Source organism: Pseudoalteromonas sp. SG44-17 (assembly GCF_014164235.1).
Lineage (GTDB): Bacteria > Pseudomonadota > Gammaproteobacteria > Enterobacterales > Alteromonadaceae > Pseudoalteromonas > Pseudoalteromonas rhizosphaerae.
Window position 1 is genome coordinate 57,672 of sequence record NZ_JACJEV010000005.1, and the last position, 57,671, is coordinate 115,342.

The window sequence follows — 57,671 nt, forward strand, 5'->3', positions numbered from 1 at the left end:
AACAGATAGGCTATCAGCCCCCTGTTTCTTTGACTGGCCTAATTAGCCCTAATAACTACTTGGGTAAGCGTTTGTATTTTACAGATCATGATTATAAAGTGGAAGGCGAGCTTGGTTATTTTCAATTTGATGACAATAACTCATTTCAATATTATCAAGATAACAACCTATCAACAGGGACTTACCAGATATTTTCTGATAATCAATTAATATTACGCGATGGTTCATCATTAATGTATGGGGCTAATTATAGTTTATTAATTGGCTCGAGTAATGTGGTAATTGCTACTTTTGAAGAGCATATTTGGCCGCATTTTACTAGCGAAAACGATGCCAAAGAATACATGAGTATTGTTGCCGACAATAAACCAGTAAGTAACGTCGAACATTTAATCGGGCGCGATATATATATGGTTGACCGAGATCGAGATGATCAGTGGGTGGTTAGTTATTTGAAGTTTGATGAAGATAAAATCACAATTTATAGCGATGAAAGTTTCACAACCATTAATACAGAGCTTGATTACAGTGTTGATGACACAGGCATGATTAGCTTCCCTGATGATCAAAATACAATGTACTTATCGTTAGTGACTGATGAGTTTAATATTATTATTACTAATGATGTAGGAAATAGCAGTAAAGATTTTAACTATTTCTTATTTGATCAGCAAAAAGCAAAAGATTTTGTTAACAACACAAATGCATTAAGAGAAAGCGCACAGCGTTAACTCCACTTACAATCTTTTAGTTTTAACAAAAAGAAAGCGCGATAATTTTTATCGCGCTTTTATTCGTTTTAGTGGCCTGCAAAACTATTGTGAGCGATTTTATATAGCATAGAATGTTTTTGTTGGGGGGGAAATCCCTTAAAAGAGCTCGATATGAACCCGTAAGAGATTGTGCGGGGTAAACTCGTAAGAGAAACGCGGGATAAACCCGCTGCTACCAGAAAAATATTTAAAATTTTTTGAGAAAAAATAAAACAAATTACGTGTCTGTATATTCCTTATAGTTAATATTATTTTTATGGTAGTTAATTTTGCTTGAAACATAAAAAAGCCAAGGAATCGACATGAATAAGAGCGTGTTATTTGTATTGTGTGCATTGCTTACCGCTTGTGGTGGTAGTGACGATAACAAAAAAAATACTGAGCAACCTATACAAAGTTACACTATATCTACCGATGTGAAAGGTGAGGGGCAGCTACAACCTACAAGCCTTGTTTTAAAACAGGGTGAGAGTGGTACATTTGAATTGCAGCCCTCAGAAGGGTACAAAGTTGCTAATGTAGAAGGATGTAATGGTACATATAGTAATAATAATTACACCATTGAAAGCGCAACGCAATCATGCCAAGTTATCGCAACGTTTGACCCTAAAACTATTAATGTGACGCTTGAAAGTGACGCTTATATCTCACTTTATGCAGATAAAAATAAATATGTTTATGGTGATTCTGCAGTCATTAATTATGAATTAAGTCCTGGTTATTTATTAGATGAAATAACAGGTTGTAATGGTGTGTTGAGTAATGAGTTGTATAAAGTAGACACCCTCACAACTGACTGCCAAGTAAAAGCAACGACTCTGCCAACTAGCCAAGTCTTCAATAGTGAAGATGAAGAGCAAATAAATGTAACTGTTTTAAATGATCGGGGAAGCATTCTTCCTTCAAGTAAGGGGATTATTGAGCCCTCAAACCCAGAATTACCGGCCTTAAATAGCACGCTTGAGTTCGAACGTGACTTGCTCGCCGTTGATATTGCAACTGAAGCAGGGCAAACCATCGAGCTGCAAATAACCTATGAAAATACATTACCCGCACAGTTTACCTACCAAAAACTGATAGCACAGCAATGGCAAGCACTGGATCAAGACAATATAACGGTGAGTGATGACCGCCTAACACTTACATTAACCTTAACCGATGGTGGAGCGGGTGATAGCGATGGCGTGATTAATGGGGTGATCAAAGATCCTGGTGGCCCAGCTGTTATAAGAATGCACTCGGTGACAGTTAATCAGTCAATTGGCGGGGCTATAACGCCAGAGAGTCTAGCAGTGGCTCATGGTGATACGGCATTATTTACTATTTCAACTGATGCAGGTTATAGCATTGAAAGTGTAACAGGGTGTAACGGCAATTTAAATGGAACCAGTTATCAAACGGCAGCAATTACACAAAACTGTGAAATATCAGCAGAGTACTCACTTACGTCATTTTTAGTCACTGCTCAAGCGGGCGAAGGCGGGCAAATATCCCCACTTGAGCAGCTGGCTACTTATGGCGATACTGTAACTTTTACCGTTACAGCTGACGAGGGTCATAATATCGAATCAGTTCAAGGCTGTAATGGGTTGCTAACAGGTAATATATATACCACGGGTTTTATTACCGCTGAATGTGAGGTGCGCGCAACATTTGACCCTCAAACAGTATTAGTGACTGCACAGGCAGGCGCGGGTGGCAGTATTTCACCTATGAGCCAAGAGCTTAATATTGGGCAGCAAGCAAGCCTAATAGTGACACCAAATGAAGGCTACAGCATTGCCAATGTTACCGGCTGTAACGGCAGCTTAAATGGCAATACCTTCACCACAGGAGCAGTAACCTCAAACTGTGAGGTGCAAGCCAGTTTTAGTTTAAACAGCTATACAGTAAGCGCCAGTACGGGCGAAGGTGGTGCCATTAGCCCCGCAACACAAACCGTAAACCATGGTAGTAATGCGCAATTCACTGTAACAGCAAACGAAGGCCATAGTATTGACTCTGTCACAGGCTGTAACGGCAGCTTAAATGGCAATACTTACACCACAGGAGCAGTAACCGCAAATTGCCAAGTACAAGCCAGTTTTAGTATTAATAGCTACGCAGTAAGCGCCAGTGCAAGTGAAGGTGGTACGGTTAACCCAGCAACACAAAGTGTAAATCATGGTAGTAATGCACAAATTACTATTACGCCAAACAGTGGCTACAGTATTAATACTGTTACAGGGTGTAATGGTAGCTTAAGTGGTAATACCTACACCACAGGGGCGGTTACAGCCAATTGTAGTGTTATTTCAACATTTACAGATAACAGGCCTGACTATCAAGTCAGTATTTCAACAAGTGTTGGCGGTAGTGTTACAGCAAGTGAAATTCAAGTTAAAGAAGGTGAGCAAGCTAGTTTTGAGATAACTGCAAATGAAGGTTTCTTTATATTTAATGCTGATGGATGTGGTGGGCAATTAGCTGGTAATACATATACAACTGGCCCAATAAATAATGATTGTTCGGTAGCCGTTCAATTTAAAGAAAATACAAGCATTGCTGAAAATACAAAAATAATTTCACTTAACACACCTCAGCCAGATCTAATGGAAGTGGTGTGGTTAATTGAGGGTACAAACCTTACTGAGCAAGATATTGCAAGTGCAACACATCAAATTTACATTTCTGAGCAACCAATAGAAGATGTAACTCAAGTAACTATGGCAAAAGAAGTAAGTGGTGTGTTTACAACACAGTTAGAAAATTTAACAGCTAACACACAATATTATGTAAAAATTAAAACTCAAGTTGGTAGTGCGCAATTACTTTCATTGCAGGAATCGATTTTAACACCTAAACAGTCAGTGATAGAAACAGGTAGCACGCATTCGAGCGCTGAAAAACTGTTATTAGAGCCGACCGCTATTACATCAAACGCAATTACTTATCGCTTAAATGATAACAGTGAGCTACCAAAAGTTGGTGATATTCTATACTCGAATGATTTAGAAAAACTTAGCGAATTTAATTACCTACGCAAGGTTGTATCTACCCAGACAAACAATAATCAAGTAGAAGTAACAACAGAAAATGCGGGTATTTCAGATGTAGTACAAAGCGGCGAGTTTAATAGTAGCTTTACGTTATTTGAGCCCATTACATATGAGCCGCAAAATAGTACTAGCACCAATAATAGTATTCAAACCAACCAAAGAAAGCTCCAAGCAACCCAGTACAAAACCAATACGCAAGTTAAAGGGCAAGAGCTTGAACAGCGGATAATAATGAAAGATGCTGGTTTAATGGTAGTGCAAAAAGTAAATAAAAGTCACTCACCAGAAGTAAAGCAATACATAGAACAAAACGAAAAAATTCGTAGCTTACAACAGCCTCTGTCATTTAAAGACAAGTTATTAACTTTTATTGCGCCTAACCAGGCAGTTCAGGGGCAAACAACTCAAAGCACGCAGGTTAAGCACGGTATTATGATTTCAGGATTGCCAGAGCAGTTGAGTGGTAATTTTGATGATAAGTTTAGCTTTCAGAGTCATATTTTATTAGTTGAGCCTGAAAAATACTCTCTTAATAATATTACATGGTCGTTAACCCATTCAGATGTCGAAGATGATCTCGAAAATTTTGGCGCTAAAATAACAGCTAATTCTGACAAAAACACAGATTGGCCAATTTACTTTGAATGGCAACCTGAAAAATACCATGGCGTTACCAAAGGCAAAGCTTATACGGTATCAATTACGGTAGAAGTACTGGAACTCGACTGTAGTTTTAGTTGCAAAGAAGAAATTAACGTCGAATTTCCAATAGTCATTAATGAAATCACTAATGAGCTTGATGATGGTATTTCCATAAACTTACCAGCAAACCGTATTGGTAAAGTGGGGCAAAACCTGGAGTTAGACTTTTCTGCTGAAATAGCAAAGCAAAGTGATATAGATGATGATATTGCTATTACAGGCTATGAGGTTGTCGAGTTTAAAATTGGAGAGCAAAACTTTGAACTTCCTGAGTTTAAAAATGGTTTTTCTGATTCAAGTAGTAGTGTAAGTGATACGCTCAACTGGTATCCAACATCAGTACAGCATGAAGTATTTACTGAGTTATATGAACAACAAGGAGACATAGTACCGTTTGAGTTAACTGTTGCAGTTACCGCCAAAGACCTTCAATGCTCTCGCACACTTGATAGGTGTGAAGACGATACCGTAGAGGTTACTGTTGATTTATTTATTCAAAAAGATATCAACTTAGGCACTGGCTCCAAGCGAATCATGCTGTATGAAAATAACACTAAAACAGTTCAGTTAGGCTTTGATTACGAACTCGGTTTTGAGCCTCGTTTAGATATGGGCATAGAGCTACAAGGCGGTGAAATTGACAACGCAAGGCTTATGTTAGGAGGAAAGTTAGACTTTGATCTAGAGGCATTTGCCACGTTAGAAGGAAAATTTGAAAAAACCTACAAAACGGGTGATATGTCTAAAAAAGACGAAAGCAATCAGCCTATTTATGATAGAGAACCGCTTTATAAAAAAACCTACTATAAAGTTTACGCTTTAGGCTATGTGCCTGTAGTACAGCAGATTGATTTTGTTATAGATGCAGAAGCAACATTCAGCGCTGATGCGAGCATTGAATTTAAAAATGATTTTAGTTTTAGCAAATTTATTGAAATGGGGCTGGTATATGAAAACGGCCAATGGCGGAGAGTACAAAATGACGGCACAACGCAATCGCTTGAATTCACCACTAAAGTAGCCGCTAATGCTAACCTTAACGTGAAGCTAATCCCTAAGCTCAGCACAAAATTTTATAAAGTAGCAACCGCAGGTCTTGCCTTAGAACCCGCACTCAATACATCTTTAGGGGTCGAAGGTATTTTACAGGTTGATCATAATAGCCAAGAAGGTTTTTATAATTACCGTCTACATGATGCAACCGCGTCATACCATATAGCATTAACAGGCTGGGCTGATTTATCGGTTTGGGGTAAAACTTTGGTTAAATATCCTAAAGATGCAGAGCGTGCTTTAATTTGGGAGTACCCCGCGCAAGGTAATGTTGAACAATTACGTGCTGCCACTTTATTTAGTGTACCGACTATTGAATTAGGAATAGCACAGCACCAGGGGGCAATGGTAACGCTTGAGGCAACAACACAAGCGGGAAGAAGTGTTTTTTCAAGCAATAAAACCAATGAGTTTGTACCACTAAGCAATGCATGGCAAGTCTTTACCTTAAGTAATAATGGGCAAACCACTGCGCCATACCAATTAACTGAACCGCAAGCTGGGCTTACTGATTTTACGGGGCAGCTTGGTAATGTCTACACTATTTACTATGTTGGCCACGACAGTGTAATTGGTAAACTAGCTCGCAATTATCAGTCTATAGAAATTGACTACACGGACGAAGACGCCGATGGTATGCCACTTTACTGGGAACAACAGTATTGTATTAATGGGGCTAGCCCTGATTACCGTGGCGAGGCCGACATAGATAACGATGGTCTAAGTAACCTAGAAGAATTTGCCGCTGGTACGCAACCTAATACCTGCAATGGTTCAAACTCGAGCCAAGACAGTGATGGCGATGGTATGCCCGATGGTTGGGAGGTTAAATTTGGCCTAAACCCATTAGTTGACGATGCACAACAAGATTCAGACGGTGACGGTATTGTTAATATTGATGAATATCAAGCAGGCACAGACCCATCCCCTGTGCGCACTCAAATAACAGCCATTGAAATATTAGGGCAAACAAGTTTAGAGCATGGTGAAAGCGCTCAATTCAGTGCACAAGTTACATACAGTGATAATTCAACAGAGCAAGTGCAAGGGTTATGGCAACTTAATGAAGAATACACAGGTGTAACACTATCGCAAACAGGCTTGCTTACTACGCAAGCCTCAGAGCAAACACGTGTAATAACCCTATCTGTTGAGTTTTTAGGAAATAGTAGTACCTTGGCAGTCACACTAATACCAACGGTATCGCCAATAGATAATGTAGTTGACGGCTTTGACTATCCCCTTGGGAACAGAGGGTTAAATGAGCAACAACAGCCAGTTCCTTTTGCGGAACAAATAACGCAAGAGCTCAATCATGCTTACACTAAAACACAAGTCAATGATAATCACACTCGCACTACAAACAGCTCAACAGGTTGGCGAAATGCACAAGACACAGGGTCGTTCTTAGGTAATTATGGCGGCACATTATTTGGTGGTGTGCACCCAGGTGAAGATTGGAACACCACAAATGATGCTGGCGAACAAGTTTACGCTATCGCAAATGGTAAAGTAACGCACTTGCAGCCAACCTATCAAAGTGGTTATCAAACCGGTGGTTACACCATGATTATTGAGCACACCTTAACAGATGGTAGTAATGTGTATAGTTTATATACCCATATTACGGCACCAGCTCAAACAGATGGAACCTTGAGTGAAAATACCCAAGAATTTAGCGTGCAGATAGGTGATGCTGTTTCTCGTGGGCAGGTAATCGCAAGGCTTGCAAAAGGCATGACTGCACTTTCTCCTCATTTACACTTTGAACTACGTACAATTGCCCCAGGGAGTGACCTATACCCGCATGATAATGGCATAGGTTATTACAGCCACGATAAAGCTAAACATGCGGCAATGACTGCAGAGCAGATTGCGAGTGCTTATACTATTATGAAAAATGATGAAGGGCTGATAGACCCATCAGACTTTATCGACTTTAATCGCAGCGGTGTAACGGGTAAAGTAACGAATATTAGTGCCGAAACAGCGACAGGCGATGTGCTGCAATACGGCCAGCCGTTTACCCTCACTATTGAAGGTGAAAACCTACCACCTACAATAGCGGCAGCCGTGCATGATGCTAACTGTGAAACGATATACGCGGTCACGGCACAAAGCGCCAAGCTTGATTGTACGCCAAACAACAGTGGCGAATTATTTGTATATGTTAAACAACAATCGGGCGGTGTGTATTTACATGGTGCACAAGATTTATGGCTTAGCGTAGCTGCCTCCAATAACAACGTACTCGGTGTTGAGTTTGCCGACACTCACTTTGCCCAATGTGTACAAGCGCATGTGAGTAGCCAACAAGTGACTCGTTTGGCTGACTTAACCACGCTGGATTGCAGTAATAAAGGCATTGCATCGGTTGTTGAGCTGAGCTATATGACAGGGTTAACCAGCTTAAACTTAGCTAATAATAACCTTACAACTATTAACCTTGACGATAATTTAGCATTAAACAGTGCGGATTTACGTGGTAATCAGTTTGATGAGAGTGCTTTATTTTATATTGAAACTATTAATTGGATTACTTATTTAAAATATAAAGATGACCAAATACTGAGTTTGCAGCTCAATCATCAATTTGACGTAACAGAGCAAGGTGAAACTGATATTGCGGAAAATGTTTTATCTGAGAGGGTTTATAATAACTATCTTTATCAAGGGACCAGTAATGGAAAGCTTATAGTAAGTAATTATTCTACCCTCACAACTAAACGCTACTTACTAGAAGATATCGGCTTTGATCGCTTTAATACTCAAGTTGATAACCTTTATAACGACAAAAACCACTTGTATGTTGGAGTCCTTGAAAAATCAACACTAAATGGCTCTGATTATTTTAAGCGCTACGTGATTATTATGGATATCGATGAAAATGGAAAGCTTTTAAAAGTTAAAAATAAAGCGTTAATTCATGAAACAAATTCTATTGAAAATGCAAGGCCAGGATACGGAGTGGTATTTAAGAATGATATATTGGTAACCATATTTAAATCGGACATTATTGTTCTAGATTACAAAGAAGGGCAATTTATAAAACGATATAGAAAGTTTTTTTATGGTGGTTCAAAAAATCTTTGCGCTGTCGAAGACAGGTTGTTTGCAGGTGTTAATGGAAACCTGTCAGAAATAAAAATAAATGAATTTGATATAGAAGTTATAAACTCAGCCGGAAGGGTTAGTGCGCTTGAATGTATAAATAGTTTTATATTTACAGATAACGGAGTTTACAGTCCTGATTTAGAGTTAAAGTATCAATACACTTACCCTAAAAGTGCTGGGTTTTACAGTGTTTTCAATGAGGTACAATTTATAAATATTACTTATCAAAATGGACAGTGCTTTTTAAGAGAGGAGCTAATCGATTCTTTAACTCTTCAGAAGCGTATAAAAAACGTACCGCTAGAGAAAGCAAGCTCTGAATATAACTGTATGAGAAATTCAGGCTACTTTAATAAACTTGGCGATTATTTCTCAGCTCAAAGTAATAGCAGTACCTTATTAAATGATGAGTTAGATAATGTTTATGTATTAGGGGCAAGAGGTGGGCTAAGAAAAATTGGCGGGTTAGATGAAAACACAATATTTGCTCAATTTAATTCATCAATTTTAAGCATTGATACATCGAGTAATGAAATTGCTTTGCTAATTGATTTATCAGATACCATGGATAAGAAGTCTCGGTACTTTCGCTCTGTAGCTTCAAGTGATAATAATCTTATGCTTCAGTACGTTGTTCATAATCACGCATCGACAGTTAAAATTGCTGAATATGATTATACAACTCAAAGAAAACTCAAATCTAGCAGAATACTGCCTTCAGTTAGGTTTGCTGGTGATATCAATTATTGTGGAGAAAACAAAGTTTTTTATACGAGAACCTTAGGGGGTGGGGGGTCCTACAGCTCTGTTATTGTTCTGAATAAAGAAAACACAAGTATTTATAGTGGCTCAAGAAAAACTTTACTATGTATAGGTAATCAAGTTTTTGGATTTAGTTCAGCAGGTACAAACTTTTATTCATACCAGTTTTTTATGACTGAGGATGAAAAGCTTGAGTTAGAAAGAATAAATGAAGGTACCCAGCTAAATAGTTACATACCTATGTTTTATGAGAATAAAATTATTTTAAATCACACTGCTGGGGAGGTGGATTATTTATTAGGTGCCGATGGTAGTATTCGAGAAGCAACTATGGGTATCAACTTCCCATTAGAAATAAAGGCCGACATAATCAGGTATTATGATAAAAACGGTAATGTTGTAGTTGAATACCCTAACCCCAATGGTACGTATCCAACGGAGCCAATAGTTAATAACGATATATTATGGCTTGGCGACTATAACAAAGGGCTCTACATGTTTTCTCTTAGGTAGCCTTATTCTGTTATGGTCTGCATTGCATTGCATACATATGTATTTATGATTTTCCTTTTCATATCAAACTCAGTAAGAAAAGGTTCTTTTGATGGGTAACAATAGTAATGTTATAAAAATGATTTGGTAAGGACACTCTGCCTTTTCTGAGCCGATATGCATTGTTCATCTACTTTCCTTGTAGGTTAAATATTAATCGTAGCAGCGGGTTTACCCCGCGTCATTTATCTTAAAGCGAGAGGTAAACTCTTTAAAAGGACACGGGATAAACCCTTAAAAGGACGCGACGTAAAGTCGCTGCTACGTTTCGGGGGAAACTCGACACGGGATAACCCCTTAAAAGGACGCGACATAAAGTCGCTGCTACGTTTCGGGGTAAACTCGATGCGTGATAAACCCTTAAAAGGACGCGACATAAAGTCGCTGCTACGTTTCGGGGTAAACTCGACGCGGGATAACCCCTTAAAAGGACGCGACATAAAGTCGCTGCTACGTATGGAGGTGGGTCGTTTAATTTTTTGTTGTTTGTTGTTTGATGGTTGGTGCTTTATCGGGCTGCGCGATGAGTGACTCATCAGCAGAGATTGATGAAAATCAGTATGTATATCCTTATAAATGTACACATAAAGGAGAGGTTGAATATCATTCAATCACGGCACGTGAGCCTTTAAGTAAAGCGTTTTTAGCTAAAATGCATTGCATGAGGGCTTTGAGCTAGACCCTAATAGTTGCGTGCCTTTGGAGGCAATACCAGGCGCTAAGAATAAGTAATTCGTCTCAACGATTTAGTAACGCCATTAAGGCAGATAAAAATATTTTAAATTTATGAGAAAAATTTAACTGCTATTCGTGCCTATCATTGTTGTGATTTCTTCGTAGAATTTATTTAGCTATAAATAATAATTATCAAGGAATTACATGAATTTACAGTTTGAATCGCCTAAAGTTAAAGCACCAATTATATTCGCGTTAAGTCTTCTTCTATCTGCATGTGGTGGGGGGGGGCAGCGATGACCCACAAACTACAAAATCTGATGCAGATAAACAGCCAGATAAAGTAGAAGCGTCGCGCTTAGTGTGGGAAAAATTATTACCAACAACAAGCTTTGCTTATTACTCGTCACTGGCACTCAGTGCTGATGAGCAAACAATTTATATAGGCACAGCTAAGAATGTGCGCAATGACCCCGCAGGCAGTGATTTGATGGTAGCTTATAACCGCAATGGCAGTGAAAAGTGGCGTTACACTTTGCCTAATGGTGAAGAAGTGCGTTCAAGCCCTGTTGTACATAATGAAAATATTTATTTCACTGTTGATAAGCGAGTAGGTGAGTTTGAAAAAGCATATCGCGATTTAGTAGCTCTAAATAGTAGCGGCGAGCAAATGTGGCGTCAACGCGTATCAGATTATGCTTTGCAAACGAGCTCTGGTTTAACTAAGGTTACGGCTTATAAAGAGCAGGTGATATATACGGGGTTAGATATCCGCGCTTTTAATGCGCAAACGGGTGAGAGCTTGTTTGAGCGCTTATGTAACTGTGCAGAGCGACAAGACCGATTTGTAAATGGAGCGGTAAATCACAATGGAGAATTGGTATTTTATGATGAAGGCCGCGTACTTAAGCTTGATTTAAATAGTTATGAGTTAGTTGGCGAATTCAAAGATATAGACACCTTTGAAGGTGACTTGGTTTACTCTACTCCAGCTATTGATTCTAACAATAATATTTACTTTGGATCTGATGCTGGAATTTTATACAGCTTTGATGATAATTTGGATCTTCGCTGGCAGTTTGAATTACCAAACCCACAGGTGTTCAATACGCCTCATATTCGTTCATCAGTTGCGATAGATGAGTCACGCGGCAGTATTTATTTTGGTACTAATAATAATGACGATAGTGAAATTTATGCGCTTGAACTCAATTCAAAAGCAATTAAATGGCAAACCAAAATTACAGGTAACGTGAACGTATCACCGGCAGTTGGCGACAATGGTAATATTTATTTCGCTACAGGAAATGATTTAATACATGTTTATACCTCTAATGGTGAACTTGCATGGCAATATGATCTAAAGGCCAGTGTTACTTGGTCATCTCCAGCAATTGATAGTCAAGGTATCTTGTATATTGGCACTATTTCAGAGGGAGACCGTAACGATGTAAATGCAACAGGTAAGCTTGTGGCTATTCAAACCGACAGCATAGGTTTAATGCCTAATACTTGGTCTAAAATTCACCGGGATAATCAAAATAGTGGCGTGGCTAAGTAAACCCCTATTTGTGGTTGTCAGGATGGTTATGTTACTGCCCTGGTTGGGCCTGAAAAAAATGGCTCAATCAGGGTATATAGCAAGGTTCTTTATTGCAAGACTACATTAATCCTATTGCTAGCTTTTCATTTACGATTTTTAGTCTTTCAATGGTACGTGTATAACGAATACTCTTTTCACCTAGGCTTTGACGAAACCCTTCGGCGGCATGCTCAAGATGAATTTTAGCTGGTTGCCACTCTTGTAATTCTATTAGAGTTCGTGCTAAAGCTGTTTGAACTAATGCACTACGGTATGAAATTTCAGGATACAAAGTAAGGGTCTGCTTTAGCGTCTCATTTAAGATTTTTTTGGCTTTTACTTGATTGCCCATTTCAGAGTAAGCTAATCCTAAATTTCTTGCTGAGGTCAGAGTGTTTGTATGCACTTTGCCGTACATTAACGTATTTGATTCAAGTGATTCGTTATAAGCATTAATAGCTTCTTCAAAACGCTTCTGATAACCATAGGCATTGCCTAAGTAGCTATAGCCGTAAGCATAATCTATGTGTTTTTTGCCATAGCGTCCTTCTACCATGGCAATGGCCTGTTTATGTAGTGGTATAGCATTTTTGTACTCACCTAAGCGTGAAAAGTTATTGCCCATTTCGTTAAGAGTTAGTGCTAAGGTCGGGTGATCTTTTGGGTATACTTTGACTTGAACTTTATATATATTTTCAAGCAAAATTTTTGCTGCATTAAAATCTTCATTGGCTGAATAAGCACTTTGTAATGTAAATAAAGCATTTAGGTATTCAGCGGAGTTTTTTACAAAGTGCTGTTCGCTAAATTTTACTGCTAGTTTTGCTTCAGCTAATTGTTCTGCTAGCTTTCCTTGCTCTTGGAATATGGCGGTGCGTTTGTTTTTTATTTCAATGACTGCTGTGTAAAGTTTATGCTCAATAGCTAATTGCTCGGCTATTTGCAATTTAGCAAGTGCCTGCTCATATTGATCGCTGTAAAAAAGAATATTGGCAAGGCTATTAAAGTATTGAACTGAGCTTTTCGCAGTGAGGCGTTCTTTCGCTACTGAGTCTAGTGCTTGCTGGGCTAATTCTATCTCCGATTTTTGGATGTAAATTTGTGCTTTAATAAGTGCTTGTTCAGTATTGAAAGCTGTATTGTTATTTAACTCGAGCAGTTCAAGTGCGCTCGTATATTCACCAACACCTCTGAGCGCTTTTGCTAAAAATAATGCGATTTTGGGCTGTGATTGCAGTAAATCATCTTCATTACTAAGGCGCTGTTTGGCGCCGAGTAGTAAGTCTTGTGCACTGATCTGATGTCCATCGTATGCGGCTGGATCTGCAGACTCAAATACATCAATCAAAAAACTTGCTACGTATTCAGTGGTCTCTCTTTCTTGTTTTAAATGTATATTTTTTTGCCATAATGCATTGGTAAATAAGAGCGATGCAACACAAAAGCTTATACCAAGTACGGCGGTAAGTGGGTTACGTTGAATAAACTTTTTACATCGATATAGATGATTCTTGTTGAGACTAACAGGCTCTACATTTAAATATCGTTTAATATCGGTGCTAAGTTCAAGTGCACTAGCGTAACGAGTCGCCTGTGGAGCTGATGAGTGTTCAATAATGCTTTGTAGCTCATAGCAGCTTTCCTTTAAGGTATTTGCTAATATTTTTCCTAAACTATATACATCACTTTGGGTCGTAAGAGCTTGGCCTGCAAGTTGTTCTGGGCTGGCATATTCTTGACTTAAAGCCTTGATATATTCATTAACAACGAAGTCAGTTTGCTCATTATTTATCGTACGAGCAACACCAAAATCAACGAGTTTTGGCTCACCTTGTTTGTTAACAAGTATATTGGATGGTTTTAAATCTGCATGGATTACACGGTTCTGGTGAGCATAGCTGACGGCATCACACACTTTACAGAATAAAAGTAGTCGCTGTTTAGTATTTAAGTTTTGCTCTTGGCAATAACTTAAAAAGGTCGTACCTTCTATGTATTCCATTACCATATACATGCCAAACTCACATTCGCCAGCATCCAGTACGCCTGCTATATTTGGATGGTTTAGCTTTGCTAGATATTGCGCTTCACGGGTTAGGTTTTGCGGGCCATGCAATACAGTAATGGTGGGGTAGACGATTTTTATTGCAACTTTTTGCTCAAACTTCCCGTCATTTCGGCGAGCTAAATAAACAACGCCCATACCTCCAGAGCCTATTAATGCCTCTAATGTGAAGTGGCTAATGTGCTTACCTATTAAACTTTCTATTTTTTTATTTTCATTTAAAAGTTCTGTTGAATGGCTTATTGATTGATGAAACTGTGTTTGTTGTAAGTTTTTATTGTGAGCTAAGATAAGTTGTTTGGTTTCGTTGAGCATGTCATTACTTATATTTTTTATACCATCCAGCCCTTCCATTAAGTTGTTTGGGTGCTCTTTAAGTAAGTATTCAAATAGACTAAGCGAGTCGCTAAATTTCATTATTCTTCTTCTTTTATTTGTTAATATTCTATGTGCATTCTTAAAAACGCTTTAGCAGCATCTAATTCGCGATAAATAGTAGCAAGTGAGACCTTGAATTGTTTAGCTAGCACTTTAGTATCTAGGCCCAAAAAGTAATGTTGAGAGAATATTTGAGCTTTTTGCGGATGATTTTTTTCTAGATGATTTAGGGCGCTATCTAATGCTAAAAAATCCTCTTGGTGTTTTAGTTGATCGTTTTGTTGCTGGATTTTTTCTGCGTTAGGAGTGCGTTTGAGAGTTTGAAACTTGCGAATTTCATCGCGTAAAATATTACGGATAAATACACTTAAATAAGTATTAAATTGTGTTTGGTGATTAATGCTTTGTTGTGGCGGGATTAATTCAATAAGTGACTGATGTAGTAGCGATCCAGTATGCGGTAAGTGCTGCAATACATAGGTTGAATCGATTTCATTACGGTAACCTTCTAAATGTACATGACAAACTTGTTTCAGGTGGTAGTAAAGCCGAGCTTTAAGTTCATCAGCACTTTGCGGGCAACCATTTTGCCAGCCATTGATTAGATCTTCTAATGATGCCTGCATCGATCTTCCTTATTTCGATATTTCAATTAATAAGGTACATTTGCGGGACTTTAATTACAAGTGTTAACTTAATGTTCGTTAATCAATTCTCTCAGCTGTGAGGGAGTCGTCCCAGTCCAGCGTTTAAATGCGCGGCGAAAGTTAGTTAAGTCGCTAAAGTTAAGTTCGCCTGCTAGGGTTTCGTTACTTTGCGCTAAAGTGGCGATATTAAACACCGCGGTTTGGCGATTGATACAATCTTGCAAGGCGCTAAAACGAGTATGATGTTGTTTTAGTTTTCGCTTAAAAGTGGCGGGGCTCATAGCGAAATGCTGGGCAACTGTTTCGAGGTTTTGTTGTGGTTGAGCGCCAATATGATTGCGCACTAATTGCAGCCAAGGCGCAGCGGGTAAAGGGTGCTGCTTTATGGTTGCTAATGATTGCTGCAGCAGGCTCGGACAGCTATCTATTAAGTGTTTGTTATAAAGTTCATCACTAATACTGACCATAAATAATTGTTGTGAAAACTTGCAGTTGGCTTGTAGGTTAGTTTGATATTGCTCTATGTGTGAGGGCTGCGCATAGGGAAACGAAAAACATAAATCACTGTTATTACCTATTCGCCATTTACATGTTGCAGCGATAAAACTGGCAAATAATTCGCAGCAAAATTGTTCTACGGCTGCATTTATTGCTCCGAAGCTGAGGTTGATAATGAAGTAATGTCGGCCTTGATGGTATTTATGTTCGGCATTAAATAAGTTAAAGCCATGCAAAGGAGTGCGTGTGAGTAGTTTTTGCAGTGTGCGTAAACTTTCTGCTTGAGAAAATGCGCTATATAACGGATTGTGATTAAGTAGTTTTCGCCCTAGTAAAAAACTGAGTTGGTGTTGATTATCAAATTGACGACAGTTTTCTTGTAATCGATAAAATTGCTCAACACTGATCGAAGCCGTTCCAGCTGCAAAATCTTGATAAAATAATCGAGTTCCTTTGAGTAACTTATCAGGGTGTACCCCTCGGTGTTTGGCTAAATCAACTAATTGCGCTGCCCATGACTGTAAACCTTGATAAGGAGAGTCGATATAACTGCTGTTACTAAGGCTTGCACTCACGCAGTATGTCCATGTAAGTTTTTGTTCGTTAGTAATTTTTGATGCAATTGACTGAGTAAACCAGAGGTCGAATCACGGTGCGTTGCGGCTACTAAACTGGTGTGTACTTTTTGTTTGTAGCTCACTGCTTTGTCGCTGCTATTAAACGAAAACGCTTCTAAAGCACTGACTAACGATACGCTTAGCTGCTCTGCGACAGCGAGTTCGGTATTGGGCAACATGACAATAAAGCAATCACTGGCGTAACGGCAGACTAAATCTTGTTCACGTACATTCAAGGTGATCACTTGAGCAAACTCTTGTAACAGCTTATCGCCTTCTGCATCACCAAATTGACGATTAAACCGATCAAACTGAGCAATATCTAACATCAGTAATGAAAATCCATGCAGGCTATGGTGGAGCAAATTTAGCTCGCGGCTGATCTGGCTTTTCATATAATCGGCGCTAGCTAGTCCGCTGATAGCATCACTGAGTTGATGCTCTCGATAAAAGCGCTCGCGATTACGTAATTGTTGATTAATGGTCATTTGCTCTTGGTGCCAATGATACAAAGCCATGGTCATTAAAATCATCCCAAATGGTGCAGGAATGGATTCAATAGTACTGAGCCATGCTTGTTCATTGCTGTAATATACAAATTCATCAATAAAATCGAGGGTCATCGATAGATTCATAATCGCAAGGCCTGAGAATAATAAGTTAGTTACTCGTCCCTTTGGCCTACTTAATAGAATAAAAAAGATCCACAGCAGGGTCATGGCAGTAATACCGCCTTCGCCACCTACATCAAACCAATCGATCTGGCTATGGCCTTTATAGTGACCGTAGCTAAGTGTCAGGGTTAATACGCTGGTTAACATCACCACTAAGATAAGCAGTAATGAGCGATGTAATTTTAAAAACGATAAATTCATTGTCAGCTCAATAGGTATATTTGATAGGCAGAATAAGCAAACAGCTTAAACACCACTAGGGTCAGATTAGCTCACAGTGATGACATATTTTTTACGTTGGCAACTTTTCAAACGGATTATTGTTGATTTTTGAATTAAAAAACCATAAAAACAGGGGGTCAAATCAGCTCATTTTGCCGTATTTAACTACTTAAAATGCCCTTACAATGGCTAATTATCAAGGACGTAACGGGTACTGACATATTTCTTTCATGATTGCCCCTTAGGGTGTTGCTGCGAGCCAAGCATGGCCAAGTAAACAATCAAAATCATTAGCAGCAACCAAGAGAACAATTATGAACCCTTTTATCAAATCGAGTATTGCATTAGCGTGTTGTGGTATTTTATATGCGACCCCAGCCTTAGCGGATGGTCGTGTGCAAGGTCGCATCACTGATGCCAGCCAAAGTGTGTATTTTGGCGGCGCGAAAGTATCGGTTAAAGAGTTAAACTTAAATACGGTAAGTAACCGCGATGGTTCTTTTTCATTTAATAAGTTGCCAGCGGGTGATTACACCCTAGTGGTTGATTACATTGGTGCCCCCTCGGTAGAACAAAAAATTACGGTGGTTGATTCACAAGTTTTTACACAACAAATTATAATTGGTGAGCAACAAGAAGCCATCGACAATATCATTGTTTATGGCCAAAGTGCTGGCCAAGCAGGCGCAATTAACCGCCAAAAAAACGCAACTAATTTAAAATCGGTAGTCAGTGCAGACTCGATTGGCCAGTTCCCTGATCAAAACGCAGCAGAAGCATTACAGCGTTTACCGGGTATTTTTATCGCTCGCGACCAAGGTGAAGGGCGATTTGTTGGTATTCGCGGTATTGATCCAAATTTAAACAACGTTACGGTTAATGGCTTAAATGTGCCGTCGCCTGAGGCCGGTGTTCGCTCTGTGGCGATGGATGTATTGCCAAGTGAACTAATTCAAAGTTTAGAAGTAAGTAAAACTGTTACCCCAGACATGGATGCCAGTGCTATTGGTGGCTCTATCGAAGTAAAAAGCTTAAGTGCCTTTGATAAAGCAGGTGAAAGCTATAGTTTTACTGCACAGGGCTCATATAACGAATTAGAGTCAAAAACTAGCCCGAAGCTTTCAGGTAGTTACACTAATGTTTATGAGCTTGATGGTGGTCTTGATCTAGGTGTAGCAACAGCTATTTCGTGGTTTAAGCGTGATTTTGGTTCACGTAATATGGAGACCGACGGTGGTTGGAGTGAATTTGATGTTGAAGATGCAGCAACTGGCGACAAGGTCTCATTATTTGGCGCTGAAGAAATTGAGCAACGCCAGTATCAAATTACCCGTGAGCGTTTAGGTGCAGCACTTAATTTAGATTTACACAGCGGCGCCACTGATAAATATTATTTACGCACACTATATAGTGACTTTTCTGATGATGAGTATCGCCAACGTAATGAGTATAAGTTTAGCGATGGCAAACTATTAGATAGCAACGAGAGCGGTGCAAACTTTAGTGGTGCAGAAATGGACCGCGATACCAAAGACCGTTATGAAGAACAAAGTATTCTTTCACTGGTGCTTGGTGGTGAAAATCAATTAGATAATTGGTTTGTTGAATATAATGTTGGTTATTCTAAATCAGAAGAAAAAGAGCCAAACCGCTTAGATGTGACCTTCGCTGGTAAAGATATTGATATGGGCTACATTGCGCGCGTTGATACTCCATTATTAAGCCAATCGACTAATGCCCACGATTTAAGCCTGTTTGAGATGGATAAAATTGAAGCGGCCAATAACCTTAGTGAAGACGAAGAGCTTAGCTTTAAACTCGACTTCAGCCGTGATTTTGTGTGGCAAAATAATAATGGTGAATTTAAGTTTGGTTTCAAACATCAAAATCGCGAAAAGCGTAATGATGTAAAGGTTGCTATTTATGATGGCGACTTTTTAGATGCTCTTGGTAGCGACTTTGTCGCGCCTGCACCTGACTTTGATTTGGGAAGTTTTGGACCGGGCCTTGATCGCGGCGCGATTCAAGCCTTTGTGAGAAAAAATAAAGAGGCGTTTGCTTTCAATAGTAATGAGTCACAAGTTGAATCTGATGGTCAAAGTTATGTAAGTAATGAAGATATTACCGCCGCTTATGCGATGGTTAGCATGGATATTGATAAGTTACATGTTGTCGCGGGCGTGCGTTATGAAGGTACTAGGTTTGAAACGCAAGGTAACCAAGTTGACTTAGTAGTCGATAAAGTAAGTGATACAGAAACTGTTACCACAACGCCTTGGCAAGTAAGTAAAGATTATGACTACTTTTTACCAAGCTTAAATTTACGCTATAACATCAGCGATAAACTAGTGACCCGTTTTGCTTACACCAATACTATCGCGCGGCCAACCTTTGGCGATTCGGCCGCTTACCAATTAATTGAAACTGAAACAGTTGAAGATGAAGGCGTAATGGTTACAGAGCGTAAAGCTGAAGTCGGTAATCCAGCTCTCGACCCTTATGAATCAATGAACTTAGACGCATCAATCGAATATTACCCAGGTTCCATTGGGGTGTTATCTGCTGGTGTTTTCTATAAAGACATCGACAACTTTATTATTCAACAAGAAGTACAAGATAACGGTGATTGGGATGGTTTTGACGAAGTAGTGCAAATGGTTAATGGCGGTAAAGCGTCATTAACGGGGATCGAGCTAAACTGGAACAAAACCTTTAAATCAGGATTTGTGCTTGGTGCAAACGGAACCTTTATTGATGCGGATGAAAAATTACCAAATCAAGCAGACACAGTGGCAAATATCATTGTGGGCTTTGAAAATCATGCTATTAGCACTCGTTTAAGCGCATCATATAAGAGTGAGAGTTTCCAGTTTGATGATGCTGATATGGCGGTTTATGAAGATAGCCACATGCAATTGGATTTCAGCAGTAAATATTACTTAAACGATAATATGAACGTGTATTTCAATGCCACCAACCTAACAGATGAACCAATGTACTTGTACCACGGCGAAAAACGTTACAACTACCAGTACGAATCTTACGGTCGTACATTTGAGCTAGGTTTTACGTTTTCTTCTTTGTAAGGTGAACATATGAGCCTGCTTAACAGTAGGCTCATTGTTGAGGGTATTATGATTAATAAAACTATTTTGTATATTGCACTAACCGCATGTTTAGCAACGGTTGGTTGCACAGCTCAAAGTAACAAACAAAGCAGTACTGACGTCGCAAGTACCAGTAAAAAAGCCTCCGACAAGATTGAGTTTTTAGCTTTTGGTGATGGTGGTTATCATGTTGACTATCCAAAAACTAAACACATAACCAACCCTAAAAACAAGCAACAGTTTATAGCCGCAGAGCTTGCTGATTGGTTAGAAGATTATCGCCCTCGCGATGAATTTGACCATGCACCAATATATATTTATCCAGGCACTGAGATTGCTACAGAGCAAGGGGGCGCTCAGGCTGTGGGGATCGCAATGGCAAAATTGTGTGAAACAAAAGCGTGCCAATTTGCTATTCAGCTCGGTGATAACGTATACCCTGATGGTGCCGATGCTAATGATGGTAAAGACGACCAAAAACGTTTACACGACTTAGTGTATGCGCCGCTTGAGCCATTATTTAAAGCTGAGCCTAATTTAGTGGTGTATTCCGCATTAGGTAATCATGATTGGAAAAGCTCGCGCAAAGGCGTAGCGGTACAAACGCAATGGATGGCAGAGCAAGCGAACTTTCACCTAGACGAAAAAGGCTACTATAGCTACAAAATAGGTGAGCCGGGTAACGATGTAGAGTTTTTTGTACTCGATACCAATATGTTACTGGCAGGGCAAAGTTATTATGATGTGCCGCTAAACCCAGATGGCAGCGAAGCAGATGAGCAACAATCAATACGTGATGGCCGCGCAGATCTTGAAGTACACGACCCCCATGAAGGGCCACAAAATGATGAAGACCTAGCTCAGCTTATATGGCTTGAACAAGGCATTGCAAACTCGACTGCTAAATGGAAACTGGTTTATGGGCATCATATTTTATGGTCAATTGGGGGCACTAAATATAGTGAAGGCCACGTACTGCGTAAATTACTAATGCCAACTCTTTGCAAATATGCAGATGGTTATATTGCCGGCCACGAGCATGACTTAGAGTTACTAACCGATGATTGCTCAAAGTTTGATACCGGTAATAGCGTTGGCAAATTGCCGCTGATCATTTCTGGCGCTGCGTCTAAAATGCGTGGTAAACATACCCCGTTTGCACAGTTTCAAGAACGCCAATATCCTGAATATGATTTGCTTTGGTCAAAAAGCTTTGTATGGGGGTTTAGTCATATCAGTTTGGATAATCAAGCCAATAAGCTTGATGTGAGCTTTTATACCACGCCACGAGATTTAACGGGCAGTATTATTGATGAAGGTAGTTTTAGTTTTTCTAAACGCACTCGATAAACTTATATTTTGCATAAAAACCAGTGTAACTACGCTGGTTTTTTGTTGTTTTAATGTGTAAAACTGTGCATTTTTATTGCATATTTGTACATTTATTTACGGTTACGTAAATATTTGTAAGTTGAGGTAATGCTTTGTAAATCATGGAATTATTGCTTTTGTTAATGGTCAAATTTAAACTATTAACAATAAGGAATTGATTACATGCGTGGCCCGTTATTTAAAACTGCACTAACAACCTCTTTACTTGCAACCCTTACTGCGTGCTCTGGCGATGACTCAAGCTCGAGTAAAAGTGGTTATATCCAATTATACAATGGCTCTTATAATAGCCCGTACACCCGTTTATTTATCGAAGATGCTGAGCGCTCAGGCACTGATTTTGGTGGCGTTACCACTCGTCATAATTACAGTACTAATAACTATGATGTGAGCTTTAAGTACCTTGATGCAAACGACAGCTATATAACGATCAGTGAAAAAGCAGTTTCGGTAAAAGACGACATGACCCAATTATGGGTGATGAATGGCGATTTTTCAGAGCCAACATTCAGTGAGTTAAGTGTACCAACCGGCAGTGATGAAGGGGCTATTAATTTAGGCTTCTTTAATATTGCCGGAGAAGACATTAGTTTTGATGTGTATTTAGCAAATGATGATGGCTTATTTGAAACCGCTGAGTTAATTGCATCACCACGGTATTTAAACGAACTGGCACTGCAAAGCTTTGATGAAGGATATTACACACTGTATTTAACTCAAAGCGGCAGTACTGATGTGCTATTTGAGTCTGCTTCGATTTACCTAAATGATGATGCCAGTTATGTTGCGATGATCAGATCAAGTTACGCCACTGAAGAACATGGTATTACGCTAGATCTCGTTACTTCAAGCAATACCGTAACCACGCTCAAACATCAAAATGCCCAAGGGCAATTGCGTTTTATCAATACTATTGATGATTACCCGCAAACTAGCTTTAGTGCAACGCGGGGGAGCGCAAGCAGCACTTCGCAAGTAACCGCTAATGACAGCTACTCAAACTACATTGAGCTTGCTCCAAACAGTTACAGTATTGCTATGTTAGATGAGCAAGGAAATGCAATTGTTGATAACTTTTTACTAACCCTTGAGCGCGAGCAAAGTAATGTTGGTGTTTTTTATAAAGATAAAGATTACGGCCCGCGAATGATGACAGTAAAAGAAACCTTAACGCCAAGTAGCTACAGTCATAAGGTGACAGTCGTTAACTTAATTGATAGTTACGCGGGGCAAAATATTACTGACGTTGATGTGGTATTTACCCTCAATGGTGAAACCGTAGATGATGCTAAAAATATTATTGATGGCATCGATCAGTATGATCAAGAAGATCAGGTTGTCGATAATGAAATTTACACCACTTATGTGCTTTATGAAGATAATGGCCAGCAAATTGTACTCATGCAACAAGGCGATATGGACTTTAGCCAAGAAGGTAACTACATATTAATTCTTGAGCATGATGAAACAACCAGCACTGGCTATAAAATGACGCTAGAGCGAACGGTTACTGATTCGGTAGAGTAATCTTACTTTAATTTCAGCCTCGTAATAGCGAGGCTGAGATTTTTGGGTATATTTTCAATACACTTTACGTTATAAGGGAATATTAAAAGCAGTCAAGGATTGAAAAATGGACGATGTTTTAGGGCTCATAGTCATTTTATCGTTAGTTGTAGTCGCAGGCTCTATTGCCGGTTTTATTGCTTTAACGCAAATAAGTACGTTAAAGCAAGATATTGCGATGTTAAAAAAACAACTGCGTGGAGTCATGGTAGACAATACCGGGCAGCATCAAGTGTCGCTAGACATTGCTGCTAATATAACTGAGCCGCAAGTAGATCATCCGTTTACGCTAGAACAATCATCCCAAGCTGAGGCAACTTTACATCAGCAACCATCGGTAAAAAAATACGTAAACACCGCACCGAGTATAATAACAACTTCTCGCCCGAAACAAGCTTCTCCCTCAGTTATTGATATTTTCTTTAGTAAATTAAAAACACAGTTCCAAGAAAATTGGATGACCTGGATTGGCGGCGTCGCGCTGGCCTTTGGTGGTATATTTTTAGCAAAATACAGTCTTGATGCCGGCTTATTATCACCAAGCTTACGACTCACCTTAGGGGGCTTATTTGGTGTCGCATTAATTGCCGGTGCCGAGTATTTACATAGAAAAGGTATTGTCTTCGAAGGCTTTAATAATTACGTGCCTGCAGCACTTGCAGGTGGCGGGTTTATTAGCTGCTTTGCATTAACGTTATTAGCTTATTCAAGCTATGCCATGTTAAGCCCAACCGTGGCGTTTGTGATGCTGGCAGTAATTGCACTGGCCGCAAGCTCTATGGCGCTGAGTTTAGGGCCTTTATTGGCCGTGCTTGGCATAGTTGGCGCTTACAGCGTGCCGATTTGGGTTAATACTGGCAGTGGTAATTTAGCTGCTTTACTGATGTACATTGGCTTTATCACTTTTGCTGCGGTATTAGTGGCGCAAAAGGTAAAACGTAATTGGCTGTGGTATTTACTATGGGCTGGGCATATTGGCTGGTATTGGGTGGCACTGAGTGTAATCAATACGCAGCAATATTGGATTGTTGGTGGTTTTGCACTGCTCTCTATTATTGGTTTAATTGCCATAGCTCGATTAGGTTTAACTTTGCGTTTATTAGAATATCGCCCACATAGTTTACAGCGATTATTAAAATTACAGCCGGATCATCCGTTATTGTTAGCGATAGTAATTCCTTTATTGCTGGCGATAATGACAGAGGCGGTGAGCTTACAATGGCAAATAGTGATGGTGTGTTTAATCGTCATGCTGTTATTTTTAGTGCTGCAAAATAGTCGTTGGGATCTTTGGCAAGGTGTGGCGTTAGTGGTTGCGATGTTATTAGTCTTTAGCCAACAACGTTATAGTGTCGATAGCAATGATCATTTGTTTGTATTTAGGGAAATGTATGGCGTAGGGTTATTACTTGCGGTTGGGCTTTGTCTATACGGGCTTTATTTTGGCGCGCGTTACTATAAACGTTTAACGTTTCATTTAGTGGCTGCGTTTAGTGTGTTTACCTTGATTGCAACGCTCTATACCATAATACCCGAGCAAGGCTTAGGCGTTGCGTATCCGCTATGGACTGTATTTTTGCTAGTTACGAGTGGTGTATTAATTAAACGCGCACAAACAGCTCACACTCAATGGCAGCAGTTTAGTTATTGGGTTGGCGCTAATGCTAATATAACTCTTTGTTTAACTATGTTATTAGCCGATAGCGGGTTAACCCTCGCACTGGCTGCTCAAGTGTTGGTTATTAGCTATCTGGTGAAACGCCATGATGTGCCTATGCCGCATTGGCCTATTAAAGTGCTGGTGGCTGTGGTGCTGGCAAGGCTAACCTTTGCACCGTGGACGGCACATTATTTTGATCTAACCATATTTTCAATGCATTGGAGCGCAATTGTGTATCCATCAGCGGTTGGGTTATTTTGGTTTGCCGCAAAACAGTGGCAACAAACAGATATGAAAATTTGGCTCGAAGGGGCTGCATTACATTGCTTAGCATTATTTATCACCACCGAGACCAGCTATCAACTAGTCGGGCATTATCCACAGCTTACTTCTTTAAGCTTTTATGAGCAGGTATTACTCAGTTGTAATTGGTTAGCACTTGGCTGCGTTTATTTGCATCGGTCACGCAGCGCAGGGCAACTGGGTAAACTTTATCGCATTGCAGGGCTTGCACTTGCGGGACTCGCTGGCTTGTTGTTGATAAGTACAGCATTATATGAAAATCCACTATTTATACGCCTTTACGTTGGTGAAATGCCATTATTTAATTGGCTGTTATTAACCTGGCTCGTACCAAGTATTCTTACACTGTGGTTGGCTAAATTAGTTAAACCACTTAATGCTAAGTTTAGTCAAATAGTTCTGGGTGCATCAGGCTTATTAGCAGTGTTAGCTATCAACACATTGATCCGCCAATATTGGCAAGGCGGGTTCATTTATCTTGATAAAGCGACCAGTGACGCCGAGCTATACAGCTATTCGATCATTTGGTTATTACTTGGCGCGTTGGTGGTCATTACCGGGCATTTAAAACAACAGTTGCTACTACAAAAAGTCGGCTTAGGCATTCTCGGCGCGGTTATCGTGAAGGTATTCTTAATTGATATGGCAAGCCTGACGGGCTTGCTCAAAGCTGTATCATTTATTGGTTTAGGCCTGTCGCTCGTTGGCCTAAGCTGGCTGTTTCAAAAGCTCAGGAGTAAAGCACCAGCGGGGTAATTTAACTCAAGCAGTACACCCAATAAGATTGTTGGGTGTACTTAGTTATGTTGTTTAACGCCAATCTGTTCTAACCTTTTGCCTAGCACCTAGCACCTAGCACCTAGCACCTTTCCCTTCACGTACTATGGTTTAGCAGTGCTTTTAATTTCCCTGGCTTGATTGGTTTAGACAAGTAATGAATATCAGCGGCTTTAGTCGCTTGTTTTAGCTCTACGTCGCGTACTGCGGTGATTAAAATTGCCGGTACGTTGGTTTGCCAAATTTCCCGCAGGGCTTTAATTAATGTAATACCATCGTGTTCATGGCCTAACTGATAATCCATTAATATCACATCCGGTGCGCTGTGTTCATTTGCGTATGCGAGTACGCCTTCAACTTGATCAAACAACTGATAATTAGCTTGCCACTTTTGTAATAAACTGGCCATGGCGTTTAGGTTTTCAGGGTCGTCATCAACGGCAACGATATTCATTGCAGAGCGCTCTTCAAACAAGCTATTGGTAACGTGTTTTTGCTGAACAAATTGGCTTTCGCCATAAGGGACTTCAATACTAAAGCAGCTACCTCTTTGCGGGGTTGAGCGCACATCTAAGCGAATCGACAGTAAATCTACCATACGCTTTACTACGCTAAGGCCAAGGCCAACGCCTTTATTGTCAGAGGCCTCTACGCGGTAGAAGTCGTTAAATATTTTTGCTTGCTCTACCTCGCTAATGCCAGGGCCGGTGTCCCACACTTCAATGCGCAGGTGATGTTTGCGTTTACGACACGCTACTAATACTTTGCCCGTATTGGTGTATTTAACTGCATTTGATACTAAGTTCTGCACAATTCGCCGTAGATAGGTGATATCACTGTGGACAATATGCTGTCCGCTGCGCACTGTGAGCTTGAGGCCTTTTTCGCTTGTTAAAATGGCGTATTCATTACGCAGTGGTGCGAGGATATCATCAATACTAAAGTGGCGAGGGGTGGGGGTCATCGCACCTTGTTCAAGTTTGGCAATTTCTAATAGGGCTGACATTAAATGCACTGTTGAATCGAGGCTGGCACCGAGCTTTTCGAAGTTATTGATATTATTATCAGCGAGGGATTTTTCATCTATCGCAGCAAGGTATAAGCGGGCGGCGTTGAGCGGTTGCAAAATATCGTGACTTGCTAAAGCTAAAAAGCGGGTTTTACTGTCATTGGCTTGCTCTGCTTCTCGTTTTGCTAAAGTGAGTGCTTGCTCTGTTTGTACGCGGCTTTCTATTTGTGCTTCGAGATCTTTATTGATAGTTCGAATTTCTTGGGTACGCGCTTCAATACGATTTTCCAAATCCATATTCACTTCTTCAAGTGCATTTTGTGTGGCAATGTGAGTGGTAATATCTGAAAAGCTAGTAACAAAGCCGCCATCAGGCAGTGGGTTACCGGTCATTTCGTACACTAGGCCGTTACGACGGTGACGGATAAAGTGATGCGAACTACCATTTTTTAAATGTTGTACGCGCTTTTCTACTTGGCGTTCTATTTCACCAGGGCCACATTCGCCGCGCTCCGCATTGTAACGAATAATTTGCTCAATCGGTTGACCTACTTCTAAAAATCCTTCGGGGTAATTAAACATCTCTGCGTAGCGCTTATTCCACGCAACAAGATTAAGCTCTTTATCAACAACTGAAATACCATGACTGAGATTCTCTAAAGAGGTGAACAACAGGTTTTGGTTAAACTGTAGTGCTTGCGTTGTTTCATCAAAAAAGTTAACCACTTCTTCAAATGCCATTCGCTTGCCCGACGCTACAGTGTGGATCAAAGCTTGCGCTGAAGAGGCGCCTAATACACCGGTCAAGGCGCGTTCGCAGTAAGCTATAAACTCAGGATCGGGGTGAGTGTTATTTTCTCCTAGTTGGTGAGTCAGTGAAAAATGCGTCAATACTTGTTGGCTACGCTGGACTCCTAAAAAGGTTTGTAACAGTACTTTAAAATCGTATACCGTGGCTTTCACGTTTTTGTTTAAACGTCTTGCAAGTACTGCTTGCTCCTTGGGATTAACGAATGCTGCTGCTTGAATTTTATCAATTAACCGCTCATCAGCTCCCAGTGAAAAACTAATATAACAGCCAATATTGGCAAATAAAGCGATCAGTGTGCCGCGGGTAATAAGGGTTTGTTGTAGTTCGGTGTCAAGTGTATTACCTGCATCTAAAATAGGTAACATTAGAAATAATATCCAACAAATTAACCCCGCTAATAAACCAGCATAAACACCGTAGGCATGGCCTTTGCGCCAGTATAGGCCGCCCACAATGGCGGGTAATAATTGCGTTACCAAAGAAAATGCAACTAACCCCATGCTGGCTAGTGCTTTGCCATGACCAAACCATTGCTGATAAAAATACGATAAGATCAAAATACCGGCGATGGTAAAACGCCTTACCAGTAATATTTGTGGCTTATAACTGCTGGTGATCAGGTTGCGTTTGAATTTACGTCGCAGCATTAGCGGTAATACCACATCGTTTGAGATCATGGTACTCAGGGTCAAAGTGGCAACCACAATCATCGCAGTCGCTGCGGATATTCCGCCAATAAATACAAAGGTGGTAAGTAATACATTGTCATTCATTAATGGCAGCGCCAATACAAAACTATCAGGGGAGAAGCTATTGCCGATCTGTGGATGAATAGCTGCGGTGGCTATTGGTAAAATCATTGCTGCCGTCAGTAGTAAATAAAGTGGAAATGCCCAACGAGCGGTAAATAGGTGACGTTTGTCTTGGTTATCAACCACTGTAACGTGAAATTGTCTTGGCAAACAGATGATTGCAGCAGCGGCCATCAGTGATTGACCAATAAAGTTAAAGCTTAAAAAGTTAAAGTTATTCCAATGTTGCCATAAAGATTCTTTTATTTGTTCTTCATTAGCACTGGGTAAATTATACAAGGTGTACACTGCCAAAGCCGCTACTGCTACTAATGCCAGTAGTTTGATCATTGATTCAAATGCGACTGCCAACATTAATCCTGAACGGTATTCGGTTACATCAACTTTACGGGTGCCAAAAAATATTGCGAACATAGCCATGATCAGGGTGGCAGAAAGCGCGACCATTGATCCCGATATTTTATTGTCACTTTGCAGTAGTAAGAAGCTATTGCTCAGTGCTTTTAATTGCAAGGCGATATAAGGAATGGTTGCTAGTAGCGCAATCATAGTCACCATAATGGCAGTGGTTTGACGTTTGCCATAACGGGCAGAGATAAAATCGGCAATGGTGGTGATATTTTGTTTTTTACTCACCAGTACCAGTTTGCGCAAAAATCCTTGTCCGAAAAAAAACAATAGTGCAGGGCCAAGTAGAATGGGTAAATAGCTCCAACTACTGGTAGCCGCAGTACCAACAGAGCCGTAATAAGTCCACGAAGTACAGTAAATACCCAGCGAAAAGGAGTAAACAAAAGGGTGATGGCTAATTCGTTTTGCCAGCGGTGTGGTTTTATCGCCCCAGTTTGCTAGCCAAAACAATATGCCAATGTACGCTAAAGCGACAAAAATTAGTGCAGCAGTCATGTTTTTATTCAATTTTTATTATGTTATTGCACACCATACCAGAAGTTTTCACTATTTTGAGCTGTCAATTTTTGTGAGTATTCTTAAAATAAACATATTTATTTGATATATATAAGGAATTTAATGTTTTGTTGATATATTAGACTAATGTCGCAAGTGTGCAATATAGCTTAGGTGAATAGTTAAAATCACCGAGTGGAAATACTTAACATTATGATAAAAAACGCTTTTTACTTTTTTGTAACAAGCGCCGCATTGCAGTTTACGTAAACGTTAATCTGTTGTTACGACTATGGTCTCAATTCAATATTGTTCAGGCATTGCTAAGTTTATAACCGAGAATAAATCGAACACATCACTTTTTACAGATGTTAAAGAGGAAATAAAAATGGCTTTTAAAGATGAAGAACAAGCAAAAGCTTATTGGGCGGAAAACATTTCACTGCTGTTTAAATTATTAGCAGTTTGGTTTGTCGTGTCGTTTGGCTTTGGCATAATACTGGTTGATGTACTTAATGAAGTGCGTTTTTTTGGGTTTAAACTTGGCTTCTGGTTCTCCCAGCAAGGCGCGATTTACACCTTTGTTGCTTTGATTTTTGTGTACGTTTTCAAAATGAATACGTTAGATAAAAAATACGGCGTAGACGAATAGGAGCTAAGCAATGGATGTTCAAACACTCACGTTTATAATTGTCGGGTTGAGCTTCGCGCTTTATATCGGCATTGCAATTTGGGCCCGAGCTGGTTCAACAAAAGAGTTTTATGTAGCAGGTGGTGGGGTTCCGCCTCTGGCTAATGGTATGGCAACAGCCGCAGACTGGATGAGTGCAGCGTCATTTATTTCAATGGCGGGTATCATCTCTTTTGCAGGGTATGATGGCGGCGTTTACTTAATGGGGTGGACAGGTGGCTATGTACTACTTGCTATGTGTTTAGCACCTTACTTACGTAAATTCGGCAAGTTTACTGTGCCAGATTTTATCGGTGACCGTTACTATTCACGCACCGCGCGTTTAGTGGCAATCTTATGTGCCATCTTCATTTGTTTTACATACATTGCAGGGCAAATGCGCGGTGTAGGGGTTGTATTCTCACGTTTCTTAGAAGTTGAAATTGAAACTGGCGTTTACATTGGTATGGTTATCGTATTCTTTTATGCGGTACTCGGTGGTATGAAGGGCATTACTTATACCCAAGTTGCACAGTACTGTGTACTGGTATTTGCTTACCTTGTTCCTGCCATCTTTATCTCTATGATGATGACGGGTCACTTCTTCCCACAAACAGGCTTTGGCGCGACATTAATTGGCAGCGATGGTGTATACGTACTTGATAAACTGGACGGTTTAAGTGCTGAACTTGGCTTTGCACAATACACTGAAGGCTCTAAGAGCATGATTGATGTGTTTGCTATTACTGGTGCCTTAATGGTGGGTACTGCCGGTCTTCCTCATGTAATTGTACGCTTTTTCACTGTACCTCGCGTTAAAGATACGCGTATTTCAGCGGCATGGACTTTAGTATTCATTGCGATAGTTTACACAACCGCGCCAGCCGTTGCGGCATTTGCCCGCGTAAACATGATTGATACCATAAATGGTAAAGACGGAAGTGGTACTGAATACGCTGAAGCACCAGTATGGGTAAAAAATTGGGAAAGAACGGGCTTAATCACTTTTAATGATAAAAATGGTGATGGCAAAATGTTCTACACAGCAGGTAAGATCAGTGATCCAAATAGCGCTAACGAAGTTAACGTTGACCGCGACATCATGGTACTTGCTAACCCTGAAATTGCTAACTTACCAGCATGGGTCGTGGCACTTGTGGCCGCCGGTGGTATTGCTGCTGCATTATCAACAACCGCAGGCTTATTATTAGTTATTTCGACTTCGGTATCGCATGATTTGCTTAAGCGGACCTTAAAACCAGACATTAGCGATAAACAAGAGTTACTCGCAGCGAGGTTGGCAGCCATGGTTGCGATTGTTATCTCCGCTTACTTTGGTATTAATCCGCCTGGATTCGTGGCGTCGGTAGTGGCATTTGCATTCGGCTTGGCCGCAGCAAGTTTCTTCCCGGCGATCATTATGGGTATCTTCTCTAAGAAGATGAATAAAGAAGGTGCGGTTCTAGGTATGGTTACAGGTATTACCTTTACTGCAGCATATATCATCTTCTTCAAGTTTATCAGCCCAGAACTAAATAGCCCTGAGCATTGGTTCTTAGGTATTTCACCGGAAGGTATTGGTTTAGTAGGTATGATTATTAATTTCTCAGTTGCAGCAATCGTACTTAAATTTACTGCCGATACACCGCTTGAAATTCAAGAAATGGTTGAAAGCATTCGTAATCCTAAAGGTTCTAGTGAAGCTCACGCTCACTAATAACGCTGATACTCTATTAATTAATATTGATAGATCCAAAAGCCCGACTTAAGTCGGGCTTTTTATTTACCGTTGATAGCAGTACAGTGATTGTACGATTGTTTTTTGCGAGTAGACAAATGAATAATGAGCAACAGGAAGTAGCCCAGTTTGTGCTAGCACAAACTCCTTTTAGTCACCTTAATAGCAGTGCTACGGATTATTTTGTAAAGCACCTAGATGTTATTTATCTGACTCGTGAAAACCAAACACAATGGCTGCAATCAGAATCACCTAAACTGTTTTTAATTCGTTCTGGTTTGTATGACTTAGTGGATGCTAAAGGTGATGTGATCACACGGTTAGCGCAAGGAGAGTATTTTGGTTTTCCTTCGTTATTAACCGGAGAAGCAATTCAAAATCATTTAGCAGTGCAAAAAGAGGGCATTGTTTATATGCTCAACCAAGATGCTTTCGACTACTTGCGCCGTGAATATAAAACGTTTGAGCAGTATTTTGTGCGCGCGCATGCAAATCGGCTGCTTTCTTCACATTATAAAAGCCAAAACGATAGTTGGTCTGAACGTAAAATATCTGAACTGATGTCACGTAAAGCGGTCACATTATCGCCCGATGCAAGTATTCGTCAAGCAGCTAAAAAAATGAAAGAGCACGGCGTGTCTTCGATTATGGTGACAGAATTTGAACGCTTAGTTGGTGTGGTTACAGATCGCGATTTACGTAACCGAGTATTGGCAGATGAAATCGATCCCAAACAAGCGGTTAGCATTATCATGAGTGTCAAACCCAAGTTTATTTTTGAAAATAACCGTGTTTTTTCAGCTCTGCATTTAATGCTCAAACATAACATTCATCATTTACCAGTGTTGGATGAACACCATAAAGCGTTGGGTATGATCACCAGCACAGACTTATTACGTCAGCAAAAGAGCGACCCCGTACAATTGATTGGCCGTATTTATAAAGCTCGCAGTGTCGCCGATTTAAAGCGTTATGCGGCAGAAGTACCAGAATTACTGCGTAGTTTTTCTCATAATATTGATGATATATCTTTAATAGGTAAATTACTCAGTGGCTTAACTGATGCGTTAACCTCACGACTAATATATTTATTCCAAGAAGATAACGGTGCCGCTCCTACTAGCTTTAGTTTTATTTGTTTTGGCTCTCAAGCGCGTGAAGAGCAAACCTTACATTCTGATCAAGATAACGGCTTATTACTACCTGATGACTTAAGCGAGCAACATCAAGATTACTATCGCCGCATGGGGGAGTTTGTTTGCGAACAGTTGGTTGAGTGCGGTATTAAACGCTGCCCAGGTAATATTATGGCAAGCAGCGAATTATGCAGAATGAGTATATCGGATTGGTGTGAGCGCTTTTTTAACTGGATCAAAAGCCCGACACCTGAAGCAATGCTCAACTGTAAAATATTTTTTGATTTACGTTTTATTGAAGGCTCAACGGCACTTTACACTGCATTTTGTGAGCAACTAACCCGAATTTCTCGCAACGAATTATTTTACGCCGCAATGGCAACGGATATTAAATCGAATTCTGTGCCGATAGGGTTATTTAATCAATTCAAGTTAGAAAAAGATGCTAAGCAACATAGATACATTGATTTGAAAAAGCGTGGTGTGGTTATCATCAATGACATTGTGCGCTTGTATGCGTTAAAAGCAGGGATCCGCAGAGCGAACACCCAAGAGCGCTTAGATGCATTGCTGAAACACTCATTGTTAAGTAATCACGATGTATATAATTTGAAAGACTGCTGGCGATTTTTAACTCAATTACGTTTACGTACACAAATAAATGAAGAAGGACTACCGAGTAACTGTATTAATCCAGATAAGTTAAACTCGCTAGAGCGCCATCAATTAAAAGAAGCGTTTTATTTACTCAAGCTCGCACAACAAGCTGCGGCATTTAAGTTTGCTCGTGGAAGTTTATAAATATGTGTTTTGCTATGAATAAGGTGACAAGCTAAGTGGTTAAACGTTGGTTGAGTCGTTATTTAGCACGTAAGCGATTACTTGCTCAAAACGCACTAGTACAGCGCTATATAGTGATTGATTTAGAGTTGACTGGACTGGATCCAAAACTGCATGAAATCGTCTCGATTGCGTGGGTGTTGATAGAAAAGCAATGCATTAAATTGAGCCAAGCTCAGCACGCCATAAATAAAGAAGTGCTGCGCCTTGAGCAAAGTCCTGTTTATCATGGAATTGCCCAGCAAGATGTCGCTAATGGAAAAAGCTTAGCGGCTATTTTAGCTAAGCTAAGCGCTCATTTTTCGGATGCTATTTTGGTGTTTCATAATGCTACTTTAGATTGGGGATTTTTAAAGCAGGCATTTCAAGCACATAATATTGATGTGCAGCCTTTATTGATTATTGATACTTTTCAGATTGAAAAAAAGCGCCTGCACCAACAAGGCCATGAAATAGGCTTAGACGATTTAACTCTCAGTGCCTGCAGGGCGCGGTATGAGCTACCTCATTATGGTTGCCATCATGCACTTACCGATGCCATGGCTACCGCTGAATTACTGTTAGCACAATGCCATCAAATTAGCCGTGGCAATGAACTAAAGTTGGCTGAGTTGGTTTAAACCTAACGCTGATTAATTACACTCTACCGTTCTCATTATTATTAATATATATCCTAGCTGAACAACTGTTTTAATTGTTAACTATATCGCGCCGTAAGTATTAATTTTTATTCTTAAAAACAGGCTTTTATCGTAATCTTTTTAGGTACTTTATTTGCTATTGTAGAGCACTAACATTTACTTTCTCGTTTGGTTTTTATCTATGAAAAATAATTTACTGCCATCTTTAGCTGGCGTTTTAGTGAGCTTGTTCGCCGTATGGTGGTTACATGGGTTTTTATTGGTTGACCGCTGTTTAGATAGTGGTGGGGCTATTAATCATAAAACAAACTTATGCGTGGGCGCAAACGAGCAAATAATAGAACTTGCTACACCGTCAGGTATGTTAGTTATTTATGGTGTGGTGATTATGGCTTTGTCGCTATCAGTCAGTGTACTGCTGAAAAAGCTAGGTAAGCGCTAAGTTTTGAATTGAAGAGCGAACACGGCAGTTCGCTCTTAACTTTGAATGCTAACTGATAAAGCTCGCTGGCATTTTCACAGCAATTAAGCTGCCTTTAACACAGATCACGTTGTTCGCTGATAGCGTGATGTCGACAATCACTTTGTTGGGTTTTACTTCAATGAAGCTACCTATTAGCTGCAGCTCTACCCCCATTGGAGTCGGCGCTAAAAAGTTAACATTTAAAGCCCCTGTAACAAAACGAAATGCAGGTTGAGTCCCCATCTCTCGCTCTGCATATCGATAAGCTATAGCAGCGGCACTGCCTGTACCATGGCAGTCAATCAGGGACGCAAGCAGCCCACCATAAACAAAGCCAGGGATTGCTGTATGGCAAGGTTGCGGCGTAAAGTGGGCGATAGTTTTATCGATATTGCCTTGATTTTGCTCATCCTGATACCAATAACTTTTTAATTGGTGACCCTGCTCATTGTTTTTGCCACAGCCATAACAATGGCTGAGCTCATCGGGGTAATAATCTTGAAAGGCTATATTGTTCATTAAAACTCCTAGTTCTAATTGGGTTATCCGATGACTCGTTGATCATCAATCACTTTGCCATCATCAGCTAAGCTGCCTAGCTCGACCAACTCAACACTGCCATTTAATTTTGTGTATTGTTTTAAGTTATCTAGCAATACGCCGATGAGTTCCAGTTTAGTTAGCTCTGATTGGTCTTGATCGTATTCACACAATAGCTGCATTTTGTCTTGATGATCTTGTAGCTTGACCACTAAGCGCATTTTCTTTATCCCCTTAACACTGAGCCTAATTCGCTCTATTTGTTGAGGATGAACAAACATACCTTTTATTTTCGTGGTTTGATCGGCTCTACCTAACCAACCTTGAATGCGCATGTTAGTCCGACCACACGCACTTTGCCCTGGCTTGATAGCCGATAAGTCACCGGTTGCAAAACGGATTAACGGATAATCAGTATTGAAACTTGTAATAACCACTTCACCAATCTCACCATCTGCGACTGGAGTGAGGCTGCCTGGGCGCACAATTTCGACAATTAAATCTTCAGCGATAATTAACCCATCGTCAGCAATGGTTTCATAGCCAATTAAGCCTACATCGGCACTTGCGTAAGCCTGTAAGGTGTTGATACCTTGTTGTTTAAATAACTCGCGCAGTTCATGAGATAATGCTTCTCCAGTCACCAGTGCTTTTTTGAGGCTGCTAACGTCACGTTTAGTTGCCTGCGCTTTATCCAGTAATATTTTTAAAAAAGAGGGAGTGCCACAATAACCTTGCGGGTGTAAATCTTCTATTACGTCAAGTTGTTGATCTGTTTGCCCTGGGCCTGCGGGTATAACCACACAGCCACACGCACGCGCCCCTGAATCAAGAATAAAACCGCCAGGAGTCAAATGGTATGACAAACAATTTTGTACTAACTCACCTGCTCTAAACCCCGCAGCATAAAAGGCTTGGCCCATTCGCCACCAATCTTGCTGGCAATTTTCAGGGTCATAAATAGGCCCCGGTGATTGAAAAATTCGATTTATATGGCCACTTTTAGATGCGAGACCGCCAAGCGGAGGCTGTTGCTTTTGTATGTCTAAAAGGTCTGATTTTCTGGTGATCGGCAAAGTCGCTAGTTGTGAGCGAGTAGTGATATTCGTGGCATCAATGTTCGCTAATATAGCCTGATAATAGGGGCTGTTATTTTTTGCATAGGTAATAAAGTCAGCTAAACGGGACAATAAATTTTGTTCTCTGGTTTCAGAGTGTTGATGTTCATTGGCATGATAAAAATGGCTCATAATAGCTCCAGTAACATAGAAAAAGTAGAGAGATAGATAGGTTGATTACAACCAGCGTTTGCGACGTTTATATGACTTAAGATCTTTAAAGCTTTTACGTTCTTCGTTACCTCCACCGAGGTAAAACTCTTTTACATCTTCGTTGTTTAAAAGCTGCTCTTGTGTGCCATCTAATACAACTTTCCCTGATTCAATGATGTAACCATAATTAGCCGCTCTCAGTGCATAGTTGGCATTTTGTTCTACCAACAGCATAGTAATACCTTGATCTTGGTTAATCTTTTTTATGATTCCGAACACTTCTTTAACCAATAATGGCGATAACCCCATCGATGGCTCATCGAGGCAAATCATCTTTGGACGTGCCATTAATGCACGGCCAATTGCCAGCATTTGTTGTTCGCCACCTGATAAATACCCAGCTAAGCCTGTGCGTTCTTTTAAGCGAGGGAAATAGTGGTACACCATTTCAATGTCTTGATTTATTTGTGCGTCTTTGCGGGTAAAGGCGCCGAGTTTTAAGTTTTCTAGAGAGGTCATATCTTCGATGATACGACGCCCTTCCATAACCTGAAACAATCCACTGCGCACCACATCTTCGGCATTTTTATTGTCTATTCGTTCGCCCATAAAGGTAATGTCGCCTTTAGTGACTTCGCCATTTTCAGTTTTTAATAAGCCAGAAATGGCTTTTAAGGTGGTTGATTTTCCTGCGCCATTTGGCCCAAGTAGGGTGACTATTTCACCCTCTGGCACATCTAAACTAACACCACGTAAAACTTGGATGACTTCATCGTAAACAACTTCAATATTGTTAACGCTTAGAATTGGTGATGCAGGTTGTATTTTTATAGCTGCTTGTGACATAGCTAACTCCGTGAAAAATTAATAATTTATCAGCGGATGAAAATAACGAGATGCTTCATCCGCTGCTATGTTTAACGAGCTATTAAAAACCTAACCACGCATCACGGCGCTCAATGGTTACCAGTGATAACTCTTCAACGACGACATTGCCTTCGTTATAGTTGCCTTTGTAAATGTAAACTTGGTTAGTGCCTCGGTGATCTTGTTCACTCCAGTTGCCCGCAAGGCATACGCCTTCAAGTCCTGCTGGTACCCAATCTTTACGGGCATACATGGCTTTTTTAATATTTTCACCGGTTATTCCGCCGTTATCTTTTGCCCATTCCATAGCCTCTTTCATAAAGAATGTTGAGCACACGCCACGAATGTAATGATGAACACGCTCTTCTTGGCCTGAAGGGTCTGATTGTTTTGAAATCTCCCTAACGAGTTTCATGCCAGGTACTTGATCAGTCCAAAACGGCGTCATAGCTGGAAATACATAATCTTTAATGCCTTCGCCCGCAGCTTGGAATATTTTTTTATCGCCCCCCCATATATTCGACATAAACTGAATATCGGTACCAACGGTGTTACATGATTTAACTAAAGACAATACTGAACCACCTAGATTGCCTATATATCCGTAATTTGAGCCTGAGCTTTTTAAGCTTAAACATTGCGCTTTAAAATCACCTGGTTTCATCGAAATAACAACCGCAGGCTGTACATCAAAGCCTAATTCGGTGGCGTACTCTGCACAGGCTTCTTTCGGTGCATTAGGGAAGGGGTGATTTGCACCAATATGAGTAAACTTAGGTTTGCCTTTGCCCCCCTTTTTTTGCCAGTCCTCAGCTGCCCACTGGACTAAACCGCGGCACGCATCTGAATAGGATGCGCCGTAAAAAAAGTTATAAGGAGCTGGTTTCTTTGTATGTGGGTTTTTACCCATAGGATCCGTTAAGTGGCCAGAGTAAGACGCTGAAAATACTGGTAGTTTATCTTTGGCTACAAATGAGATCAGTGCTTCGGTATCAGCGGTGCCCCAGCCTTGCATGGCAACCATGTTTTTACGCGAATGCCACTTTTTATAAGCGGCAATCGCTTGCGGCACTTTGTAAGCGTAATCAATTGTTTCATATTCGAGTTTAGTGCCATTGATGCCACCATTTTCGTTAATGTAAGCTAGGGAATCACGCACGCCGTCAGCGTAATTTTTACCAACAAAAGCTGTCGGGCCACTCATATCAGCTAGATGACCAACAAAGACTGAGTCTTCAGCGAATGTTTGTTTGCTGGTGCACAGCGCGCTTACTATTAATAGAGACGTTAATTTTGCCTTATGATTGTGCATAACTATTTCCTTTTTCTTTTTATGGCTAGATTGCCAATTATTTACGCATTAATGATGCTCATGTGTGTTGTATATGCTTAAGTTAGTGTCTATTGATTAGTACGAGAACGGGTAAAACTTCCAATAGTTTTTAATTTGTGCCCAGCGGTGTGCCATGCCTTGCGGCTCAAAAATAAGGAATAAGATAATCACTAAGCCAATGGCCATTTCTTTGATATAGGCCAGGCCATCAACCACCATAGGAATATTGCCCCAGTCGGTCATCTTCATTAAACCAACGCCGCTTTCGAGCACTTCAGGTAAAAACACCATAAATACCACACCCATTAAGGTGCCTTTAATTGAACCCAAGCCGCCGATGATGATCATGGCTAAAAATTGAATCGACATAAATAAGGTGAAGCCTTCGGCAGAAACATAGCCTAAGTAATGGGCATATAAGGCACCGCCAATACCGGCATAAAAAGACGATATACCAAAAGAGAGTAAGCGATATTTATTGAGCTTGATGCCCATGATCTCAGCTGATAGATAATGGTCACGTACTGCAACAAAGGCGCGACCATCACGACTGCGCATCAGATTACAGCCCCAAATATACATAATAACTAAGGCTGCTAAGGCGATATAAAAGAAGCTTTCATCGCTATTAAAAACAAAGCCAAATATACTAATTGGGTCGGCAGATGAGCCGGCAGAACCACCAGAAAACCAGTCAGCACGGGCAAAGAAGTCTTCTAAAATAAACTGCGCAGCCAGTGTGGCTATAGCTAAGTACAAGCCTTTAATTCTTGAGGCCGGTAAACCAAACATCATGCCTACAGCCATTGTTAAAAAACCAGCCAGTGGAATACACAGCAATACAGGAATACCAAAGGAGATATTGAGCCATGCTGATGCAAAAGCACCAAAGCCAAAAAATGCGCCATGACCTAATGAAATTTGTCCGGTGTAACCGACCAAAATATTGAGCCCTAGTGCGGCTATCCCTAAATATGAAATTTGAATAAATAGGGTTAAGTAATATGCATCGACTAAGTATGGCGCTGCACATAATAGGGCAATTGCGAAAATTGCCACATTTTTGATGGTTGTTGTTTCAAAAATTGTATTATCTTGTTTATAACTGGTGCGGAAATCGCCGCAGGGTCTCATGGTTAAACTCGACATAATAAACTCCTAAAATTTACCTTTATCTGCACTTGTTAGGCGCTATTGATGCACCTAAATCGGCTTGTTTAAATACGTTCAATATCTTTTGTGCCGAACAAACCGTATGGTTTGAACCAAAGGATGACGAGCAACACGTAAAATGGTGCGATGTCATACATATTGCCAACATGCAGATATTGGCTGTCGAAAAACTCAGCGACATTCTCTAATACACCAATGATCAAACCACCGACAATAGCGCCGATGATAGAATCTAAACCGCCAAGAATAACTGCAGGGAAAACTTTGATACCAATTAATGACAGTGAATTTGAAACCCCGTTTACCATGCCAATAACAATTCCAGCTGTGGCTGAAACCGTAGCAGCAATACCCCAGCTCATAGCAAAAACTTGTTTTACCGAAATACCTAAGCTTTGTGCAATCTGTTGATCAAAGGCTGTGGCTCGCATTGCTAAACCGTATTTTGAATGTTTAAAGAATAGATAGAAGGCAACCATAATTATTAAGGCGATTACGGTGCTCATTAAGTAAGCGGCTTCAATGTTCAAGCCAAATATTTGGATGCTATTAGTGGTAAATACTTGCGGGTAACTTTGCGCTGAAACACCAAAAATCCATTTCATCAAGGCTTGAAAAAAGATTGATAAGCCAATGGTGATCATGATCACTGAGATAATAGGTTCACCTATCATCGGGCGTAAAACAATCATTTGCAGCAGCACACCAAAGATTGCCATAAAGGCCATTGTCAGTAAAAAGCCCACTACAAAAGGCAGCTCTAAATAAATCAGTACTGCCCAGCATACCCAGGCACCCACTAATAAAAACTCACCTTGGGCAAAGTTTACAATTTGCGTTGATTTGTACACTAATACAAAGCACATCCCAACGACGCCATAGAGTAAGCCGACAATTAAACCATTGACGATTAGTTGAATTAGCAATTCAAAATTCATGAGACTCTCCGTGTTATGTTGATAGTGTTATCAGCAGCCGTGCAGGCTGTTTCGATCAGCGAAGTGACTTTAAGCTGGGTTTGAATACGGGTTTTAGTACCATCTTGAAATACCACCATGGTATCAATATCAACATTTTCCTTGTTGTCATAAATGGATGAAATAATGTCGCCATATTTATCCGCAATAACACTACGGCGAACTTTACGGGTTCGTGTTAATTCGCCATCATCGGCATCAAGTTCTTTGTAAAGTAATAAAAATTTATGGATTTTTTGTGATTCAGGAAGTGACTCATTGACGCGCATTATTTCTTCGCCAATTTTTTCGTACACTTCAGGCAGGGTTGATAAGTTGGTGTAGTTGGTAAACGACAGCCCTTGTTGCTCAGCCCATTTCGCAACAATACTAAAACGAATACAAATGATGGCTGATAGATAAGGCTTTGCTTTACCTAAAATAACGGCTTCGCCAATAAATGAAGAAAACTTAAGTTTGTTTTCTATATATTGAGGAGAATATTGTGCGCCGTCGCTGGTGCAAGCGAGATCTTTGATCCGATCAATCACCACTAAATGGCCAGACGGTTTAAAGTAACCGGCATCACCTGTTTGCATCCAGCCGTCAATCACGTCTTCATCATAGGCTTGTTGATTATTAAGGTAGCCACTAAACATTCCGACTGTTTTAGCAATAACTTCGCCAATACCGGCTTTATCGGGATTAATGACTTTAATTTGTGCATTATCAAACGCGACGCCAACACTGTCGTAGTCAACATCGGCTTCATGATGGATGGTGTAAGCTCCGCACATTTCTGTTTGGCCGTAGAGTTGGCGTAAAGGCACACCAATGGTTTGGAAAAACTTAAAGGTGTCAGGCCCCATCGCAGCTCCGCCGGTGGCAGCCGATTTTAAGAATGAAAAACCGAGTCGATCACGAAGTGCTTTTAGCAGTAGAATTTCAGCTAGCCATGATTTTTTGCCTGTTACTTGGCTTTGCTCAGCCAGCTTCATGGCAAAATTAAATAGCTTTCTTTTAAAAGGTGTTGAATCCATCATACGGGTTTGTACGTCAGCTAAAATGCCTTCCCATACCCGTGGTGCTAATAGTACAAAGCTGGGGCCAATTTCTCGTAGGTCAGCCATGAGTGTTTCTTGTTCTTCAACAAAATTTACAATTTGACGGGCGATCAGTGCTTGGCCAATTGCATAGACTTGCTCCATGATCCAAGGTAAGGGCAATACAGATACATAGTTGTCGCCAGCTTGACGCGGGTCAGCACGTAAATATGAACTACAGTGCTTAATAAAATTGCCACCATTGAGTAGGGCAATTTTGGGTTTTGATGTGGTACCTGAAGTGGTGCAGTAAATAGCAATGTCGTCAGGGGCTGAGGCATCTATCATGGCTTGATAACGATCAGGGTATGCTTGTTCGAGTTCTTGGCCCAGTGTGTATAGGGTATTGATATCTATAAGTCGCGAGTCGTTGTATTTGCGCATACCTCTTGGGTCGCAATAAACAATGAATTTTACTTGCTCTATGCCATCACCTAAATCAAGTAATTTATCGCATTGCTCTTCGTTTTCAGCAATCACAACGGTTGCGCCACTGCTAGCGAGTAAATAGATTACTTCGTCATGCATTGAATCTTGATAAATACCTAATGAATGGCAACGTAAAGCGTGAGCAGCAATTTCGCCCCATATCCATTCTGGGCGGTTATCACCAAGTAAGGCAATGGTATCATCTGTATTCACGCCTTTGTTACTCAACGCGAGCGACAACCACTTTACTTTATTGTTATATTCGGCCCAGCTGAACTCGTTCCAAATACCAAACTCTTTTTCTCGCATCGCCACCATATCAGGCCAATGCGTGGCATTGTGTTGTAGAATTTTGGGGAAGGTATTCAGTTCACCCATCTCAAAATCTTGATTGATTTGGCTAGTCATTAACTTACCTCCTCTAAGGTGGCTGGCTCTGCGTCGTCTTCAAGACCAAGGTAGGCACGTTTAACATAGGGGTCAGCCATGACTTCGTGTGGTAAACCAGAAATTAATTTTTTACCAAAATCCAGCACCATAACTTCATGAGAAATATCCATTACAACTCCCATATCATGTTCAATCATAACGACCGTAATACCGAATTCTTCATTTAAATCGAGGATGTATCTGGCCATGTCTTCTTTTTCTTCCAGATTCATTCCAGCCATTGGTTCGTCAAGTAAAATCAGTTTTGGGTTTAGAGCCATTGCACGAGCTAATTCAACGCGTTTACGAAGCCCGTAAGACAAGGTGCCAGCGATGGATTTTCTGATATGAGAGATCTCAAGGAAGTCGATCACTTCTTCTACTTTTCTACGGTGAGCGAGTTCTTCTTTTTGCGCCCCAGAAGCCCAATATAACGGCCCTGTTAACCAATTGTTTTTTAATAAGTGATGGCGACCAACCATAATATTATCGAGCACTGACATATGGCCAAATAAGGCTAAGTTTTGAAAAGTACGGCCCATACCTAAGTCTGCGCGGTCATTGGGTTTTAAGTGGGTAACATCTTGATCTGCAAAGGTGATTTTTCCACTGTTAGGTTGATAGCGGCCAGAAATGCAATTGAGCATTGATGTTTTACCAGCCCCATTTGGGCCAATAATTGAAAATACAGAGCCTTTAGTCACCGAAAAACTAACATCTGTTAAGGCTTTAACACCACCAAAGGCTAGCGATATTTGCTCTATATTGAGTATCGATGTTGTCATACTCATACTCCTAAATTTAACTGAGAATAAAAATGAATAACGAATGCGTTGAAAAATAAGAGGGGGTGAACCCTCTTTAAAATGTATTAACGGTTGGGGTCGTTATTACACACAACAAACATTAGAAAGTGTTCTGTCAGCTAGAGGATGTATCTCATTGTGGCTTGTAGGTAATTTGAATCTTTATCTAACTCATCAATTGAAAAGTTACCGACTTCAATACCCACTTCGAGTTCTTTAGTTAAGTTTTGAAAGAGGTTTATACCCCATTGCGTACGCTCACGATTGGATACATCTCCATCAACTTTGCCGTACAGCACGCTTGAACGCAGTGAATCATTCCAAAAATGACGATAGGCAACTAGTACAGAGGTAATATCTTCAACTTCTTCACCATAGAGATCTTTAACAGCCGCAGCCCCTACATAGCGGCCTAAATCACCTTTATGAATTTGTAGGCGTAAGTCATCTTTTCCTGTTGTTTTAATTCGTGCCGCAACAGATGCGCCAAAGGCGCTTTCAGTGTTACCTGATAAGGTATGTAATTGCCGTGCTAAGCCAGAAATAGAGACATTGCCCCAATCACCTTTGATGTTATAGCGTGCGATTAAATCAGGAATATTATCGTTTGCGGTATCGCCCCCCCAGCTCTCAGGATTTTCAATGGATACTTGGAAGTTGCCCATGTTATAACGTACTTGTCCTTGACGAATAAATACTAGACCTGTTGTTGCGCCAGCAAAATCGGCAGTTTCAGGAATTGCGCTAGTATTCATAAAGGTTGACCAAGTTTGGCCAACAGTGAGATCTTTGTAGTTTATAAAAGCATGTCGGATGCGCGGGTTAGCTGAGTTAGAGACAATTTCATTACCGCCGCCGCCCCAAAAATCCATTTCGATGAAGCCTGTTATCTCGCCGTGTTGGTATTTAGTATTGAAACGGGTTTCGTTAGCAAAGATACGAAACTGGGATGCGTCTTCTTCTAAAGCAATGCCATCACCAATCCAGTAATCACGATAGGCAATGTCACCGTCAACGTATCGTGCATCAATTTTAATGTAGCCACCGAAGGTTAATTTATCGTTTTCAGTTATGTTGATCTCGTAGCCTGCCAGTGCGGATGTACTGGCAGTAAGAAAAGCAGATGTAAGCAGTAATTTTTTATATTGTGTGTTGAACATCGACCAAATTCCTTTGTTATTATGTGTGATTCATACTAGGTGAGTCGAAAAAATCAACAATTGTAAATAAGGGCTAGTACCTTGCGCTTAGTCCTTTAGTCCAATGTTATATGCTGTGTTTTACGGGCAAAGTAAGCATTGAAAATAATAATAAATACAATTTGATACAAAGAAGAGCGCGATGTTTTCTAATTGGTTGTTGGTTAGTGTAAGTATTGGTTACATTAGTTTGTTATTTCTAATTGCCCACCTTGGGGGCAAGTATCGACATAAGCTAGTTGCCAAACAGCATGCTATTATTTATGCCTTATCATTAGGGGTTTACTGTACGTCTTGGGGGTTTCTAGGTACTTCAGCGCAGGCGGCAAATAGCTCTTTTTCTTATATTTCGGTTTATTTAGCCCCTATTTTATTATTTATATTTGCTTGGCCTTTTATTCAGCGGATCATAAAAACCTGCCTCAAACTCAAAAGTACTTCCATTGCTGATTTACTTTCGGCTCGGTTTGGTAAATCACAAAGCTTAGCCTTGTTGGTAACGTTAGTGGCCATGATTGGCACCTTGCCTTATATTGCTTTGCAGCTTAAAGCGATTGTTTACTCTTATAAAATTTTACAGCAAAGCCAAGATTTTCCGATTTGGCAATTAGGTTTAATCGTTAGCCTGATTTTAGCTGGATTCACCATTATCTTTGGCATTCGAACTATCGATGTAACAGAGCGTCATCCCGGCGTCATGATAGCGATTGCCTTTGAATCGTTAGTTAAACTGATCGCTTTTTTACTTGTTGGCTTATTTGTATCATTTGTTATTTATGATTCCCCCGCTGATATTTGGCAAAAGTCACAAGATTACGTGTCCTTATCGCAGCAGTTTGAAAGCTATAACCTAGTAGGTATGGTGGGTTTATTGATCATCGTTATGTCGGCTTTTTTATGTTTACCAAGGCAATTTCAAGTTATGTTTGTTGAGATTAAAGAACAAAAAACCAGTAATTTAGCGCGCTGGTTATTACCTCTTTATATTTTGGTATTCGCTTTTTTTGCAGGTCCCATAGGCCTTGCTGGCACATTAAATTATGGCCAGTCTTTAGACCCTGATGCTTATGTTTTATTTTTGCCCGCCTACAACGGCCAACAGTGGCTGTCGTTATTTGCGTTTTTAGGGGCGGTTTCTGCGGCAAGTTCAATGGTGATTGTATCGACCATTGCATTGAGTACTATGCTCAGTAACGAAATTGTTTTTCCGTTAATTTTTAAATTAGCGCCTCGTAAGCACCATGACTTTTTACACTTTCAATCCCGATTATTATTGATCCGTAAAATCTTAGTCGTTGTAGTTATTGCGCTTAGTTATTGTATGTTATTAGTTTCTCCACCTGATACGCTGGCATCACTTGGTGAGGTTGCGTTTGGCGCGATTGCGCAAATAGGGCCTGCATTGGTTGCTGCTTTTTTTTGGCGAAGAGCGACTCAAAAGGGCGTTTTTTGGGGCATGTTTTGTGGTTTCTCTATTTGGGCACTGTTTAATTTATTACCACAGCTTGGGTTTTATGCACACCCGTTAAGCAATACAAATTGGCCTGCTACAACGGTGGCTACCTTGTTTGGCTTGGCTATTAACCTTATTGTGCTGTTTATTGTTTCACAGCTTACTCGGCAAAATATTCGCGAAGAAATGCAGAGTAAATATTTCTATGAAACCGATAATAAACAAGATTCACATCTGCCTAAACAACCAAAAATAGATCGTCAGGAACTCGAGCTGTTAATTGCTCGCTTTATTGGTCAAGACAAAGCAGCCGAGTGCTTTGCTGAATTTAATCAATCACATAAAATTAAAAAGCATAAAACCTATAATGAGGCTTTATTACTGCATGCAGAGCAGACATTAGCGAGTGTAATGGGCTCGGCATCAGCCAAATTGGTGATTTCTTTTGCTTTGGCTGGGCGTGATATCGCATTTGATCAAGTTGCTAAAATTGTTGAGGATAACTCTACTCAACAACTTGAATTTAGTCGTTCAGTATTGCAAGGAGCGATTGAAAATACCAGTGAAGGGATCTCTGTGATAGATGCTAATTTGAATTTAGTAGCATGGAATAAGCAGTATCTAGATATTTTTAATTACCCTAAAAATTTAATCTATATTGGTTGCCCAATTAGCCAGTTGATCCGCTTCAACCTTAGCAATCAAAATCGCTATATACATAATATTGAGGGGCAGGTTAATAAACGTCTTGAGTACTTAAAAGCCGGTAGTAAGCATAAATCAGAGCGAAAGTTAGCCAATGGTAAGGTGCTGTTAATTGAAGGGAACCCAATACCTGGTGGAGGATTTGTGATGATTTTCTCAGATATTACGGAGTTTCGCCGAGCAGAAAATTATTTAAAAGAAGAAAACACCGATCTTGAAAGTCGTGTTCTTGCGCGCACGACAGAATTAGAACTAGCAAACTTAGAGCTTGAAAAAGCCAATCGAGAACTCGCTGATGCAAGGTTAAAAGCAGAGCAGGCTCATTTGAAAAAGAGTCAATATTTAAGAGCCTGTAGTCATGATCTTTTGCAACCATTGTCGGCTGCTCGGTTGTTTTCTTCTGCGGTATGTTTGAGCCCTAGAGTGTCAATACAAGAGCGTGAGCAAATTAAGAAAATTGATAATTCGTTAGAGATAGCAAATAACCTATTACTTGATTTAAATGAAATTGCGCGGATTGAAAGTGGCAATATCACCCCTGTTTTCAATGACATTGCACTGGAGCGGGTATTTAGTATGTTGCATTCGGAGTTTTCTGCCTTGAGTAAAGATTATAAAATTGATTTTCGCTGTCACTCAAGTCAATTATTTATCCGCACAGATCTAACTTTGCTAACGCGGATTGTGCAAAACTTTTTAAGTAATGCATTTCGCTATGCAAATAACGGTAAAGTATTGCTGGGTTGTCGTCGTAAGGGCAATTACTTAAGTATTCAAGTGATTGATAACGGACCTGGCATCCCCGAAGATAAGCAGCAAGAAGTATTTGAACAATTTACACAATTATCGACGCAATTGATTGGCCCTAAAGGCTTGGGGTTGGGTTTAAATATTGCACAAAGCCTGGCTAATATTCTTGAGCATAAGGTTGGCTTGGTATCAGAGCCTGAGCATGGCTGCTTGTTTAGCGTTGAAGTACCGATTGTAAACCGTGTACAGCAAACAAAGCCGACACTTGCCCCTAAGAATATGACTTTGCAAGGAGTTGGGGTGCTATGTATTGATAACGAAAAAGATGTTATTGCAGGTATGACCGAGCTTTTAACAGCCTGGAAATGTCGTGTATTTACCGCGACAACCGCAGCCGAGGCGTCTGCACTTTATAAAACACATGAAGATGAAATTGATATTCTCTTAGTTGATTATCAACTTAGTGCTGAACCAATGTTCCCCGCTAACCCTTTGCATATTGTAACAGTAGACTACTCTGAGCGACAGGAGCAAAAGCCTCACTCGGAGCATCTTGATGGCTGTAATGGCATTGAATTAATCAAGCGTATTCGAGCAATCAGCCAGTATCCATTACCTGCGATTTTAATCACCGCAACAACTGATGAGTTAGTGCAAGTACAGGCAAAGCAAGCCGATATTGGCTATTTGCGGAAAATCATCAAGCCCGTCGCATTACGGGCGTTGATGAGTGCTTTATTAACTAAACAGCTAGAAAAAAATTATAATAGTTAATGGCGATGAAAAGGTGAAAGTGATGCTTGTGCCAGTTGCTGCTCGTTTAATAAAATCACGGCTTGAGTTCGACTTTTTACCCCAAGTTTTAAGTATATTGTGCTGGCATGGCTTTTGATTGTAGATTCAGACAAGCTAAGTTCGTAGGCGATTTGTTTATTTAACAAACCATCGGCAAACATGTGTAATATTTTATGCTGTTGGGGCGTTAATGTTGCTAACTTTTCTGCTTGCTGTTGCTCTGGCGTATTTTTATTGTGATCATCGGTGGGTGTCCATAGTTTGCCTTGTAGCACATCTTCTATTGCTTTTATCATCTCAGGGACGGGAGTTGATTTAGGTATAAAGCCTGCTGCACCCAGGCTCATCGCTTTGCGTATGGTATCAGGCTCTTCAAAACCTGATACTACAATCACCCCTATTTCAGGATACAGCTCACGTATATTACTCAGCGTATTAAAACCCTGTGCACCCGGAATATCAAGATCGAGTAAGATCAGATCAACATCTGTGGTGTTTGCTAATTTGTGCTCTAATTCGGGAATTGTTTCGGCTTCAAGTAGGCAAGCATTATTAAAGCTTGATTCCAGCATAAGTAATAGTGCTTGTCGAAACAGCGGGTGATCATCTGCAATTAAGATTTTTGTGTGTGTTGTCATTTTATTTCTAACCTAATGTTTAGATTAATGATCTTTTAGTTTCATCAATTGTTTTTTGATTGAATAGTGTTCGTTGTCTTGAATAAAGTAACGCTATTATAAAATAATTCAATAATAATAAACCTAAATAGCATAAATTGACTAAAATTCACTCGTGAAAATGAACCTATAAGCGCTGTTTTATTCTATGTTATGAGTAGATATCAGGAAGAAAGGAGAGGGAGTAAACATTTATTTAATCTTGCCTTTTATATTCAGATTAAAGGTCGATTACCAAAATTGCAGCATCAAAAGCGGGCTTAACACATTTATTTAACTTTCCCTCTTATAATCAAGACAAAGGTCGATTACCAAAATTGCAGCATCAAAAGCGGGCTTAAAACATTTATTTAACTTTCCCTCTTATAATCAAGACAAAGGTCGATTACAATACGCGCATCTAAAAGGCAGGTTGCCTTTATCTGCAAGCAACTAGAGTGGATTTTCTTCTTCATGGCAATCAAACTTGCAATCAATGGTTTTGGTCGAATTGGTCGAAATATTGTTCGCGCTCTTTATGAATCGGGCTTAAGCGACGAGATCAAAATTGTTGCGATTAATGAACTTGCTGATCCTCAAGGGATCGCTCATCTTCTTAAATATGATACGTCTCATGGCCGTTTTGCGTTTCCAGTTACTTTAGGTGAAGACACCTTATCGGTAGCGGGCGATACAATTGCTTTATTTGCAGAACAAAACCCGCGTGAATTACCTTGGCAGTTACTTGATGTTGATGTGGTTTTAGAATGTACTGGTGTGTATCACTCTCGTGAACATGCGCAATTACATCTTGATGCTGGCGCAAAGAAAGTCTTATTTTCTCAGCCCGCAGATGCGGATGTTGATGCCACTATTGTTTATGGTATCAATGATGATGAACTACTCGCTGAGCATACGATTGTCTCTAATGGATCATGTACCACAAACTGTATAGTACCGGTGATTAAAGTACTTGATGATGCCTTTGGTATAGAATCAGGGGCGATTACGACTATTCATGCGTCGATGAATGATCAGCAAGTAATTGATGCTTATCATCATGATTTACGTCGTACTCGCGCTGCGAGTCAGTCGATTATTCCCGTTGATACTAAATTAGCTCGCGGTATTGAGCGTATTTTACCTAAGTTCCATGGCCGCTTTGAAGCTATTTCGGTGCGAGTACCTACTATCAATGTTACTGCGATGGATTTGAGTGTGACTGTCAACGCCGATGTTGATTTAAAAGCGGTAAATAAGGTATTAAAAGCAGCAGCGAGAGATCGCCTAGAAGGTATTTTAAGTTATACCGAAGAGCCATTGGTCTCGGTTGATTTTAATCATGACCCACATTCTTGTATTATAGATGGCACACAGACACGAGTCAGTCATAAACGACTGATAAAGTTGTTAGTGTGGTGTGATAATGAGTGGGGGTTTGCTAATAGAATGCTCGATACAGCACGAGTGATGATGGCAGCAAGTAATTAATATAAAAGTTCAAACCTAAAAATAAAACCTATATATTTCAAGTCAGTATCGTTAACTAAGGAGAAGTCCATGTCGGTCATAAATATGGCGGATTTAGATTTAAACGGCAAACGCGTGTTAATTCGTGAAGATTTAAATGTACCAGTAAAAGCAGGTAAAGTGACCTCAGATGCACGTATTCGTGCTGCATTACCGAGTATTAAATTAGCCCTTGAAAAAGGCGCTAAAGTAATGGTTATGTCACACCTAGGCCGCCCTACGGAAGGGGAATATGATGAAGCGTTTTCTTTAGCGCCAGTTGTTGATTACCTTAATGAAGCACTTGAACAAAATGTACGTCTTGAAAAAGATTATTTAAATGGCGTTGAAATTGCTGATAATGAAGTGGTCGTTTTTGAAAACGTACGCTTTAATGTTGGCGAAAGCAAAGATGACGAAGCGTTATCTAAAAAGCTTGCTGCATTATGTGATGTGTATGTAATGGATGCATTTGGTACCGCCCATCGTGCTCAAGCGTCTACCCATGGCGTTGGTTTATTTGCAGATGTTGCTTGTGCAGGCCCACTATTGGCGGCTGAATTAGAGGCATTAGGTAAAGCACTTGATAACCCAGCTCGTCCATTAGTGGCGATTGTGGGCGGCTCTAAAGTATCAACTAAACTAACAGTACTTGATTCACTTTCAACGATTGTTGATCAATTAGTCACTGGTGGCGGTATTGCAAATACCTTTATTGCTGCGGCAGGCTACCCGGTTGGTAAGTCATTATACGAAGCTGACCTAATTGATGAAGCAAATAAGCTAAGTGCGGCTGCTAAAAGTAATAATGGTGAAATACCAGTACCTACTGATGTGGTTGTTGGCAATGAGTTTTCAGAATCAGCCGTTGCAACATTAAAAGATGTTAGCGAAGTAACAGACACAGATATGATTTTTGATATTGGCCCAGATACAGCGAGCAAACTTGCAAAAATTATTGCTAATGCAGGTACTGTTGTATGGAATGGTCCGGTAGGTGTATTTGAATTTGACCAGTTTGGTAATGGCACCCGTGCTATTGCTCAAGCAATCGCTAATTCAAATGCGTTCTCAATAGCTGGTGGCGGTGATACGTTAGCAGCGATTGATAAATACGGCATTGCCGATAAAATTTCGTATATTTCAACTGGCGGTGGTGCTTTCCTTGAGTTTTTAGAAGGGAAAAAATTACCAGCAGTTGCTATGCTTGAACAACGCGCTAAGTAATTAGCGTTTACTCAATGTAGTTAGCAATCGTTAGTTTAGGCTGCTAACTACACTGAGTGTGATCAGATATTAAATACCTCTCACCCTTATTTAATAGCTGGTTTTGTATAACGGTAGATTTGGCAAGAGCCAATACTATCGAGGTGCAGTGATTGCACCGAACTCAACTATTCCGTTCGAACTAGGTAGTTTTGCGCGTGCGCAGCTATCGACAATTTGGAGAATACCAAATGGCTTTAATCAGTATGCGACAACTTCTTGATCATGCAGCTGAACATGGTTATGGCGTACCAGCATTTAACGTTAATAACCAAGAGCAGATCCGCGCTATTATGATGGCGGCTGACAAAACTAACAGCCCAGTAATTGTACAAGGTTCAGCTGGCGCTCGTGCCTATGCTGGTGCCCCATTTATACGTCATATGATTTTAGCTGCGATTGAAGAGTGGCCACATATTCCAGTGGTAATGCATCAAGATCACGGTACCTCACCTGGCGTTTGCCAACGTTCAATTCAATTAGGTTTTTCATCAGTGATGATGGATGGCTCGTTAATGAGCGATGGTAAAACACCATCATCATATGAGTATAACGTTGATGTAACGCGTAAAACTGTTGAACTTGCACACTCTTGTGGTGTGTCTGTTGAAGGCGAGTTAGGTGTGCTAGGCTCACTTGAAACTGGCGAAGCTGGCGAAGAAGATGGCGTTGGTGCTGAAGGTAAACTAACCACAGATCAAATGCTAACTGATCCAGAAGAAGCGGCCGATTTTGTAAGTAAAACCCATGTTGATGCCTTAGCGATTGCGTGTGGTACTTCACACGGCGCGTATAAATTTACACGTCCGCCAACGGATGATATTTTGGCGATTGATCGTATTAAAGCGATCCACGCACGTATTCCTAACACTCACTTAGTTATGCACGGTTCGTCATCAGTGCCGCAAGAATGGCTTGAGATCATCAACCAATATGGTGGTGAGATCCCAGAAACCTATGGTGTGCCAGTTGAGCAGATCGTTGAGGGAATTAAGTTTGGTGTGCGTAAAGTAAATATCGATACAGACTTACGATTAGCATCTACAGGGGCTATTCGTCGCCATCTTGCGCTTAATCCAGCAAACTTTGATCCACGTAAGTATTTAGCTGAAGCGACAAAAGCAATGACAGAGATCTGTGTTGCACGTTATGAGTCATTTGGTACAGCGGGTCAAGCAGGTAAGATCAAACCAATCTCACTTGATGAGATGCACCTTAAATATTTAACGGGTGAATTAGATCCGAAAATTAAATAATTTAATTTATTAAGTTATAAAACAGCCAGTAGTGTTAAAGCTACTGGCTTTTTTATGCCTGATCGTAAAAGATCATTATTTTACCAAGCAGGGGCTTTGGGATCATTGCTTTACTAACTGTGCTTTGTTGGGATCAGATTTTTACTAAGGATCAGCTTGATTGGCAGAGGTTTTGTTATAAAAATAGCCATTTCAAAGCTTTGTTGTATAAATGATCAACAACTTATGGCTTTGGCTAGGTAAAACACTGATCCCAGATCTAACTCGGTTGGTAAACGAATGATCCCTGAAATGAAACTTGGTAGGATTTTGATCTCTGTTAATGATCGCCGATGTTAATAGGCGTTTTAATTGAGTTAGAGTGTGAAGATGCTTTCGTGGCTTACATCGTGATACTGTATAGTTGATTATTGAAAGGGGAATTTAATACAAAGTAGTAATGTAGCAATTATAAAGTATGATTTTTAAATGTGAAATTTGATAATGCATGCTAATTATGTACCTTAAAAAGGTTTATTTTGCATTTTTTACCCCGCATTTCGATTTACACGTTACACTTTCATAAAAATGTCATACTTAGTCATAATAATGAAAACTAGTTCGATAACGAAAGAGATAAATTGGAATGTCACGTAAAGTACTTGTCGTCGATGACGAAGCACCGATCAGAGAGATGCTGGTTTTTGTATTAGAGCAAAATGGTTTTCAAGCAATTGAAGCGGAAGATTACGATTCAGCCATTGCAGCGATGGTAGAGCCTTATCCAGATATGGTGTTATTAGATTGGATGCTACCAGGTGGTAGTGGAATTCAAATTGCTAAAAAGTTTAAGCAAAGTGAATATACTCGCCAAATTCCTATTATTATGCTGACTGCTCGCGGCGAAGAAGAAGATAAAGTTCGCGGTCTTGAAGTCGGTGCTGATGATTATGTTACTAAACCATTTTCACCAAAAGAATTAATGGCGCGTATTAAAGCCGTTATTCGTCGTGTGTCGCCTACTTCATTGGAAGAAGCGATTGATGTACATGGTTTACGTCTTGATCCTATTTCACACCGTGTTACCTCTGAAGGTAGCGAGTTGGATATGGGACCGACAGAATTTCGCTTATTGCATTTCTTTATGACTCATCCTGAACGTGTTTATAGCCGTGAACAGCTACTAGATAACGTATGGGGGACTAATGTCTATGTTGAAGATAGAACCGTAGACGTGCATATTCGTCGCTTACGCAAAGCGATTGCACCGCTTGGTCATGACCGTTTAGTACAAACTGTACGTGGTGCAGGCTATCGTTTTTCCAGTAAATTATAAGAGTCATGGAGATGACCAAGCCAATAATTAATTTTGGCTTAAATTTACTTACTCTAAGGTAAAGTGAGTGTATGTATCGAGTTGTTAATAAGCAGGCGTTAGCAAAGCGTCTGTTTATCTATTTCCTACCTTTATTATTAATTGGCGTGCTTATTGGTGCGCCATTTTTGCTTTTATTTTTAGGATCTTTTTCACTGCTTGTTTGGCATTATCATCAACTCTATCGGCTCAGTGATTGGCTATTGAATCAACGTAGTTTTAATCCACCTGAAGGCGAGGGGGCATGGGAGCAAGTATTTGAAGGGATCTACCATTTACAACATCGCAACCGTAAAAAACGTAATGAATTAGCTGATTTGATCCGTCGTTTTCGCGATGGCGCAGAAGCAGTGCCTGATGCGGTTATTGTTCTACAACGTGATTTAAGTATTGTTTGGTGTAATCAACTAGCTTTAAAAGTGCTTGGATTACAGTGGCCAGCGGATCATGGTCAACGGCTTGACAACCTTATTCGCGATCCTAAATTTGCGAAATACATGCAAACGGAATTGTTTGATGAAGCATTAGAACTTGAAAGTGGTCACAGTGTTGAGCAAGTTTTAGAGTTTCGGGTAATGCCATATGCCAGCTCACAATTAATGGTTGTTGTGCGTGATGTCACGCGACTGAAGCAACTTGAGCAAATGCGCAAAGACTTTGTGGCCAATGTATCTCATGAGCTACGTACGCCATTAACCGTTGTTACAGGTTACTTAGAAATGTTTGATGGCGATATGGTGCCACCACCGGCAATGTGGAATAAAGCACAAGGTACTATGCTTGAACAGTGTAAACGCATGGATAGCTTGGTAAATCAGCTATTGTCGTTATCACGTATTGAAGGCGCTCGACGTCAAGATAATGATAAAGCGATCAATGTACCGCAGTTACTTAGCTATATTAGGACTGAAGCACAATCATTGAATCAAGACAAAGGGCATGAGTTGATATTTGATATTGATGCTAACGTCGATATAAAAGGCGCTGAAGAGGAGCTGCGCAGTGCCTTCTCTAATTTAGTGTTTAATGCCATTCATTACACCAAGGCGGGCGGTAAAATAACCGTAAGCTGGCAGCTAAAAGATAATCAAGCGTACTTTTCAGTAGTTGATAATGGCGATGGTATTGCACCAGAGCATATTAATCGTTTAACTGAGCGTTTTTATCGGGTTGATAAAGCGCGTAGTCGTACAACCGGTGGCTCAGGGCTGGGTTTAGCCATCACCAAACATGTATTAACTCGCCACGATAGCCAATTGATAATTAAAAGTAAATTAGGCGAAGGATCATGTTTTTCGTTTGCTTTTAGTCGTGAAAAAACAGTGCTATTAAATAATTGAGCCAAAAAGCCAAAGTCATAAAAGTGTCATTTTAGAGTAATCTAACTGTCATCTATTCTCTTTAGAGTAGACGACAGTTAAGAAATAGACGAACAAAATCGGAGCAACCTAATGAGATTTAAAAACCTAGTAGCCGCAATGGGTGTGGCAGTAACAACATTTGTATCTGCACAAGCAATGGCAGTAGATACAGTTATTCCTGAGTATCAAAAAACCAGTGGTATTTCAGGTAATTTTTCATCTGTGGGCTCTGATACTTTAGCCAACATGATGACCTTTTGGGCTGAAGAATATAAACGTATTTACCCAAATGTGAACATCCAAATTCAAGCGGCTGGTTCATCTACTGCGCCACCGGCATTGACAGAAGGCACTGCAAACTTTGGCCCGATGAGCCGCAGAATGAAATCAAAAGAAATCGAAGCGTTTGAAAAACGTTACGGTTATAAACCTACTGAAGTACGTGTAGCGATTGATGCATTGGCAGTATTTGTTCATAAAGACAATCCAATTGAAGGTTTACGTATCGACCAAATCGATGCGATTTTCTCTTCAACTCGTAAATGTGGTGCTGATGCAGATGTGACTCGTTGGAGTGATGTAGGTTTAACGGGGAATTGGGCTGCAAAAGACATTCAGCTTTATGGCCGTAATTCTGTATCTGGTACTTACGGATACTTTAAAAACAAAGCGCTATGTAAAGGTGACTTCCGTAACAACGTGAACGAGCAACCAGGTTCAGCATCGGTAGTGCAATCAATTTCTTCATCAGTGAATGCAATTGGTTACTCAGGTATCGGTTATAAAACATCAGGCGTACGTACTGTACCACTGGCGAAAAAAGGCGATAACTTTGTTGATGCAACACTTGAAAATGTAGCAACAGGTAAATACCCACTGTCGCGCTTTTTATATGTTTATGTGAATAAACACCCGAATAAACCGCTTGCACCTATTGAAGCAGAGTTCTTAAAAATGGTGTTATCACAAGATGGCCAAAAAATTGTAGAGAAAGATGGTTATGTACCACTTTCTGGCAAGATGGCAATGGGCGAACTTAAGAAGCTAGGTCTTCTTTAAACTTAACGCCAACTATGAATTAATAAAAAACCGCGCAATGTAAATTGCGCGGTTTTTTTATATCAACTAAGTTCAGGTTAGTTAAATAGCTTCTTTTTGAGCTGTTGATGGGCATTTAAAACGCGTTTACGTTTACTTAAACCTTGGCGCTTAAAGCTCTGAATTGGCATTACGCTAGATTGCTCTTGCGGCAATGTAGGGATTGTAAAGTTAGCAAC

The 57,671-nt window shown here is 40.2% G+C and carries 35 protein-coding genes (2 of these 35 cut by a window edge); 19 read left to right on the forward strand and 16 right to left on the reverse strand.

What is annotated here, in order from left to right; genetic code table 11:
• The 3 genes from H5182_RS05690 to H5182_RS05700 all read left to right on the forward strand — a co-directional run.
• Positions 1-731: the final stretch of a PKD domain-containing protein gene (locus tag H5182_RS05690; RefSeq protein WP_182759681.1), read on the forward strand. It extends 2,167 nt beyond the left edge of the window; 731 of the gene's 2,898 nt are visible here — the last part of the coding sequence; the start codon falls outside the window, past its left edge; it ends in the stop codon at positions 729-731.
• A gap of 344 nt (positions 732-1,075) precedes the next feature.
• A complete protein-coding gene (locus tag H5182_RS05695; protein ID WP_182759683.1) occupies positions 1,076-9,955 on the forward strand; it encodes an InlB B-repeat-containing protein in 8,880 nt (2,959 codons plus the stop codon).
• A 994-nt stretch (positions 9,956-10,949) separates the two neighbouring features.
• Positions 10,950-12,230, forward strand: coding sequence for a PQQ-binding-like beta-propeller repeat protein (locus H5182_RS05700; RefSeq protein WP_182759684.1), 1,281 nt, complete (start codon positions 10,950-10,952; stop codon positions 12,228-12,230).
• A 100-nt stretch (positions 12,231-12,330) separates the two neighbouring features.
• On the opposite strand, the gene H5182_RS05705 is transcribed toward H5182_RS05700, so the two are convergent.
• The 4 genes from H5182_RS05705 to H5182_RS05720 all read right to left on the reverse strand — a co-directional run bounded on the left by H5182_RS05705 (position 12,331) and on the right by H5182_RS05720 (position 17,331).
• Positions 12,331-14,733, reverse strand: a complete 2,403-nt coding sequence (locus H5182_RS05705) for a serine/threonine-protein kinase (RefSeq protein ID WP_182759686.1) — start codon at positions 14,731-14,733, stop codon at positions 12,331-12,333.
• A 20-nt stretch (positions 14,734-14,753) separates the two neighbouring features.
• Entirely contained in the window at positions 14,754-15,320 is a 567-nt protein-coding gene (locus H5182_RS05710; RefSeq protein WP_182759687.1) for a sigma-70 family RNA polymerase sigma factor, read from the reverse strand.
• Positions 15,321-15,388: 68 nt separating this feature from the next.
• Complete coding sequence (locus tag H5182_RS22525) at positions 15,389-16,414, reverse strand: AraC family transcriptional regulator (RefSeq protein WP_182735500.1); 1,026 nt, start codon at positions 16,412-16,414, stop codon at positions 15,389-15,391.
• Entirely contained in the window at positions 16,411-17,331 is a 921-nt protein-coding gene (locus H5182_RS05720; protein ID WP_182731521.1) for a GGDEF domain-containing protein, read from the reverse strand. The genes H5182_RS22525 and H5182_RS05720 overlap by 4 nt, the downstream gene beginning before the upstream one ends.
• Positions 17,332-17,666: 335 nt before the next feature.
• Between H5182_RS05720 and H5182_RS05725 the strand changes: the two genes are divergently transcribed.
• The 4 genes from H5182_RS05725 to H5182_RS05740 all read left to right on the forward strand — a co-directional run bounded on the left by H5182_RS05725 (position 17,667) and on the right by H5182_RS05740 (position 26,136).
• Positions 17,667-20,438 carry a TonB-dependent receptor gene (locus H5182_RS05725; RefSeq protein WP_182759688.1) on the forward strand — a complete coding sequence of 924 codons (2,772 nt, stop codon included), beginning with the start codon at positions 17,667-17,669 and terminating at the stop codon, positions 20,436-20,438.
• Positions 20,439-20,486: 48 nt separating this feature from the next.
• Positions 20,487-21,809, forward strand: coding sequence for a metallophosphoesterase (locus H5182_RS05730; RefSeq protein WP_182759726.1), 1,323 nt, complete (start codon positions 20,487-20,489; stop codon positions 21,807-21,809).
• Between the two features lie 204 nt (positions 21,810-22,013).
• Positions 22,014-23,378, forward strand: a complete 1,365-nt coding sequence (locus H5182_RS05735) for a hypothetical protein (RefSeq protein ID WP_145235315.1) — start codon at positions 22,014-22,016, stop codon at positions 23,376-23,378.
• Between the two features lie 106 nt (positions 23,379-23,484).
• On the forward strand, positions 23,485-26,136 hold the full coding sequence (locus H5182_RS05740; RefSeq protein WP_182759690.1) for a DUF2339 domain-containing protein: 2,652 nt from the start codon (positions 23,485-23,487) through the stop codon (positions 26,134-26,136).
• A 118-nt stretch (positions 26,137-26,254) separates the two neighbouring features.
• Here H5182_RS05740 and H5182_RS05745 read toward each other — a convergent pair whose 3' ends face one another.
• Positions 26,255-29,695 (reverse strand): PAS-domain containing protein, encoded by a 3,441-nt coding sequence (locus H5182_RS05745; protein ID WP_182758184.1) that lies wholly within the window; start codon positions 29,693-29,695, stop codon positions 26,255-26,257.
• A gap of 388 nt (positions 29,696-30,083) precedes the next feature.
• Here H5182_RS05745 and H5182_RS05750 point away from each other — a divergent pair, with 388 nt between their 5' ends.
• From H5182_RS05750 to H5182_RS05770, 5 genes are all read left to right on the forward strand, one after another.
• Entirely contained in the window at positions 30,084-30,347 is a 264-nt protein-coding gene (locus H5182_RS05750) for a DUF4212 domain-containing protein (RefSeq protein WP_145235321.1), read from the forward strand.
• 10 nt (positions 30,348-30,357) lie between these two features.
• Positions 30,358-32,082: a sodium:solute symporter family protein gene (locus H5182_RS05755; RefSeq protein ID WP_145235323.1), complete on the forward strand. Its 1,725-nt coding sequence runs from the start codon at positions 30,358-30,360 to the stop codon at positions 32,080-32,082.
• A 119-nt stretch (positions 32,083-32,201) separates the two neighbouring features.
• Complete coding sequence (locus H5182_RS05760) at positions 32,202-34,040, forward strand: DUF294 nucleotidyltransferase-like domain-containing protein (protein WP_145235325.1); 1,839 nt, start codon at positions 32,202-32,204, stop codon at positions 34,038-34,040.
• Between the two features lie 35 nt (positions 34,041-34,075).
• Entirely contained in the window at positions 34,076-34,699 is a 624-nt protein-coding gene (locus tag H5182_RS05765) for a 3'-5' exonuclease (protein WP_145235327.1), read from the forward strand.
• Positions 34,700-34,901: 202 nt separating this feature from the next.
• Complete coding sequence (locus H5182_RS05770; protein ID WP_145235329.1) at positions 34,902-35,162, forward strand: hypothetical protein; 261 nt, start codon at positions 34,902-34,904, stop codon at positions 35,160-35,162.
• A 48-nt stretch (positions 35,163-35,210) separates the two neighbouring features.
• Here the strand turns inward: H5182_RS05770 and H5182_RS05775 are convergent, their stop codons facing one another.
• The 9 genes from H5182_RS05775 to H5182_RS05815 all read right to left on the reverse strand — a co-directional run bounded on the left by H5182_RS05775 (position 35,211) and on the right by H5182_RS05815 (position 45,250).
• Entirely contained in the window at positions 35,211-35,702 is a 492-nt protein-coding gene (locus H5182_RS05775) for a PaaI family thioesterase (protein ID WP_182759692.1), read from the reverse strand.
• Between the two features lie 23 nt (positions 35,703-35,725).
• A complete protein-coding gene (locus H5182_RS05780; protein WP_182759694.1) occupies positions 35,726-36,973 on the reverse strand; it encodes a phenylacetate--CoA ligase family protein in 1,248 nt (415 codons plus the stop codon).
• 45 nt (positions 36,974-37,018) lie between these two features.
• Complete coding sequence (locus H5182_RS05785) at positions 37,019-37,840, reverse strand: ABC transporter ATP-binding protein (RefSeq protein ID WP_145235336.1); 822 nt, start codon at positions 37,838-37,840, stop codon at positions 37,019-37,021.
• A gap of 82 nt (positions 37,841-37,922) precedes the next feature.
• Positions 37,923-39,173 carry an ABC transporter substrate-binding protein gene (locus H5182_RS05790; RefSeq protein WP_182735822.1) on the reverse strand — a complete coding sequence of 417 codons (1,251 nt, stop codon included), beginning with the start codon at positions 39,171-39,173 and terminating at the stop codon, positions 37,923-37,925.
• Positions 39,174-39,269: 96 nt separating this feature from the next.
• On the reverse strand, positions 39,270-40,343 hold the full coding sequence (locus H5182_RS05795; protein WP_149982122.1) for a branched-chain amino acid ABC transporter permease: 1,074 nt from the start codon (positions 40,341-40,343) through the stop codon (positions 39,270-39,272).
• A gap of 68 nt (positions 40,344-40,411) precedes the next feature.
• Complete coding sequence (locus tag H5182_RS05800) at positions 40,412-41,305, reverse strand: branched-chain amino acid ABC transporter permease (RefSeq protein WP_145235342.1); 894 nt, start codon at positions 41,303-41,305, stop codon at positions 40,412-40,414.
• Complete coding sequence (locus H5182_RS05805) at positions 41,302-43,263, reverse strand: long-chain fatty acid--CoA ligase (protein WP_145235344.1); 1,962 nt, start codon at positions 43,261-43,263, stop codon at positions 41,302-41,304. The genes H5182_RS05800 and H5182_RS05805 overlap by 4 nt, the downstream gene beginning before the upstream one ends.
• Complete coding sequence (locus tag H5182_RS05810) at positions 43,263-44,069, reverse strand: ABC transporter ATP-binding protein (RefSeq protein ID WP_182717177.1); 807 nt, start codon at positions 44,067-44,069, stop codon at positions 43,263-43,265. Before H5182_RS05810 ends, H5182_RS05805 begins: the two co-directional genes overlap by 1 nt.
• A 140-nt stretch (positions 44,070-44,209) precedes the next feature.
• A complete protein-coding gene (locus tag H5182_RS05815; RefSeq protein ID WP_145235348.1) occupies positions 44,210-45,250 on the reverse strand; it encodes a DcaP family trimeric outer membrane transporter in 1,041 nt (346 codons plus the stop codon).
• Positions 45,251-45,431: 181 nt separating this feature from the next.
• Here H5182_RS05815 and H5182_RS05820 point away from each other — a divergent pair, with 181 nt between their 5' ends.
• Complete coding sequence (locus tag H5182_RS05820) at positions 45,432-48,971, forward strand: PAS-domain containing protein (protein WP_182759695.1); 3,540 nt, start codon at positions 45,432-45,434, stop codon at positions 48,969-48,971.
• Here the strand turns inward: H5182_RS05820 and H5182_RS05825 are convergent.
• On the reverse strand, positions 48,968-49,630 hold the full coding sequence (locus H5182_RS05825) for a response regulator transcription factor (protein WP_145235355.1): 663 nt from the start codon (positions 49,628-49,630) through the stop codon (positions 48,968-48,970). The genes H5182_RS05820 and H5182_RS05825 overlap by 4 nt on opposite strands.
• Before the next feature lie 492 nt (positions 49,631-50,122).
• On the opposite strand from H5182_RS05825, the gene epd reads away from it, so the two are divergent.
• From epd to H5182_RS05855, 6 genes are all read left to right on the forward strand, one after another.
• Positions 50,123-51,139 carry an erythrose-4-phosphate dehydrogenase gene (gene epd, locus H5182_RS05830; protein ID WP_145235357.1) on the forward strand — a complete coding sequence of 339 codons (1,017 nt, stop codon included), beginning with the start codon at positions 50,123-50,125 and terminating at the stop codon, positions 51,137-51,139.
• 69 nt (positions 51,140-51,208) lie between these two features.
• Complete coding sequence (locus H5182_RS05835; protein WP_145235359.1) at positions 51,209-52,384, forward strand: phosphoglycerate kinase; 1,176 nt, start codon at positions 51,209-51,211, stop codon at positions 52,382-52,384.
• Between the two features lie 230 nt (positions 52,385-52,614).
• Positions 52,615-53,679 carry a class II fructose-bisphosphate aldolase gene (gene fba / locus H5182_RS05840; protein WP_145235361.1) on the forward strand — a complete coding sequence of 355 codons (1,065 nt, stop codon included), beginning with the start codon at positions 52,615-52,617 and terminating at the stop codon, positions 53,677-53,679.
• Between the two features lie 625 nt (positions 53,680-54,304).
• A complete protein-coding gene (phoB, locus tag H5182_RS05845) occupies positions 54,305-54,994 on the forward strand; it encodes a phosphate regulon transcriptional regulator PhoB (RefSeq protein ID WP_145235364.1) in 690 nt (229 codons plus the stop codon).
• A gap of 71 nt (positions 54,995-55,065) precedes the next feature.
• Positions 55,066-56,373 (forward strand): phosphate regulon sensor histidine kinase PhoR, encoded by a 1,308-nt coding sequence (gene phoR, locus H5182_RS05850; protein WP_149982118.1) that lies wholly within the window; start codon positions 55,066-55,068, stop codon positions 56,371-56,373.
• A 111-nt stretch (positions 56,374-56,484) separates the two neighbouring features.
• A complete protein-coding gene (locus H5182_RS05855) occupies positions 56,485-57,453 on the forward strand; it encodes a PstS family phosphate ABC transporter substrate-binding protein (protein ID WP_145235368.1) in 969 nt (322 codons plus the stop codon).
• Positions 57,454-57,530: 77 nt separating this feature from the next.
• On the opposite strand, the gene mdoH is transcribed toward H5182_RS05855, so the two are convergent.
• Positions 57,531-57,671: the 3' end of a glucans biosynthesis glucosyltransferase MdoH gene (gene mdoH, locus H5182_RS05860; protein WP_182759696.1), read on the reverse strand. Its footprint extends 1,821 nt past the window's final position; only the last 141 of its 1,962 coding nucleotides appear in the window; the start codon falls outside the window, past its right edge; its stop codon occupies positions 57,531-57,533.

Excerpts from the sequence above, each read along its gene's own strand:
- H5182_RS05790 (WP_182735822.1), bottom strand. The coding sequence starts at position 39,173 with ATGCACAATCATAAGGCAAAATTAACGTCTCTATTAATAGTAAGCGCG.
- H5182_RS05755 (WP_145235323.1), top strand. The coding sequence starts at position 30,358 with ATGGATGTTCAAACACTCACGTTTATAATTGTCGGGTTGAGCTTCGCG.
- fba (WP_145235361.1), top strand. The coding sequence starts at position 52,615 with ATGGCTTTAATCAGTATGCGACAACTTCTTGATCATGCAGCTGAACAT.
- H5182_RS05705 (WP_182759686.1), bottom strand. The coding sequence starts at position 14,733 with ATGAAATTTAGCGACTCGCTTAGTCTATTTGAATACTTACTTAAAGAG.
- H5182_RS05775 (WP_182759692.1), bottom strand. The coding sequence starts at position 35,702 with ATGAACAATATAGCCTTTCAAGATTATTACCCCGATGAGCTCAGCCAT.
- H5182_RS05795 (WP_149982122.1), bottom strand. The coding sequence starts at position 40,343 with ATGTCGAGTTTAACCATGAGACCCTGCGGCGATTTCCGCACCAGTTAT.
- H5182_RS05780 (WP_182759694.1), bottom strand. The coding sequence starts at position 36,973 with ATGAGCCATTTTTATCATGCCAATGAACATCAACACTCTGAAACCAGA.
- epd (WP_145235357.1), top strand. The coding sequence starts at position 50,123 with ATGGCAATCAAACTTGCAATCAATGGTTTTGGTCGAATTGGTCGAAAT.
- H5182_RS05725 (WP_182759688.1), top strand. The coding sequence starts at position 17,667 with ATGAACCCTTTTATCAAATCGAGTATTGCATTAGCGTGTTGTGGTATT.
- H5182_RS05785 (WP_145235336.1), bottom strand. The coding sequence starts at position 37,840 with ATGTCACAAGCAGCTATAAAAATACAACCTGCATCACCAATTCTAAGC.
- H5182_RS05760 (WP_145235325.1), top strand. The coding sequence starts at position 32,202 with ATGAATAATGAGCAACAGGAAGTAGCCCAGTTTGTGCTAGCACAAACT.
- phoR (WP_149982118.1), top strand. The coding sequence starts at position 55,066 with ATGTATCGAGTTGTTAATAAGCAGGCGTTAGCAAAGCGTCTGTTTATC.
- H5182_RS05720 (WP_182731521.1), bottom strand. The coding sequence starts at position 17,331 with ATGAATTTATCGTTTTTAAAATTACATCGCTCATTACTGCTTATCTTA.
- H5182_RS05825 (WP_145235355.1), bottom strand. The coding sequence starts at position 49,630 with ATGACAACACACACAAAAATCTTAATTGCAGATGATCACCCGCTGTTT.
- H5182_RS05750 (WP_145235321.1), top strand. The coding sequence starts at position 30,084 with ATGGCTTTTAAAGATGAAGAACAAGCAAAAGCTTATTGGGCGGAAAAC.
- H5182_RS05855 (WP_145235368.1), top strand. The coding sequence starts at position 56,485 with ATGAGATTTAAAAACCTAGTAGCCGCAATGGGTGTGGCAGTAACAACA.
- H5182_RS05835 (WP_145235359.1), top strand. The coding sequence starts at position 51,209 with ATGTCGGTCATAAATATGGCGGATTTAGATTTAAACGGCAAACGCGTG.
- H5182_RS05710 (WP_182759687.1), bottom strand. The coding sequence starts at position 15,320 with ATGCAGGCATCATTAGAAGATCTAATCAATGGCTGGCAAAATGGTTGC.
- H5182_RS05745 (WP_182758184.1), bottom strand. The coding sequence starts at position 29,695 with ATGACTGCTGCACTAATTTTTGTCGCTTTAGCGTACATTGGCATATTG.
- H5182_RS05770 (WP_145235329.1), top strand. The coding sequence starts at position 34,902 with ATGAAAAATAATTTACTGCCATCTTTAGCTGGCGTTTTAGTGAGCTTG.
- H5182_RS05730 (WP_182759726.1), top strand. The coding sequence starts at position 20,487 with ATGATTAATAAAACTATTTTGTATATTGCACTAACCGCATGTTTAGCA.
- phoB (WP_145235364.1), top strand. The coding sequence starts at position 54,305 with ATGTCACGTAAAGTACTTGTCGTCGATGACGAAGCACCGATCAGAGAG.
- H5182_RS05810 (WP_182717177.1), bottom strand. The coding sequence starts at position 44,069 with ATGACAACATCGATACTCAATATAGAGCAAATATCGCTAGCCTTTGGT.
- H5182_RS05800 (WP_145235342.1), bottom strand. The coding sequence starts at position 41,305 with ATGAATTTTGAATTGCTAATTCAACTAATCGTCAATGGTTTAATTGTC.
- H5182_RS05740 (WP_182759690.1), top strand. The coding sequence starts at position 23,485 with ATGGACGATGTTTTAGGGCTCATAGTCATTTTATCGTTAGTTGTAGTC.
- H5182_RS05820 (WP_182759695.1), top strand. The coding sequence starts at position 45,432 with ATGTTTTCTAATTGGTTGTTGGTTAGTGTAAGTATTGGTTACATTAGT.
- H5182_RS05735 (WP_145235315.1), top strand. The coding sequence starts at position 22,014 with ATGCGTGGCCCGTTATTTAAAACTGCACTAACAACCTCTTTACTTGCA.
- H5182_RS05695 (WP_182759683.1), top strand. The coding sequence starts at position 1,076 with ATGAATAAGAGCGTGTTATTTGTATTGTGTGCATTGCTTACCGCTTGT.
- H5182_RS05805 (WP_145235344.1), bottom strand. The coding sequence starts at position 43,263 with ATGACTAGCCAAATCAATCAAGATTTTGAGATGGGTGAACTGAATACC.
- H5182_RS05815 (WP_145235348.1), bottom strand. The coding sequence starts at position 45,250 with ATGTTCAACACACAATATAAAAAATTACTGCTTACATCTGCTTTTCTT.